Here is a 55709-nt window from a genome sequence, read left to right as displayed (position 1 = left end):
CCCGGTAGGTCGTGTACTTGCCTCCGGCGATCATGACCAGGCCGGGGACCGGGTGCGCGACGACGTGCTCGCGCGACAACTTCGACGTCTCCTCCGACTCCCCTGACAGCAGCGGCCGCAGCCCCGCGTACACCCCCTCGACGTCGTCGCGGGTCAGGGGTACGGACAACACCGCGTTGACATGGTCGAGCAGGTAGTCGATGTCGACCCGCGAGGCGGCGGGGTGCGCCTTGTCGAGGGTCCACTCCGTGTCGGTCGTCCCGATGATCCAGTGACGCCCCCACGGGATCACGAAGAGCACCGACTTCTCGGTGCGCAGGATGATGCCGGTCAGCGAGTGGATGCGGTCGCGCGGGACGAGCAGGTGGATGCCCTTGGACGCCTTGACGTGGATCTGCCCGCGCCCGCCGACGAGTTCCTGGATGTCGTCGGTCCACACGCCGGTGGCGTTGACGACCTGCCTGGCGCGGATCTCCACCTCGGTGCCGCCGCCCTCCAGGTCGCGCACGCGCACGCCGGTGACGCGCTCGCCTTCGCGCAGGAAGCCGACGACCTGGGCACGCTGGGCGACGTGGGCGCCGTAGGCGGCGGCCGTACGCAACATGGTCATGACGTAGCGGGCGTCGTCGACCTGGCAGTCCCAGTACTGGATGGCTCCGGTGAAGGAGGTACGGCGCAGCGCGGGCGCCAGCCGGAGCGCGCGGCGGCGCGACAGGTGGCGGTGCCCGGGCACCCCGCGGGTCAGGCCCGAGGTGAAGCCGAGCGTGTCGTACAACGCCACGCCGGCGCCCACGTAGGGGCGTTCCCAGCCGTAGTGGGTCATGGGGAACAGGAAGGGCACCGGCCTGACCAGGTGCGGGGCGATGCGTTGCAGCAGCAGGGCTCGCTCTTGCAGGGCCTCGCGGACCAGCTCGAAGTTGAGCTGTTCGAGGTAGCGCAGGCCGCCGTGGATGAGCTTCGACGATCGCGACGAGGTGCCCGAGGCGAAGTCGCGCGCTTCCAGCAGGCCGACGTCGAGGCCGCGGGTCGAGGCGTCGAGGGCGATGCCCGCGCCGACCACGCCGCCGCCGACCACCACCACGTCGAGCTCTCGGGAGGCCATGGCGGCCAGGGCCGCGGTGCGCTCCGCGGGTCCCAGCCGGGAGCCGCCGGTGACAGTGCCCGTCATAATTCCCCCTTACCCGGCACGGATGACCTTGACCCCGGCCTCGGTGAAACTCGCCGCCAGCTCGTCGGAGAGCAGTTCGTCAGTGATCAACGTATCGACATCCGACAGGGCACAGATACGGGCAAAGGCCCGTCTGCCCACCTTCGAGGAGTCGGCGACCACCACGACCTGGGCGGCGCGGCTGACGAGCAGGTGATTGACGCTCGCCTCGCCCTCGTGATGGGCCGAGGCGCCCAGCTCCGCGTCGATGGCGTCGACGCCGAGGAAGGCGATGTCGAGCGTGACCTGCTCCAGGATGCCGCCGGCCAGCGGGCCGATGAGCTCGTACGACTGCGGCCTGGCCACCCCGCCGGTCACCACGATCTTCACGTGCTGGCGTACGGCGAGCTCGGCCGCGATGTTCAGCGCGTTGGTGACGATGGTGAAGCCCGATTCGCGCTGGGCGAGCACCCTGGCCACCTCGGAGGTGGTCGTGCCGCCGTTCATCCCGATCACCGAGCCGGGCGTGACCAGTTCGGCCGCGGCGGCGGCGATCCTGTGCTTCTCGTCGGCATGCCGCGCGGTCTTGTAGCGCAGCGGCAGGTCGTAGCTGACGCTCTGGGAGACCGCGCCTCCGCGGGTGCGCATCAGCATCTGCTGCTGGGCGAGCTGGTCGAAGTCTCGCCTGATCGTCGCCGTGGAGACGTCGAGGGATTCGGCGGCCTGCTCGACCGTGAGCCGCCCCTCCTCGGCCAGCAGGGCGAGAATCGCGTTCCACCTGTCGTAGCGACTCATGCCGCCAAGACTAGCGAAAGCCAGCTCTGCCCAAAAGTGCTCATTTATGCTATAAAAAGAGCAGAAACCGGCAAAGGAGGCCATGGGTGACCACCCACACCGAAACCGAGATCGCGTCCCAGCCCGGCTGCTGGCAGCGGGCCGTCTCCGAGGTTCCCGCGGACGCGCTTCCGCAGCCCGGCGAGCGGGTCGCCGTGATCGGCTGCGGCACGTCGTGGTTCATCGCGATGGCCTACGCCACCCTCAGGGAGCAGGCCGGACTCGGCGAGACCGACGCGTTCGCCGCCTCCGAGGCCCCGCTCAACAGGAAGTACGACCGGATCCTGGCGCTCAGCCGGTCCGGCACCACGACCGAGGTCCTGGAACTGCTGCGCGGCACCTCCATCAAGAGCACCGCGATCACCGCGGACCCGAACACCCCGATCATGGAGCTCGCCGACCAGGTCGTCGTGCTCGACTACGCCGACGAGAAGTCCGTCGTGCAGACCCGCTTCGCCACGACCCAGCTGGCCATGCTCCGCGCCAGCCTCGGGTTCTCCCTGGACCAGGCCATCGCCGACGCCTCCGACGCGCTCGCCGTACCCGTCTCCGACGACCTCGTGAACGCCGAGCAGTTCAGCTTCCTGGGCAGCGGCTGGTCGGTCGGCCTGGCGCAGGAGGCGGCGCTGAAGATGCGCGAGGCGTCGCGCTCGTGGACCGAGGCCTACCCGGCGATGGAGTACCGCCACGGACCGATCAGCATCGCCGGGCCGAACCGCGTCACCTGGATGCTCGGCACCGCACCCGAAGGACTGCGCGAGCAGGTCGAGGCGACCGGCGGCACGTTCCTGGAGTCGTCGCGCGACCCCATGGCCGAGCTGGTCCTGGCCCAGCGGGTCTCCGTCGCGCGGGCCTTCGCCCGTGGGCTGAACCCCGACGAGCCCCTCCACCTGACGCGATCTGTGATCCTTAGCCCATGAGTCTCACGCTTTCCGACGCCCGTATCGTCACCCCCGCCGGGGTGCACGAGGGGTGGCTGACCATCGAGGACGGCCGCATCACCCACATCGGCCAGGGCAGCGCCCCCGGCCAGGGTCACAGCCTCGGTGGCCGGCACGTCGTACCCGGCTTCGTCGACATCCACAACCACGGCGGAGCCGGCGGCTCCTTCCCCACGGGCGACCAGGCCAGGGCACGCGACGCCGTCGCCCTGCACCTGGCCCACGGGACCACCACGACCATGGCCTCCCTGGTCACCGGCTCGGTGGAGGAACTGGCCGCGGCCACCTCCTCCCTGGCCGATCTGGCCGACGACGGCCTGATCGCGGGCATCCACTTCGAGGGCCCGTACATCAGCAAGGCCCGGTGCGGCGCGCACAACCCCACGATGCTGCGCGACCCGTCGCCCGAGGAGTTCTCCCGCCTGGTCAAGGCGGGACGCGGCCACGTGCGCATGCTGACCATCGCCGCCGAGCTGCCCGGCGCGCTCGACACGATCCGTACGGCGGTCGCGGAGAACGTGATCGTGGCGCTCGGCCACACCGACGCCTCCTACGAGCAGACGATCGACGGCATCGAGGCCGGCGCCACCGTCGCCACCCACCTGTACAACGCCATGCCGCAGCTCGGCCACCGCGCCCCGGGGCCCATCGCGGCGCTGCTGGAGGACCCGCGCGTCACCGTCGAGCTGGTCAACGACGGCGTGCACGTGCACTCGGCGATGCTCCGCCTGGCCTACAAGGCCGCGGGCGCCGGCCGTACCGCCCTGATCACCGACGCCATGGGCGCCACGGGCCTGGGCGACGGCACCTACATGCTGGGCTCCATGGCCGTGAACGTCGCCGACGGCGTGGCCCGCCTCGTTGAGGGCGGCTCCATCGCCGGTAGCACGCTGACCATGGACGTCGCCTTCCGCCGCGCCGTCGAGGAGATGGGCCTGTCGCTGCAGGAGGCCGCCGAGATCGCCTCGCTCACCCCGGCCCGCGTGCTGGGGCTGGCGCACGAGATCGGCTCCCTCGCCGTCGGCAAGCGCGCCGACCTCGTTGTGCTCGACGACACCCTCGTTGTCACCCACGTGATGAAGCAAGGTTCCTGGATTTCATGATCCTCACAGTGACGCTCAACGCCGCCATGGATGTCACCTACTGGGTCGACTCCTTCACCTCCGGCGAGATGAACCGGGTACGCCGGGTCGTACGGCAGGCGGGCGGCAAGGGCGTCAACGTGGCCCGGGTGCTGCACGGCCTGGGCCACGAGGTGCTGGCCACGGGGCTGGCCGGAGGGACGACGGGGGACCTGATCCTCGCCGACCTGGCCGGGGCGGGGATCGCCGCCGACTTCACGGCCATCGCGGCCGAGTCGCGGTCCACGACCGTGGTGCACGACCTGGCGGCGCAGGAGGCGACGCTGCTCAACGAGCCGGGGCCTGCTGTGACGCCGGAGGAGTGCGCGGCGTTCCTGGAGCGGTTCGGGGAGCTGGTGGGGCAGGCGTCGGTAGTGGTGGTGTCGGGCAGCCTTCCGGCGGAGGCGCCCACCACGATGTACGCCGATATTTCGGGATTGGCGGCCAAGCGCGGCGTGCCCGTGATCGTCGACGCCGACGGCGCGACCTTGCTGCGCTCGCTCGACGGCACCCCCACGATCGTCAAGCCCAACGCCTCCGAGCTCGCCGGAGCCCTCCCGGAACTCCCCGACCCACCCTCCGCCTCCCCCGCCTCCGCCTCCCCTGCCTCCGCCTCCCCTGCCTCCGCCTCCCCTGCCTCCGCCTCCCCTGCCTCCGCCTCCACGGCCCCCGGCTCCTCCGGCTCCTCCGGCTCCCCCGCCTCCTCGCGCCTCCCGGCCGAGCTGCTCGGCCATCTCCTCCGCGCCGAGCACCTCCGCGATCGAGGCGCCGGCTCCGTCGTCGTCTCCCTCGGCGCCGAGGGCGTGCTCGCGGTCACCGGCGAGGGCGTGTTGCGCGCCCGCCTGCCGTACCGGGTCGAAGGCAACGCCACCGGCGCGGGCGACGCCCTGGTCGCGGGGCTGGCGCTGGGGCTGGCCGAGGGTACGGCGTGGCCGGAACGGCTGCGCAGGGCCGCCGCCCTGGGCGCCGCCGCGGTGGCGGCTCCGGTCGCCGGCGGGTTCGACGAGGCGGTCTACGCCGAAATTTCACCGGACATCGTGATTGAAGGAGCCTCCTGACATGCCCCTGGTCGGAACCGGCGAGATCCTCGCTTCCAGCACGAACGGCGCCGGCGCGTTCAATGTGATCCTGCTGGAGCACGCCACCGCGATCGTCGCCGGCGCCGAGGCCGCGGGCCTGCCGGTGATCCTGCAGATCAGCGAGAACTGCGTGCGCTACCACGGCGCCCTCGAACCCATCGCGCTCGCCTCCCTGGCCGTCGCCCGCGCGGCGAAGGTGCCGGTGTCGGTGCACCTCGACCACGCGACCGACCGCGCCCTCGTCGAGGAGGCCGTCGAGCTCGGCGTCGGCTCGGTGATGTTCGACGCCTCCCAGCTCTCCGACGCCGACAACGTCGCCCAGACCGCGTCAGTCGTGGCCTGGTGCCACGATCGCGGCGTCTGGGTGGAGGCCGAGCTGGGCGAGGTCGGCGGCAAGGACGGCGTGCACGCCCCCGGCGCGCGCACCAAGCCGCACGAGGCCGTCGCCTACGTCGCCGACACCGGCGTCGACGCGCTGGCCGTCGCGGTGGGCACCTCGCACGCGATGACGACCAAAAACGCCGTGCTCGACCTCGACCTGATCGCCGAGCTGCGCGCCGCCGTCGCGGTGCCCCTGGTGCTGCACGGCTCGTCGGGGGTGCCCGACGACATGCTGGGCCAGGCCGTACGGCACGGCATGAAGAAGATCAACATCGCCACGCACCTGAACAAGGCGTTCACCGGCGCCGTCCGCGAACACGTCGGCAATTCCGTCGACCCGCGCAAGTACATCAAGCCGGGCCGCGAGGCCGTCGCCCGCGAGGTCGCCCACCTGCTCGGCGTCCTGGCCGGTTAGATCACCCGGTCCACCGCCTCCTCCACGATGCGGTGGACCTCCTCCTCGTCATACAGGTCAGGCAGCGTCAGCCGCTCCAGGATGAGCCAGTTGAACGCCAGCATCAGCAGCTTCACCGACGTGTCGTCGCCGGGAAGTCCGGACTCCCGATGGTTGGAGACGTTGAAGTCGACGTCGGCCTTGATGCGCTGCGTGAGCACGGCCCGCAGCTCCGGCCTGCGCGTGGCCTCCAGCCGCAGCTCCAGCAGGGCCAGGAAGCCGGTGGGGAACGCCGAGACCCGGCCCACCACCTCGTGCATGAGCTCCTTCAGGCGCGCGGCGTCGCGTGCCCCCTCGTGCACCGACGCGAGCGTGCCGTCGCTGGGCGTCAGCCGCTCGTAGATGCGCCCTCCCGCCTGCGTGAGCAGGTCGTCGCGGCTGGAGAAGTAGTTGGAGGCCGTGCCCGTCGGCACCTTCGCCTGCGTGTCCACCGCCCGGAAGGTCAGCCCCCGCGCGCCCTCCCGCGCCAGCACCTCGATCGCGGCGTCGATGAGCGCCTGCCGCCTTTCCGGATTCGTCCGCATGTTGACACCACTCCGTCTGTAGTACTAAGTTGAAAGCACTTCAAACACAGTACTACATACGGAGCAAAACAGCATGCGAAAGCTTGTCTACTACGTCGGCGTCTCGATCGACGGCTACATCGCCGGTCCCGGCCACGACATCTCGTTCTACCCGGTCGAACACATGCTGCCGTGGATCGCGGCGGAGTACCCCGAGACCCTGCCCGCCATGGCCCGGCCGCACCTGGGCATCGCCGAAGCGCCCAACAAGCACTTCGACACGCTCGTGATGGGCCGCGGCACCTACGAGCCCGCCATGCTCGCCGGCATCGCCAGCCCCTATCCCCACGTGAAGCAGTACATCGTGTCCAACTCCATCGCCGGGATCGACGACCCCGACGTGACCCTCGTCAAGGGTGACCCCCTGGAGCTGGTGCGCTCGCTCAAGCAGGAGGACGGCATGGACATCTGGCTCGCCGGCGGCGGCAACCTGGCCGGGCAGCTGCTGCCGGAGATCGACGAGCTGGTCGTCAAGAGCTACCCGGTGGTGGCCGCCAAGGGCACCCGGGCCTTCGACGGCGACTTCCAGCCCACCGCCTTCACCGTCACCGACACCCTCGCCCTGCCCGACGGGTGCCGCATCACCTGGTTCAAGCGTTGAACCGAACGGATCAGTCCCGCGTCGTAGGGTCATGAGACTGCTCGCAGTCCTCGCTTTCGTCGCGGGGCTGATCCTCGTTCCGGCGGGCGCCGCGTGCGCCTGCTCCTGCGTTCCCTTCGAAGCCCGCCGCGCCGTCGCCGAAGCCGAGGCGATCGTCGCCGGCACCGTCGTCGACGTGCGCAGCACCGGCGGCCAGTGGGACCCGGTCGTGGCGACCATCCGCCCCGACCAGGTCTACAAGGGAACGCCCCGCGACACCTACGAGATCTCCACCTCGTCGAACAGCGCCGCCTGCGGCTTCGACTTCGTCAAGGGCACCCGCTACCTGATCTTCGCCCACGCCAACTCCGGCGAGGACCACCCGTACAACGCCGAGGGCATCGACCTGGCGACCCTGCTGTGCTCGGGCAACCAGGTGCTCAAGGCGGGCACCGCCCCGATCGCGAAGACGGACCTCCCCGCCGACCTCAAGGAGGCCGACACCCTCCTCACTGCCCTCGGCACCCCCACCGCCCCGCCATCGCCCACCGCCCCGCCATCGCCCAGCGGCTCACCATCGCCCAGCGCCCCGCCGTCGCCCAGCGGCTCACCGTCATCCAGCACGTCGCCCAGCGCCCCGCCGTCACCCACCGGCAGCCCGGTGGCGGCCACCCCGGCCTCCAGCGAATCACCCCTGCCCGCCATGGGGATCGGCATCGGCATCGGCGCCGCCGTCCTGCTGAGCCTGATCCTCGTCCTGCGGCTGCGACTGCGCAGGTCCTAGCCGCCTGCGGAAGTCGACCTGGACGTTCCGCCGTACCACCAGGCCTGGCGGAGCACCGTCGAGTCGACGGCAACCCTCCATCGCCAGGCCCAGCGACCCCGGATACACCTCCACCGCCGACAGAACCCGCGAGAACAGCTCCATACAGGCCAGCTCCTCCACCAGGTAGGCGGTATAGCCCGCACGATCCCCCGCGCTCACCCCCCTCGCCGCCAGCCGGGCCACGACCGCGGTGACATGCCGGTCGACCAACTCGGCGAAAAGAAGCTGATCGGCGAGAAACCGGTCGATGCGGCGGCGGGCTTCCGGGTAGCCGGGGTGCGCGAGCCAGTCGTCCCAGCGGTGGATCGTCGCCGCCCCGAGCACGCCGCGGTTACGCTCCAGCCAGGCGTCACCGCGTCGCCGAGTCTCAGCCACCTCTCCCCCGCCCAGCTCGCCGCCGTTGTGGCGGTAGAGGGTGTCGGCGACGGTCACGTGCACAGTGGCGAAACGCGCCTCGACCCAGCCAAGGAGCGCGCACAACTTGTCGCCCTCGTGGTACGGCTGGCCGACCGAGATGATCAGGTGGCAGGAGTCGCACTGCCGCCAGTCAGGCCCCTCGTGACGGGCGACCCGCACCCGGTAGCGGACCATGCGACCCACCGCACCACACGCGAGGACGCCACGAGATCACGAGACCCCCAACCTTCGGCCAAGCGTCCACTGACACCGAACAGCCGAGGCCACACCGCCACATGCCACACCGCACAGGCCGAGGCTGTCGTCACACCGCCACGTGCGGCATCGCCACGTGCGGCACCACCAGGTGCCAGCCACCCGGTGCCAGCCACCCCCCGTGCCAGACACACCATGACGCAGGCGAGCCAAAGCCGAGCGAGCCACGCCAGGCAGCCACCGCAGGGCAGCCACCGCAGGCAAGCCACCGCAGGGCAGCCACCGCAGGCAAGCCTCCGCAGGGGCCCGGCACACGCGGGCCGACACAGACGACCCGCCGCAGCCGAGCGGATACCCCCGGTCCCACAGCCGCGGTCTTGCAGCCGCGGTCCCACATCGGCGAGCCGACGCCCGGGACCCAACGCCCGAGGCCCGAGACCCGAGACCCGAGGCCCGGGACCCGAGGCCAAACGCCCGACACCGGCGAGCCGACGCCCGGATCCGACGCCCGAGGCCCGCCCGAGGCCCGCCCGGGGCCCGCCCGAAGCCCGAAGCCCGAGGCCCGAGGCCCGAAGCCCGAGGCCAAACGCCCGACACCGGCGGCCCGACACCGGCGCGGCCCGACGTCCGCGAGCCTCTTTGCCCCCGGACGCCCGAGTGGCGGCCTCGTTTCACGCGATGCCCGCCACCCTCGCGACTCCGTCTACCGCTGCGGCGGCGCCACGACTACCTCGACGCGCTGGAACTCCTTGATGTCGGAGTACCCCGTCGAAGCCATCGTCCGCCGCAGCGCGCCCATCAGGTTCATCGACCCGTCCGCGGCGCTCGACGGACCGTGCAGGATCTGCGCCAGCGTCCCCACCGTGCCGAAGTGCACGCGCTTGCCGCGCGGAAGGTCGGCGTGGTGCGCCTCGGAGCCCCAGTGGAAGCCGTGCCCCGGCGCCTCGCTGGCCCGGGCCAGGGGTGAGCCGACCATGACGGCGTCGGCGCCGCAGGCGATGGCCTTGGCGATGTCGCCCGAGGTGCCCATGCCGCCGTCGGCGATCACGTGGACGTAGCGGCCGCCGGACTCGTCCATGTAGTCGCGGCGGGCCGCGGCCACGTCGGAGATGGCGGTGGCCATCGGCACCGCGACGCCCAGGACGTTGCGGGTGGTGTGGGAGGCGCCGCCGCCGAAGCCGACGAGCACGCCTGCGGCGCCGGTGCGCATGAGGTGGAGCGCGGCGGTGTAGGTGGCGCAGCCGCCGACGATCACGGGGACGTCGAGCTCGTAGATGAACTGCTTGAGGTTGAGCGGCTCGGCGTTGGACGACACGTGCTCGGCCGAGACGGTGGTGCCGCGGATGACGAAGATGTCGACGCCCGCGTCGATGACGGCCTTGTAGTACTGCACGGTCTTCTGCGGCGACAGCCGTACGGCGGTCGTCACCCCGGACTCGCGGATCTCCTGGATGCGCCGCCCGATCAGCTCCTCCTTGATGGGGGCGCTGTAGATCTCCTGCAGCCGCCTGGTGGCCGCCTCGTCGTCGAGGGTCGAGCACTCCTCCAGGAGCGGCAGCGGGTCTTCGTAGCGGGTCCACAGACCTTCGAGGTCGAGCGGGGCCAGGCCGCCGAGGCGGCCGATCTCGATGGCGGTGGCCGGCGAGACGACGCTGTCCATGGGCGCCACGACGACCGGCGACTCGAACCGGTAGGCGTCGATCTGCCAGTTGATCGAGACCTCTTCGGGGTCGCGGGTGCGGCGAGAGGGCACCAGGCCGATCTCGTCGAGGGCGTAGGCACGGCGCCCGGACTTGCCGCGGCCGATCTCCACCTGCTGAGTCATCTGTCTTGCCTATCTTCCGTGGTGCCTGCTGGGAGCGCTGGGTGCCTCGACCGGTCAGCGGCCGTGGTAGTTGGGGGCCTCGACGGTCATCTGGATGTCGTGGGGGTGGCTCTCCTTGAGCCCGGCCGCCGTGATGGGCATGAGCTGGCCCTTCTCGTGCAGCTCGGCGATCGTGCGGGAGCCGGTGTACCACATGCCCTGGTGGAGGCCGCCGACCAGCTGGTGCACCACGGCGGAGACGGGGCCGCGGTAGGGCACCTGGCCCTCGATGCCCTCGGGGATGTACTTCTCCTCGCTGGAGACCTCGGCCTGGCCGTAGCGGTCCTTGCTGAAGGAGGCGCCGCCGCGCTCGCGGTTGCGCACCGCGCCGAGCGAGCCCATGCCGCGGTAGGACTTGAACTGCTTGCCGTTGATGAAGATGAGCAGGCCGGGCGACTCTTCGCAGCCGGCGAGCAGGGAGCCGAGCATCACGGTGTCGGCGCCCGCGGCGATGGCCTTGGCGATGTCGCCGGAGTATTGCAGGCCGCCGTCGCCGATCACCGGGACTCCGGCCGGGGCGCAGGCGAGCGAGGCCTGGTGGATGGCGGTGATCTGCGGCGCGCCGACTCCGGCGACCACGCGGGTGGTGCAGATGGAGCCGGGGCCGACGCCGACCTTGACGGCGTCGGCGCCCGCGTCGACGATCATCTGGGCGCCGGCACGGGTGGCGATGTTGCCGCCGACGACCTGGACCTTGCTGTTGGCCTTGAGCTTGCCGATCATGTCGGCCAGGCCCTTGGAGTGACCCTGGGCGACGTCGACGATGATCACGTCGACCCCGGCGTCGATGAGCGCCTTGGCGCGCTCCTCCGCGTCGCCCGCCACGCCGATCGCCGCGCCGACCATGAGGCGGCCGTCGGCGTCCTTGGTGGACAGGGGGTACTTCTCGCTCTTGGTGAAGTCTTTCACCGTGATGAGGCCGCGCAGCCGGCCCTCGGAGTCGACCAGCGGAAGCTTCTCGATCTTGTTCTTGCGCAGCAGGTCGAACGCGCCGTCGCTGGAGACCCCGACGGGGGCGGTGACCAGCGGCATCGGCGTCATGACCTCGCGCACCGGGCGGCTCTGGTCGGTCTCGAAGCGCATGTCGCGGTTGGTGACGATGCCGACGAGCCTGCCGTCGGTGTCGGTGACCGGGACGCCGGAGATGCGGTAGGTCGCGCACAGGCGCTCGACGTCGGCCAGGGTGTCGTCGGGGGTGCAGGTGACCGGGTTGGTGACCATCCCGGCCTCGGAGCGCTTGACCAGGTCGACGTGGGTGGCCTGCTCCTCGATCGACAGGTTGCGGTGGAGGATGCCGATGCCGCCCTGACGGGCCATCGCCACCGCCATGCGCGCCTCGGTCACGGTGTCCATGGCCGCGGAGACCAGCGGGATGTTGAGGGTGATGCCGCGCGACAGGCGGCTCTGGGTGCTCGCCTCGCCCGGCTGCATGTCCGAATACGCGGGCACCAGAAGCACGTCATCGAACGTGAGACCGGTTTCGGTGAATTTGGACATGCGGGCTGACCCCTCCCCGACGCTGATGATGCTTCTCAGTTTAGGGGCGGCCCGTCCGTGCCCGAGGGGCGGCTGCGCACTTTGTGGATAACCGGAGGCCGGCGCGTGGCACATCGTGGATGACCGGAGGCCGACGCCTGCCGTACCCCACCCATGGCGAGGGCGGCGACCCCCACGAAGCGCCGCCGCCCTCCCGGAGGCCCGAAGGCCTGAGAGTGCCGGGGGATCGGCCGGCCGGTGATCCGGCCGATCCCCCAGCCACCGGCACTCGCGCGGGGCGCGATCGGGCCACCGAACCCCCCTCCGCGTCCTGATGGCCACGCCACTCGCGTCCGAATGCCGACGCTGGGTTAAGCCTGCGTTACGCGGAGAGACACCGCAATGTCAAAAGGTGCAAGTGCACGAAGTTGCACCCCAGTCCTCTCAACACGCGGACAGCGCGCCATGGCCGGGTTATCCTCGCGGCACGCCCGTTGGGCGGGCCCCTGGCCTGCCCCGACCCCCAACGGAGCTACGCATGCGCAACGAGTTCACCACCGCGACGGACGACCCGCTGGAAACGCTGGGCCTCGACCACGCGCAGGCCGCCCTGTACACAGCGGTCCTGCGGTTGCACCGGGCCACGCTCAACGAGCTCGCGGAAGCCATGGACGGGCCGGTCGACAAGGTCGGCCGCCAACTGCAGGAGCTCGTACGGCTCGGCGTGGTCGACGAGCGCTCGGGCGAATACCTGGCCCGCCATCCTGCCGCCGCGCTCGGCAGGCTGATCGCCGAGCGCCTCGACCGCCTGGCCGAGGAGAGCCGCCGCATCGACTCGGCGCTCGGCTCCATCCGCGGCCTGATCCGCGACTACGACGCCGGACGCGACTACCAGGACGGACCGTTCCCCGTCGAGCTCGTCAGCGGCGCCGACATCCTCTACGAGAGCGTCGTCGGCATGGCCGTCCAGGCGCCGCGGATGGACATCTGCACCGTGGTCCCCGACGAGCGCACCATGAACGACTTCGTCAGGAAGTTCGCCGATCCCTGGATCGACGCGCAGGAGCGCGACCTGCTGACCGTGCACGTGCTCATCCCCGTCGCCACCCTGACCCTGCCCGGCGTGCGGGCGCAGCTCCAGCGTCTGGTCTCCACCGGCGGCAGGGTGCGCACCATGGACCGGCTGCCGAGCTGGTTCATGACCGCCGGCAGCAGCGTGGCCGGCCTGCCCGCGCAGTGGGGCGGCAATCTGCCCGACCACGCCTACAACTTCTACCTTGTGCGCGCGCACATCGTGGTGGGGGTGCTGCGCTCCCTCTTCGACGAGTTGTGGAACCGGGCTGTGCCGCTGCCGTGGGGCCGCAGGGGCGACGGCATGATGCAGGTCATCAGGCTGGCCGCCCAGGGCATGTGCGACGAGTCGATCGCCCGCCAGCTGGGCGTCTCGGTGCGCACGGTGCGCGCCAGGTTCGCCGACGCGATGACCGAGCTCGGCGCGCAGTCGCGCTTCCACGCGGGCGTCGAGGCAGCCCGCCGCGGCTGGCTGGGCTGACAGCGCCCCGGGCAGAAACAGCGGCCCGCTCGGCCGGAAACAGGGCTGGCCCTGCCGAGATCGGGTCTTTGTCGTCCACATGCGCACGGCGACGCGCTTATTGGTGCCCTCAGGTCGTTGGGTCACTATGGTGGAAAGGTGCTGGAAGATGTCCCACGTGACCCGTTCGCGGACGATCCCGATGACCCGGCCTCCGAGCTGGGTGAACTCGACGACCCCGTTCCGCTGACCGCGGCCGAGCGCGATGAGGCCATCACGGATCTGGCCGATGTCGAGGTCTTCCGGTCGCTGCTCGAACCCCAAGGCGTGCTGGGACTGGTCCTCGACTGCCCGGAATGCGGCGAGCAGCACTACTTCGACTGGGCACTCCTGCGCGGCAACCTGCGCCAGATGATCGACAACGGGCGACCCCAGATGCACGAGCCCGCCTTCCACCCCGACCCGTCCGACTACGTGAGCTGGGAATACGCCAGGGGATACGTCGACGGGGTCATCGACACGGAAGAGCGCAACTGAGCCACGGGCTCTACACGAGCGCGTGAGGCGGACCGCCCAGCTGCTCGCACGACCGTCTCCCGCGGCCCTCGGAGGCCGCCTTCGGATCCTGCCCTCGCCTCACGTCGGCCACCAGCGCGGCCAGCAGCCGCGCAGCGGCATCGCCGTCGCCGGCGGGCTCACCTGCCGCCAGCGCCGCGAGCAGGTCGTCGGTCGCGGCCAGATCTTCGAGATAGGCCACCTTGCGGCCGCTCTCCGTGGTCGCGCCCGCCCGCCCTCGCCGGAGCTCCGGCGTCAAGCCGACTCCAGCTCGGCCATCTGCCGCAGTCTGGCCAGCGCTCGATGCTGGGCCACGCGGACCGCTCCTGGTGACATGCCAAGTACATTACCGGTCTCCTCGGCCGACAGGCCCGACACGACCCGCAGCAGGAGCAGCTCCCGCTGGTTGTCGGGCAGCCGGCTGAGCAGCATGCGGGCGTGCTCGACCTCGATGTAGCGCACCACGGTCTCCTCCGGCCCCGGGCCCTCGTCGGGCCCGTCGGGGAGGTCCTGGGTGGGTACGGCGGAGCGCACGGAGCTGCGCAGCGCGTCGGCGACCTTGTGCGCGGCGATCCCGAAGACGAAGGAGGCGAAAGGCCTACCCATATCCCGATATCTGGGCAAAGCGGACAGGACCGCAATGCATACCTCTTGGGCCACGTCGTCGGCTATGTGATATTGCCCGGAAACGCGTCCCAGCCTGGCGCGGCAATAGCGCACGACCATCGGACGCAACTCACCGAGCAGGGATTCGATCGCACTGCGATCTCCCTGGACGGCCAGGTTCGTCAGTTCCCTTAGCTCGGAGTCATCCGTTCGTGCCGGAAGTCTCGACGCGAGCCTTACCCCAATTTTGGCGTCGGCGACGCTTCCCTCGCTCACGATAGGCATGATGCCCGCGCTGATCCGCCCTGTCGTCATAGCGAACGGCTACGGATTGGTCACATTGAGGAGACGATAACGCGCGGTAATCAAATGGCCACACTAAGCCTTTCTGCCCGGTCCATTATTTCACTAGATATGCTGAAATTGCGGGCAATTGTCAGATCGGCTAGACGCTTTACGACCATGTTTGGTTTACCGGGGAAAACACTTTTCAGACCTACGAGGGTAGTTGCCGCTCTCCTCCACGAATCAGCGGAGGCCGCCCGCGCGTTACAGCGCCTCAGAAGCCGCCTGCCGTACGCGCACCCCGCCCCGCGCGCCCAGCCCGCCCGGCGGCTCCCAAGACGGCGAGAGGCCCGCCCCCGCGCAGCGGGGACGGGCCTCTACGGAGAGCGCGAGGCTCAGTGGCCGTGGCCGTGACCGTGGCCGTGACCACCGGCGGCCGGAGCCTCCTCCTCGGGCTTGTCGACGACAAGCGCCTCGGTGGTGAGCAGCATGCCGGCGATGGACGCGGCGTTCTGCACGGCAGAGCGGGTGACCTTGACCGGGTCGATGACGCCCTGGGCGATCAGGTCGCCGTACTCGCCGGTCGCGGCGTTGAGGCCGTGGCCGACGGGCAGCTCGGTCACCTTGGAGGTGATGACGTAGCCCTCGAGGCCGGCGTTCTCGGCGATCCAGCGGGCCGGCTCGACCAGCGCGCGGCGGACGACGCCCACGCCAGTGGCCTCGTCGCCGGACAGGCCGAGGTCGTCGATCTCCTTGGCGACGTGGATCAGGGCGGAGCCACCGCCGGAGACGATGCCCTCCTCGATCGCGGCGCGGGTCGCGGAGATGGCGTCCTCGAGACGGTGCTTCTTCTCCTTGAGCTCGACCTCGGTGGCCGCGCCCACACGGAGCACGCACACGCCGCCGGCGAGCTTGGCCAGACGCTCCTGGAGCTTCTCGCGGTCCCAGTCGGAGTCGCTCTGCTCGATGGCGAGCTTGATCTCGCGGACGCGGTCCTCGATCGCCTTGGCGTCACCGGCGCCGTCGACGACGGTCGTGGTGTCCTTGGTGACGACGACGCGGCGGGCGGTGCCAAGGACCTCGAGGCCGACGTGCTCCAGCTTGAGGCCGATCTCCTCGGAGACGACGGTGCCGCCGGTGAGGATGGCCATGTCCTGCAGCATCGCCTTGCGGCGGTCGCCGAAGCCCGGCGCCTTGACGGCGACGGAGGTGAAGGTGCCGCGGATCTTGTTGGTCACCAGGACGGCCAGGGCCTCGCCCTCGACGTCCTCGGCCACCACGACGAGCGGCTTCTTGGTCTGGGCGACCTTCTCCAGCAGCGGCAGGAAGTCGGCGATGGAGCCGATCTTGCTCTGCGTGAGCAGGATGTAGGCGTCCTCGAGGACGGCCTCCATGCGGTCGGGGTCGGTGACCATGTAGGCCGACAGGTAACCCTTGTCGAACTGCAGGCCCTCGGTGAACTCGAGCTCCATGCCCATGGCGTTGGACTCTTCGACGGTCAGGACGCCGTCCTTGCCCACCTTGTCGAACGCCTCGGCGATGAGCTCGCCGATCTTGGCGTCCTGGGCGGAGATGGTGGCGACGCTGGCGATCGACTTCTTGTCCTCGACCGGCTTGGCGGAGGCCAGCAGCTTCTCGCTGATGCTCTTGGCGGCCTTGTCGATGCCCCGCTTCAGGTCCATCGGGTTGGCGCCGGCGGCGACGTTGCGCAGGCCTTCCTTGACCATGGCCTGGGCCAGGACGGTCGCGGTGGTGGTGCCGTCACCCGCGATGTCGTTGGTCTTGGTGGCCACTTCCTTGGCGAGCTGGGCGCCGAGGTTCTCGTAGCGGCCCTCGAGCTCGATCTCGCGGGCGATGGTGACGCCGTCGTTGGTGATGGTCGGCGCACCGAACTTCTTGTCGATGACCACGTTGCGGCCGCGCGGGCCCAGGGTCACCTTGACGGCGTCCGCGAGTGCGTTGACGCCCCGCTCAAGCGCGCGGCGGGCGCCCTCGTCGAACTCCAGAATCTTCGGCATTGCAGATAAGTCCTCTCCAGGCGTCGAAAGCCCCGGGCGCTAGAGCGACCCGGGGCCCGACATATCCGACTTACTTCTCGATGATCGCGAGAACGTCGCGGGCGGAGAGCACCAGGTACTCCTCGCCGCCGTACTTGACCTCGGTGCCGCCGTACTTGCTGTAGAGGACGATGTCGCCCTCCTTGACGTCAAGCGGAATCCGCTTGTCGCCGTCCTCATCCCAGTTGCCCGGGCCCACAGCGAGGACCTTGCCCTCCTGCGGCTTCTCCTTGGCGGTGTCAGGGATGACAAGCCCGGAAGCGGTCGTCTGCTCAGCCTCAAGCGGCTGAACCACGATGCGGTCGCCGAGCGGCTTAACGGGAACCTTGGTGGCGGTCGTCACGATCGGACCTCCCCTTCAGATTTGACTGATCTAGAAGAGGCGACCAGCGGCCTGCCGTCGCGGGTGTCAGACCTGCCTCGTCGCTTTACTTGGCACTCTCAAGGGGAGAGTGCCAACAGGAAACATATGCAAGAGGGGCTTGACAGTCAACACGAACGGCTTCAGCCCGTGTACGAGCCTTCTTCCAGGTCGGACAGGATGCCAGGCCGGTTCGGGTGCCATCCGAGGGTGGCGCGCGTTCGCGCGGAGCTGACACGCTGGTTCAGCGCGAGCGCTTCCGCGAACGGACCGCCCACGGCCTGAGCGGCCTCGGAGACCGGCCAGGGCCGCGGATCCGGCGCGATCGCCCCGGCCACCACGTCCAGGGAGACCGCCTCGCTCACCCCGTGGAACACCTGACCGGAAGCCTTCTGTTCCACCGCGGCCACAATCAGGTCCACCAGATCGTCGACGTGCACGAACGACCAGGTCGGCACCCGGCCGTCCGCGCTCACGTAGACGCCGTGACCGCGCTCGGCCGCCCAGGCCTTGAGCAGGGCGGGGATGCCCTGACCGCGACCGTGCACCACGCCGGGGCGGATCACCGTGCCGCCGCCGTCGAGCACCAGCCGCTCCACCGTCGGCCGGTAGCCGACGATCGCGATGGGGTTCACGGGGCTGTCCTCGGGGCCGTCCTCGGTGTCGCCCAGGACCCAGACGCCGCTGACGTAGTGGACCCGCCCCAGCCTGCCGATCGCGGCCAGGTCGGTCGGCTCGTCGCCGGTGAGCTGCCCGGCGTGCACGACCGCGTCGAACTCCTCCGACGGGAGGCTCGCCGGGTCACCCAGATCCCCCACCCGCTCCTCGTACGGCACGCGGCCCGCCTGCCGTACGAGCGCCACCACCTCGTGCCCACGCTCGGCCAGCCTCTCGGCCACCACCGAGCCGATGTACCCCGTCGCGCCCACAACCAAGATCTTCATGACCCAACCTTTCGACATCGAATCTTTCGACGCCGCAGACGTTAGCTCTTGCGATCGAAAAGTTCAACCTCGAAATGTTTGGTATCGTCACACCATGCGTGACGCAGTCGACGGCATCAGCGACCAGTGGGCCCGGGCCCTCCCCGACCTCGACGTCACCCCCATGCACGTGGTCGGACGCCTCTCCCGCGCCTCCCGCCTGCTGGAGCGCGGCATCAAGGACCACCTCGCCGCCCGTGACCTGGAGCCCTGGGAGTTCGACTCCCTGCTGACCCTCCTGCGCAGCAACCCCGAGCACACCATGTGCATGAAGGACGTCACCGCGGCCATGCTCGTCAGCCCCGCGACGCTCACCAACCGCATGGACCGCCTCGTCGAGCGCGGCCTCGTCACCCGCTCCCAGGCGCCGGGCAACCGCCGCATGGTCCTGGTCACCCTCACCGACGAGGGCGCACGCCTGGCCACCGAGATCGTCTACAGCCACGTCGCCAACGAGAGGCGCATGCTCGACGCCCTCGACCCCGCCGAGCAGGAACTGCTGGCCGGCCTCCTGCGCAAGCTCCTGCACTCACTGGGCGACGGCTGACGGTTCCGTGGTTTCCACGGATGCCGCTCCGTGGAGCGCGGCGGCAGACTCACTGCCATGAACAACGCCATCGAGCAGTACATCGCCCAGCTTCCCGCCCACCAGCAGGAGATCGTGGAGTCCCTCCGCACCCTCGCGGCCTCGGCCGCCCCCGGCGCGTCCGAAGTGATCCACTACGGCTCGCCCGCGTGGCGCATCACCAAGGGCCACATCGCGATCGTGCGCCCCTCCAAGGCCCACGTCCTGCTCGCCTTCGACCGCGGCGCCGACTTCACCGACGACCACGGGCTGCTGGAGGGCTCGGGGTCGCGCTCACGTCACGTCAAGCTCAGGAACGTGGGGGACCTCGACGAGGGGGCGTTGCGCGACTACTTCACCCAGGCGGTGGAGAATGTGGTTCGATGACTACGAACGGTGATGAGTGCAACGCTACTGTGAGTGATGTGACTACCACGATGGAGCACACCCGAGACGTCCTGAAGAACTGGCCCTTCCCGCCCCCGGGCGGCTGGGAGGCCGATGACCTGGACCGCCTTCCCTCAGACGGCCCCAATGGCGAACTCGACATCTTCAAGCGCGTGGAACTCATCGACGGAGCCCTCATCCTCATGTCCCCCCAGCGTCTCTTTCACGAGAGCGTCATCACCGGCCTGCGTCACCTTCTCGACACACAGGCGCCGGAGGAATTCCGCGTCACCACCCAGTTCACCGTCAAGATCTCCAAGAACCAGCGCCCCGCTCCCGATGTGCTGGTGTACAACACCGCCGCCGCCGCGCCCGACCGGACCTTCTTCCAGCCCAGCGAGGTCCATCTGGTCGCGGAGGTCGTCTCTCCCGAGTCGGACTATCGTGACCGCAAGGTGAAGCCCCGGATCTACGCCGCGGCCGGCATCGAGCACTTCTGGATCATCAGCGATGAATCCGGCAAGCCGGTCATCGCCACCTACGAACTCGACCCCGACACCCACACCTACGACTGCACCGGCATCTACCGCGACTCCTTCACCCGCAGCGAGCCCTTCGACCTCGAAATCCACTTCGCCGAACTGCTGCGCTAACGTCGGACGGCGTGGACCTCGACGCCTTTCTCGCCCTGCTGACGCCTCTCGGCCAGAAGGCGCTGGCCGAGGCGTCGGAGCTGGCCGGCGCCGATCCGGTCGCCGCCGCCACCCGCCTCCGCCGCACCTACGACGCCTCGCTCACCTCCGCCGCCCTCACCCAGGCCGGGCTGCGCGCCCGTGCGAAGGTCAAGTTCGGCGCCGACGCCGAGCTCATGTACTTCACTCCCCACGGCCTCGAGCAGTCGACCCACGCCGACGTCGCGGCCCATCGCGCCGCGCGGCTGACCGGCTCGCTGCGCGTCGTGGACGCCTGCTGCGGCATAGGGGGCGACTTCCTGGCCCTGGCTCGTGCCGGGCACACGATCGACGCCGTCGACCTCGATCCGCTGACGGCCGCCGTGGCCGCCGCCAACGCCGACGCGCTGGGGTTGTCGTCTCGCGTCACGGTGCGCACGGGCGACGCGGCCGACGTCGATCCCTCGGGCTACGACGTGCTGTTCGCCGATCCCGCGCGCCGTACGTCGCGCGGGCGCACCTTCGACCCGCAGTCGTACTCCCCGCCCTGGCCGGTGGTGCTCGGCCTGCTGGAGCGCTCGCGGGCGGCCTGCCTGAAGGTGGCGCCGGGGCTGCCGTACGAGTTCATCCCTGACGACGCCGAGGCCGAGTGGGTGTCGCACCGGGGCGAGGTCAAGGAGGCCGCCCTGTGGAGCGGGACCCTCGCCTGCCGTATGGCGGAGCCGACCTCGGAGGAGCACCCGTGGCGGCGGGCCACCCTGCTGCCCGGAGGGCACACCCTCACCCCCACCGGCGCGACGGCCGCGGTCGGCCCGGTGGCGCGCTACGTCTACGAGCCCGACGGCGCGGCGATCAGGGCGCACCTGGTCGCCGAGGTGGCCGATCTCGTTCAGGGTCACCTCGCGGACCCGATGATCGCCTACATCACCTCCGACGCCGCGATCGGCACTCCGTGGGCGGCACGCTACGAGGTGCACGAATCACTCCCCTTCTCCCTCAAGCGCCTGAGATCGACGCTCAGAAGACGCCAAATAGGAAATGTCACCATCAAGAAGCGTGGGTCGGCCGTCGATATCGAGCGTTTGCGCAGCGACCTCCGACTTTCCGGCGACAAATCGGCGGTTGTCATCCTGACGCGGATTATGGACAAGCCATTCGCCCTGCTCTGCTCCCCCTGTCCACCTGCGTAAACAGGAATATCGCCATCTTTTATCGTCGCCCAGAAGTATCTTGATCCACTGGCTAAGGTGGACGTGCGGGAGTTTTCCTCCCATGCGAACCGGACCAATCCCACCGCCGCGCAGAAAGCCGTAGGCGAGTGCAAGGAGTTTTCGGTGGATCATTCCAACCACACGGCCCTTCTGCAGGCTAGCGGCCAGGCAGCCATCTCCGACCGGATGCGGGAGCTCCTCGCGCGCGCCGCGCAGGATCACGTCTACGAGCAGCGCACCCAGGGAGCCGTGCTCGACGAGATCCGCCAGCGCCTCGAAGGCATGGAGTGGCTGCTGCGCGAGGTCCGCGAGCGAGAGCTCGGCGGCCTCAGCGGCGTCCTCGACACCGTCAGCGGCCGGCTCGACGACATCACCACCCGCCCGCCGTCGTGGGCCGAGAGCCTCGCCGAGCACGTCGAGGCGGTCCGCGACCGCGTCGGCCTCGTCGGCGACCAGGTCGGCACCGTCGGCGAGCGCGTCACCCCCATCGGGGAGCTGCCCAGCCTCTGGGCCGACGTCGGCACCATGGGCGAGAACGTCGACGAGGCCCTGCGCCGCCTGCAGGCCGTCGTCGACGGCACCGAGGGCATCGCCAGGCGGGTCACCGAGGTCGTCACCCAGCTCGGCCAGCTCGGCAACCAGATGGAGGCCGCGGCCAGCCGCTTCTCCCGTCTCGACAAGTCACTCGGAGAGCTGGCCGGCCGCACCGACCGCATCGAGGGCGGCCTGGTCGAGCTGAGCGAACGGCTCGACGAGAAGGTCGACGCCGCCGCGGCCCAGGTCGAGCAGAAGGTCGAGCAGAAGGTCACCCAGCTCGACCAGAAGCTGGCGGCTGCGGCCGACCGCCTCGACCAACGGGTGAGCGCCGCGGCCGGGCAGCTCGACGACAAGGTCGGAGCCACAGCCGAGCAGCTCGAAGGCAACCTCGCCGCCGCCACCGAACTCCTGTCGGCCGCGGTCGAGCAGGTCAACGTCAGGGTCGACGCCGGCGAGCAAACCCTGTCCGGCCGTCTCGACCTCCTCGACAGCCGCGTCGACAGCGTCGACGGCCGCCTGGTCGCCGTCGACAACCGGCTCGGCAGCGTCGACAGCCGCATCGAGACCGCCGACGAGTGCCTGGCCGACATCGACACCCGTCTCGACGGCGTCGACACCCGCCTGGGCGCCCTCGACGGCCGCTCGGCCTCGCTCGACAAGCGCCTGGCCGTCGTCGACGGTCACCTGCGCCGCCACGACGACCGCTTCGACTCGCTCGACGGCCGGGTCGACAGCCGCTTCACCTCGCTCGACGAGCGGGTCGGCAACGCCGACAGCCGCCACGAGGCCCGCTTCAACAACCTCGACTCCCACCTCGGCGCGCTCGACGAGCGGCTCGTGGAGGTCGAGGAGCACATGGTCAGCCGCTTCGACGGCGTCGACCTCCGCGCCGAGCAGGCGCGCGAGCAGCTGGAGTCGGTCGACGACCACGTCGAGGCCGTCAACCAGCGCATCGGCCAGCTGCCCGCCACGCTCGGCGTCGGCCAGCAGGTCGGCGAGCTCCTCGACGGGGTCACCATCGAGCACGTCAAGCGGCTCGACGCGATCGACGAGCGGCTGTCGACGGCGGCCACGACGCTGGCGGAGATCGTTCAGGCCCGGCCCGACCGCGACGAGGTCAGCGAGACGGTGACGGGCATCGTGGAGCCCGCCACGAGCGACCTGACCAAGCGGCTGAGCGCGCTCGAGGAGACGATGCTGGCGCTGGCCGAGGCGCTGCTGCGGCCGTCACGCCCGAAGGACTGAACACAGCACCACCCGCTGTGCCCCCTGCCGGGGGCGCAGCGGGTGGTGCTGCGGACCGGCCTCAGACGTGGACCGTGGTGATCGGCATCGACGAGTCTGCGGGGATCTCCAGCGTCGAGGGCGTGACCCCCGCCGCCACCAGGTCGGACCCCAGCGCGGCCACCATGGCCCCGTTGTCGGTGCACAACCCCGGCCGGGGCACCCGCAGCCGGACCCCCGCCGCGTCGCACCGCTCCTGGGCCAGCGCCCGCAGCCGGGAGTTGGCCGCCACGCCTCCGCCGATCAGCAGGTCGTCGACCCCGTACTTCTTGCACGCCTGCAACGCCTTGCGCGTCAGCACGTCGACCACGGCCTCCTGGAAGGACGCCGCCACATCGGGCACGTGGATGGACTCCCCGGCGGAGGTGCGGGCCTCCACCCACCGCGCGACGGCGGTCTTGAGCCCCGAGAAGGAGAAGTCGAGCGTGCCGTCGTCCATCTTCCCGCGCGGGAAGGCGATCGCGGTGCCGGAGCCCGAGGTGGCGGCGCGGTCGATGTAGGGGCCGCCGGGGAAGGGCAGCCCGAGCACGCGGGCGACCTTGTCGAAGGCCTCGCCCGCGGCGTCGTCGACGGTCGATCCGAGAGAGATCACATCGGAGGCCACGTCGGGCACGAGCAGCAGCGACGAGTGCCCGCCCGAGACGAGCATGGCGATGCACGGCTTGGGCAGCGGCCCGTGTTCGAGCTGGTCGACGGCGACGTGGGCGGCGAGGTGGTTGACGCCGTAGAGGGGCACGCCGAGCCCGAGAGAGTACGACTTGGCCGCGGCCACGCCCACGAGCAGGGCGCCGGCGAGACCGGGCCCTGCGGTGACCGCAATGGCGTCGATGTCGGAGAACTTCAGCCCGGCGTCGGCCAGGGCACGCTCGACGGTGGGTGTCATGGCTTCGAGGTGGGCGCGGGAGGCGACCTCGGGCACGACGCCGCCGAAGCGGGCGTGCTCCTCGACGCTGGAGGCGATCGTGTTGGCGAGCAGGGTGTGCCCGCGCACGATGCCCACGCCGGTCTCGTCACAGGAGGTCTCGATGCCCAGCACCAAGGGTTCGTCAGCCATGGAGCTTCCTCTTCATCACGACGGCGTCGGTGCCGTCGTCGTAGTAGCGGCGGCGCATGCCGATCTCCTCGAAGCCGAAGCGTTCGTAGACCGACCTGGCGCCGGGGTTGTCGGAGCGGACCTCGAGGAAGATCTCGATCGCGCCGCGTTTGCGCGCCTCGTCGAGCAGAACCGTGAGCATGGCGCTGCCGATGCCGCGGGTGCGGTGGGCGGCCAGCACGGCGATGGTCTGCACGTCGGCCTGGTCGGCGGCGGCGGCCATCCCGGCGTAGCCGACGATCTCGGAGTCGACCTCGGCCACGACGTAGTGCCTGGTGCGCGGCTGCTCGGCCAGCTCGCCGCGCATCATGCCCTCGCTCCAGGCGTCGAGCGGGAAGGTCTCGCGCTCGATGGCCATGACCGCGGGCAGGTCGTCGAAGGTCATCTGACGGATGTTCACTGGATGACCTTCTTGGGCGCTCCCGGTTCCACGGCGTCGGGCCTGCGCAGGTAGATCGGGCGCGGCTCGTCGAGCCGCTCTCCCGCCGCGAGGCGCCCGGCCGCCAGGGCGGCCAGGAATCCGGCCAGGGGGTACGGCGGAGCCTGGGGCTCGCCCAGGATCTCGGGGTACAGCGGGGGACCCACCACCGGCAGCCCGTTGACGGGCACGTCGGCGGGCTTGTCGACGTGGGGCCCGTCGAGGCGGCTGCCGAAGGAGGAGTAGCGCGCCCAGAAGACCTCCTTGCGCCGCGCGTCGGTGGCGACGAGGAACTCCTCCCGCAGGCCGGAGCCGTAGGCGAGGGCGTCGAGGGTGCAGACGCCGTAGGCGGGCACCCCGAGCGAGGTGGCCAGGCCCTGAGCGGTCACCAGGCCGACGCGCAGGCCCGTGTAGGGCCCGGGTCCGGTGCCGGCGACCAGGGCCGTGACGTCGCGGATGGAGGCCCCGGCATGGGCCAGGGTCTTCTCGATGAGGGGGGCGAGCAGCTCACCGTGGCGCCGGGCGTCGATGGTGGTGGACTCGGCGAGCACCCGCTCACCGTCGTGCAAGGCGGCGGTGACGGCAGGCGTCGCGGTGTCAAAGGCCAGGAGCAGCACGAATAGTTAGCCTACTGCCACCCGGTGCGGTGCTTCAGCCACTCGATCGCGACGGCGCCCTGGGCACGCTGGAAGGCCCGCAGGGTGGGCAGGCCCGGAGGGTCGGGCAGGCGGCCCTGCCGTACGAAATAGCCGGCCAGGGCGACGAGCCCGACGGTGATGTCGTGGGAGGGGTCGGGCAGCAGGTCCTGAGGCGGCGGACCGCCCTGCATGCGCACCGACGGCAGCATGGCCAGCAGGTCGAACCAGGCCGCCCCGACGCAGGCGTGCGGCCAGTCCACGAAGTAGACGCGCTCGCCTGCCAGCAGGATGTTGTCGGCGCGCAGGTCGGACTGGAGCAGGGTGTCGCCCTTGGTCGCCTCGGCCCAGCCCGCTTCGAGCGCGGCGAGCCTCTCCAGCCACCGCAGCGCCCACGGGTCCAGCCCGGTGGTGTCCTCGGTCACGAGCCGCCGCCAGCCGTGGAAGTTCTCGTCGTAGTAGTCGGCCATGGCGGGCGCCTCGACCGGGGAGGGCGTCAGGGCGGTGTTCATCGTCCGCACGGCCTCCACGACGCGGTCGAGTTCCTCGCGTTCCCACGGAGTGACCGGGTGCCTGCCCTCGATGTCCTCGAAGACGAGGGCCACCCAGCCGTCGTGCTCGAAGGTCGTCAGCAGCCGAGGCGCGGGCACCGAGGCGGGCAGCCGGGAGGCGATCCTGGCCTCGTTGCGGTAGATCTCGACCGAGTGCGGGTTCGGGTCGGGCCCGCAGGCCTTGACGAAGGCGCGTGTGCCGTCGGCGGTGACCAGGCGTACGGCGGCCGCCGGGGAGAAGCCGCCGGTCTGGGTGACGGCGTCGGCGACCGGGGAGCCCAGGAAGTCCTCGATGCGCTGACGTACAGCCGCGGGGACGTGCTCCCATGGCACGCGCACGCCTGACGCGGGCGGATTGTCACTCATGCGTCCGAGACTAGCGAGGCGTAGACGATCACGTTGTCGACGTACTCGTGGCGGTCGTAGTCGAACCGGCCTCCGCAGGTGACCAGCCGCAGCCCGTCCTGCTCGTAGACGCGCTCGGCGGGGAAGCGGTCCTTGTCGATCTGCTCGATCGCGGTGACCTTGTACTCCACCGTCTTGCCGTCGCTGCGCTCGACCCGCACCACCGAGCCCTTGCGCAGTTGCCGCAGTTTGTAGAACACGGCGGGCTCGGTCTGGGTGTCGACGTGCCCGACGATGACGGAGGCGCCCTTGTCCCCCGGCACGGCGCTGCCCTTGTACCAACCCGCCACCTTGGGCTTGGAGTACGGCGGCAGCTCCATCTCCCCCGACTTGGTCACGCCGAGCTTGATGAGCGGCGCCTCCAGGTCGAGCGAGGGGATGTCGAGGCTCTTGGGGACGACGCCGGCGGCGGCAGGTGCGCTCTGCTGCGAGCGCACGACGTTGCCGAACGCCACCATGACCAGGCCGGTGACGGCTCCCGCGACCACCACCCGGCTGAACTTCGCCACGGCCTATCTGCTGCGGCGGCGGCGCAACGCCAGCCCGATGCCCGCGGCCAGGGCCAGGCCGACCACGACGCCCGCGCCGCCGATCGGCACGACGCCGGACTCCTCTTCGGCCACCGGCTTGCCGTAGGTGCCTCCGCCTCCGGCGCCGATGCGGGTGGGCCTGGAGGTCGCGGTGCGCGTGGGCGCCGGGGTGTCGGGCGCCTCGGCCACGATCCTGAGGGTGGCCCGGCCGGTGTCGTTGGTGCCCTCGCACCTGACGTCGACCGTGTAGGTGCCGGGCCTGGCGGTCGTCAGCACATCGGCCTGTCCGCGGACCCAGGGCAGCGGCACCGTGGTGGTCGCGGGGGTGGCGGTCGTGGCAGGGGTGGGGGTGACCGTGGTGGCGGGCGCCGGGTTGAGCGTCACCGCGGAGACGAAGGCGTCGGAGGTGGCGCGCCCGATGTGCGCGGGCCCGCCCGACGGGACGGGGCAGTTGGCCAGGATCCACACCTTGGACGGGTCGCCCTCGGTGACCCGGTCGGGGTCGAGGCGCACGGGGATGTTCAGTCGCGAGGCGGAGGCCGTGGGCACCGCGCTCCCGCTCGTCGTCGGTGACGCCGTCGGATTCGGCGACGCCTCAGCCGTGCACCCGGTTAACCCGAGCGCGAGGATGGCACCCGCATAAGCGACACGCCTGAGCCTGAGCACCGCCGCACCCCACTTTGCCTGTTGCACCCAGCATCCATCGAAACCCGATGAAATGCCTCACGTTATGCCCAGATTTTCTACGGGCAACCCATGATCCATATGGTGTCAGGAATGCCGGGACGTGGCGGGACTTTGACGATTCCCCCGGATCAGTCGGCGTGTCGGCCGATCTCGGTCATGGTGATCTCGCGGGTCTCCCCGGAGCCGGAGCGCGAGATGTGGATCTCCAGCCGCTCCTCCGACAGGCCCTCGACCTTGCCTTCGCCCCACTCGACGATGGTCACGGAGTCTTCCAGGGAGGCGTCGAGGTCGAGGTCGTCGACCTCGAGGTCGCCGCCGAGCCGGTAGGCGTCGACGTGCACGAGCGCGGGACCGCCGCAGAGCGACGGGTGCACGCGGGAGATGACGAAGGTGGGCGAGGTGATCGGCCCGCGGACCTTCAGTCCTTCGGCGATGCCCTGCACCAGGGTGGTCTTCCCGGCTCCCAGCGGCCCCGACAGGATCACCAGGTCGCCGGCGCCGAGCCGCTGCGCCAGCCGTACCCCGAAGGCCCGCATCTCCTCGGCGGTGGCCACGATCATGTGTCAACCCTCTTCAGCAGGTCCTGCAAGGCCTCGTTGACCGCGTCAGGGCGCTCCAGCTGGATCAGGTGGGAGGTGCCGGGCACCTCGGTCAGCTGGGCCCTGGGCAACGCCGCGGCGATCGCCTTGCTGTGGTCGGGCGGGGTCAGCCAGTCACGGTCACCCACCATGATGGCGGTCGGGACGTCGTCGAGGACGCCGAGCGCGGAAAGCTTGTCATGGTTCATCAGCGCGGAGTAGAAGTTGGCGACCACCTCGGTGGGGGTCGCCCTGATCATCGTCTCGACGAAGTCGACCAGCGTCGGGCTGACGTTGCGCGAGTCGCCGAAGCCGATGTAGCGGGTGATCAGGAAGGCGATGTCGCTACCGGCGTGGCGGGTCTTGTCGACCAGCGCGCCACGGCGGCCCAGCAGCGAGACGGTCGGCGGCGCCACCAGGTGCACGGCCTTCGACAGCAGCGCGGGCAGGCCCAGGGTCAGCTCGGCGAGCCTGCCGGCGGAGGTGGCGATGAGCGCGGCGCCGCGGATCTTGTCATCGAACAGCGACGGGTGCCGGTCGGCCAGGGCCATCATGGTCATGCCGCCCATGGAGTGGCCGACGAGCACGCAGGGGCCCGGCACGAAGGTGTCGATCACCTCGGCCAGGTCGTCGCCGAGCCTGTCGATCGTGCTCTGGTCGGCGGGGGCCATCTGGGAACGTCCGTGGGAGCGCTGGTCCCACAGCACGATGCGGTGCTGCTCGCGCAGGGCCTGGCGCTGGTAGTGCCACGACTCCATGTTGAGGCAGTAGCCGTGGGAGAACACGATCGTCAGCGGGGCGTCCTCCGGGCCGTCGACCTCCACGTGCAGCGCGACGCCGTCGGAGGTGATCAGCGTGCGCTCGCGGCCGCGCAGTTCGCCGAAGGGCTCGCCGGCCTCGGCGTCGGGGCGCAGCCGGATCCGCCCGACGGCGTAGCGCTTGGCCAGCGCGACCGCCGCCACTCCCGCGGAGGCGGCGCCCACGATCGCACCGGCGATCCCTACCTTCTTGGCAGCAGTCGTCGTCATCCGTCCACTCCGTAAACCCGAGGCACCCTCGCGCCAATCCTCGTCACGATCTCATGAGTGATCGTGCCGAGATTATCGGCCCATTCCTGGCAGGTCGGCTCGCCCCTGTCGCCAGGGCCGAACAGGAGGACCTCGTCGCCGGAGCGCAGCTCGTCGGAGCCCATGTCGATCATGAACTGGTCCATGCAGACCCGGCCGGCGATCGGCCGCCGTCTTCCCCCCGCGAGCACATCCACCCGTCCTGTCGCGTGCCTGAGAACGCCGTCCGCATACCCGAGGGGCACGAGCCCAAGCGTCACTTCTCCTTCAGTGGTGTAGTGATGTCCGTAGGAGACGCCCGATCCGCTGGGCACGGCCTTGGCCAGGCCGACCTGCGCGGCCAGCGTCATGGCCTGGCGCAGGCCGAAGTCGCCCAGCTCGGGGATCGGCGACAGGCCGTACATCGCGATGCCGGGCCGTACGAGGTCGAAGCGGGCCTGCGGGAGGGTCACGATCGCCGCCGAGTTGGACATGTGCCTGATGACGTGTGACGGGGCGTCGGCCATCTCCAGAGCCGCGTGGAAGCACTCCAGCTGCGCCTGGATCGAGGGGTGGCCGGGGATGTCGGCGCAGGCGAAGTGGGACCACAGCCCCACGAGCTCGACGACGCCCTCGGCCTGGAACTTGCGCGCGGCGTCGAGCAGGCCCGGCCAGGCGGCCAGCGGGGAGCCTCCGCGGCTCATGCCGGTGTCGGCCTCCAAATGCATCCTGGCGGTCACGCCGGTGCGGCGCGCGGCCTCGGCGATCGCCGACAGCGTGCCCTCGTCGGAGGCCGACAGCTCCAGACCGGCTGTCAGCGCCTCGTCGAGGGGCTCTCCGGGGGTGACGATCCACGACAGCACCGGAGCGGTGATGCCCGCCGCGCGCAGGGCCAGGCCCTCGCGGATGTAGGCGGTGCCCAGCCGGGAGGCGCCGCCGTCGAGGATCGCCGCCGAGGTGGCGGCCAGCCCGTGTCCGTAGGCGTCGGCCTTCACCGCGCCCATCAGCTCGACGTGGCCGGCACGCTCCCGCAGGAGCGCCACATTCCGTCTGATCGCGGCCAGATCGACGCGCGCCTCGGCAGGGTAATGCATCTTTCCAGTCTGGCAGTTCAGCCGCGTGCTCGTCGCAGACTCCGCATGGCCTCCGGGATCGCCGTGGCGACGTCGGCCGACACGAGCGGCGCTCCGTCGGCGGCCAGCGTGCCCGCCAGTCCGTGCAGGTAGGCGGCGCAGGAGGCGGCGTCGTAGCCGCTGAGCCCGCCGGCCAGCAACGCGCCCGCCACTCCGGACAGCACGTCGCCGGTGCCGCCCGTGGCCAGCCACGAGCTGCCCGTGAGGTTGACCCGCACCGGTCTGTCGGCCTCGGCGATCACCGTGGTCGACCCCTTGAGCAGGACCGTCGCGTTCAGCTCCGAGGCCGCCCTGCGCACGAACTCCAGCCGCGAGGCCTCGATGCGCTCGCGCGCCACCCGCAGCAGCCGGGAGAGCTCACCCGCGTGCGGCGTCAGCACGACGGGCGCGCTGCGGAACAGCAGCGAGTGGTCGCGTGCGACCAGGCTCAGCGCGTCGGCGTCGATCAGCACGGGCACGTCGCTCGCCAGCACCTGGGCGGCCAGCTCGTGCGCCCAGTCGTCGGTGCCCAGGCCGGGCCCGAGCACCCAGGCCTGCACCCGGCCCACCCCGGCCAGTGAGGGCCGGTCGAGCTCGGTGATCACCGCTTCCGGCCAGTGGGTCCTGACCTGGGCGACGGGAGCGGACGGCCCGGCATAGCGGACCATGCCCGCCCCGGCGCGCAACGCCCCGCCGACCGCGAGCACCGCGGCCCCGGTGTAGGCATGGCTGCCCGCGGCGATGCCGACGACCCCGCGCCGGTACTTGTCCGATTCGGCCCCCGGCGACGGCAGCAGCGCCGCCACGTCGGGGTCGGTGAGCGCCGCCAGGTCGGGATCGGGCAGGTACGGCCCCAGCCCGATGTCGACCAGCTCCACGTGTCCTGCGCGGGAAGCGCCGGGATCGACCAGCAGCCCGCTCTTGAGCGCTCCCATGGTGACCGTGACCTGCGCCCTGACGGCCGCGCCCGCGACCTGGCCGGTGCTCGCGTCGACCCCGCTCGGCACGTCGACGGCGACGACCGGCCCGCCCGCCCGCTCCACCAGCCCGGCGTACGGCTCGCGCAGCGCGCCCGTGCCGCCGATCCCCACCAGCCCGTCGACCACCAGGTCCGCGGCGCCGACGTCGGGCGCCACCCGTCCACCGGCCAGCAGGAACGCGGCCAGCCCCGCCTCGTGAGTCCTGGCCCCCGCCAGGACCGCCGACACCCGGGCGCCGCGCCTGGCCAGCAGCGCGCCCGCGTAGAGCGCGTCGCCCCCGTTGTCGCCGCTGCCCACCAGCAGCAGCACACGCGAGCCGTACACCCTGCCCAGCATCCCGGCGCAGACCGCGGCCAGGCCGTGGGCCGCGCGCTGCATCAGCGTGCCCTCGGGCAGCGTCGCCATCAGCGCCTGCTCGGCGCCCCTGATCTGGTCGGCCGTGTACGACGTGCGCATAGCCAGCAAACTAACCTTCGGCGATCACGTAGGCCACCGCGACCCCCGCGTCGTGGCTGAGGGAGATGTGCCAGCGTTTGACCCCGAGTTCGTAGGCGACCTCCGCGGCCTTGCCCGTCACGTGCAGCGACGGCCTGCCGTTCTCGTCGCAGCGCACCTCGGCCTCCAGGTGGCCCAGGCCCTTCGGCGCGCCCAGAGCCTTGGCCACCGCCTCCTTGGCGGCGAAACGCGCGGCCAGCGAGTGCGCGGGCCGCCCGCGTTCCTGCTCGGTGAACAGCCGCGCGGCCAGCGCCGGGGTGCGCTCCAGCGCCGCCGCCAGCCGGGCGATGTCGACGACGTCCACGCCGATGCCAAGGATCATCCACCCACAGTAGCCAAGCGCGAAGGGATCGGCCGGGACGCCCGGCCCTGATCACTGCCCCAGCAGCGGCCCGAGGTCGCCGCGCCCCGAGACGCCCAGCTTGCCGAAGGCCGCCTGGAGGTGGTTGTCGACCGTGCGCGGCGACAACACGAGCCGGTCGGCGATCTCCTTGCTGCTGTGTCCCGCCGCGGCCAACCGGGCGATCTCCAGCTCGCGTTTGGTGAGGGCGGGTGCGGCCAGCCTGGCCAGCGCCGGGGTGGCCGCGCCCCGGCACTCGCGCGACAGCGCCCAGGCCCTGGCCGAGGCGGCTCTGGCCGACGCCTGGCGGCCTGCTTCCGCGAACGCTCCGGCGGCCTGGGCCGCCGCCTCCGCGGCGTGCAGGAGCAGCCCGGCCCCGGCGAACTCCTCCGCCACCGCCATCAGGTCGCGGCCGTGGTGGACGGCGGCCGCGTGGAGCGCGGCGAGCTCGGCCAGCCGTCCCTGGCACAGTCCGGCGAGCTCGGCCAGGCGGTGCGCGGTGGCGGGCGACCGGTCGCCGAGCCGTACGGCGGTGTGCAGGGCGAGCACCTCGAGTCCTGGCAGGCCGCGCTCGCCCGCCAGCGCGGCGGCCCGGAGGGCCTCGGCGGCGGAACCGGTCAGCCAGGGGCGGGCCAGATCGATCATCGTCTGGTGGATCGGAGTGGCGGGCGGGATGGCCTCCGCCTCCGCCAAGGCCCGCCCGGCCAGGGCCACGTCGCCCGCCAGGCCAGCGGCCAGGGCCAGGTCGGCCCGGTTGATGGAGTCGACCCGGTCGGGCAGCACCGGAGGAGCGGGCCGCAGCAGCTCGACCGCCTCACGGACCCGCCCCGCCATGAGGGCCGCCACCCCCTCGGCCCACTGGTGGCCGAAGCGGGCCGCCTCCCAGGTCTCCGTGCCGATGGCGCCGATCTCGGCGGCGGCCGACCGGCACAGGTCCAGGTCGCCGATGAGCGTGGCGGCATGGATGCGGATGAAGTTCATCGACATGACCAGGACCGGGATCTCCTCGCGCCAGGCGGTCCCGAGGCCGATCGCCCGGTCGACGGACTCGAGGGCGTCGAGCGGCCTGCCGGTGAACAGCAGCGCCCAGGCGGTCGTGACGTGCGCCTGGACGGCGAGCCCCGGGTTGCCCGGCCTGGCCAGGATCGTCGCCGCCAGCTCGGCCGTGGCCGTGTAGCGCCCGGCTGCCATGGTGAACATGGTCCGCATGAGGGTGATCTCCTGGAGGTTCTCCAGGTCGTCGACCATGACGGCGGCGTCCTCCAGCAGCCGCTCGGCCTCGGCCAGGCGGCCCAGCTGGCCCAGGGTGCGCCCGAGGGTGGTGGCCAGCAGCGCCCTGGTGCGCTCCTCGCACTCCTGCTCCCAGGTGGACCGGAGGATCTCGGCCGCTTCCTCGGGCCGCCCCGCGTAGCCCAGCACCGTGCCCAGCAGCAGCCCCGCCTCGGGCCCGCCGCCCGCCTCGACCGCCGCCCTGCCCAGCCGTTCCGCCAGGGGGTAGTCGGCCACCGCCCAGGCCAGCCGCAACGCGGCCAGCAGCGGCTCGGGATCGGTGGCGCTGCCGCTGTCGAGCCGCCAGACCGCCAGGCGGAGCACGTCGTCGCGTCTGCGGGCGCCCGTCGACTCGACCGCTCCCGCCAGCTCGCGCAGGCGGCGCATCGTACGCAGGCGGGGCGTGCCCGCCCTGACCGCCTCGCCGTACAAGGGGTGGCTCAGCCGTACGGCCTGGCGGCGGCGGTCGCCGATCACCGTGATCAGCCCGCGTTCCTCGAGGTTCTCCACCGCGCCCGCGCCCGCCAGGCGCACCAGCATGTCGAGTCCGAGCGGCTCGCCCAGCGCGGCTAGTTCGAGCGCGGCCCGCTCGGGTTCGGCGAGCGTGCCGATGCGCAGCTCGATCAGCTCCGACAGCCGACGGGGCAAGGTCAGCCGCCCGGCCCAGCGCCAGCGTCCGTCGTCGAGCCGCAGCGCCCCCGCGGCCACCAGCTCGCGCAGGTAGAGCGCGTTGCCGCGGGTGAGTTCGGCCAGCCGGTCGGCCGCGTCGCGCTCGACGGGACCACCCAGCACCCGCTCCAGCAGGGCGTGCACGTAGGTCAGCGGCCCGACGTCGACCCGCTCGGCCAGCTCGTCCTTCCACAACGAGACGATCGCGTCAGGGCAGGGCTCGCCGGTGCGCACCGTGGCCACCAGCTGGGCCCGCCCGGCCGCGACGAGCTGGTGGACCAGCGTGGCCGAGGTGGCGTCGAGCCGGTGCGCGTCGTCGACCAGCAGCAGCACGCGCCCGCTGCCCGCGATGGCGTCGGCCGCCCAGGCGAGCACGTTCCCCTCGGGAGGTACGGCAGGCAGCAACGGCGACAGCGCGCCCAGCGGGAGGTCGGGAACGGTGGCGCTGACGCGCAGCGCGTCGGCGCAACCGACCGCCTCGGCGGCCAGGCGGCTCTTGCCGACGCCCGCCGTACCGGAGAGGACCACGGACGCGCCCGCGGCCAGCAGGTCCGCGAGCCCGGCCAGCTCGGCGGAGCGGCCGGTGAAGGGCCAAGGGGTGGGCACCTTTCTGAGTAAAGCGTTACTCAGGGCGGCCTGGCGAACAACGGCCATCATGGACCCATGTTCATCACGGGCGTTCGCCACCTCAAGATCTGGGTCACCGATCTCGGCCGCAGCCGCGCCTTCTACGAGAAGGTCTTCCGGCTGGAGCACTCGATCAGCTTCGCCGACGACGACGGCGTGGTGCGCGGCATGTCCTTCCGCATCCCGGGGGTCGCCTTCGAGCTGGCGATCAGGGAGAACCCGGAACTGGCCAAGGCGATGCACGACGCCGACCCGTTCGCGCTCGCCACCACGCGCGAGGGTCTGGAGCAGTGGGTGGAACACCTCGACCGGCTGGACATCTGGCACCCGCCGATCGTGCGCGCCTCGCGCGGGTGGGCCTGCGGGTTCCGCGATCCGGACGGGATCCAGATCCGCCTGTACGCCTACGACGAGGAGGTCGCCGGGGAGACCGGCGACCACGTCGTGTCGGGTGGCGCTCCGAAGAAGTGGATGGGTTCCTAGAAGCCGCCCCGGTGCCAGGGACCCCAGATCGCGAAGGAGCGGCCCTGGGAGGACTGCACGTTGACGTACAGCGTGTGCCCTCCCGGCCCGAAGCTGGAGCCGGCGAACTCCGCGCCGGAGTCGCCGGAGACCGCGACCAGGCGCGAGAAGTCGAAGATCTCGCCCTGGCGGGTGAGGCCGCGCAGGTAGTTGTCGCCTCCGCCGTCCTCGCAGAGCACGAGCGTGCCCCGGTTGCTGGTGGTCACGTTGTCGGGCAGGTCGAGCACGGTCGAGCCGGGCGACTCGTAGACCAGCTTCAGCGTGTTGCTCCAGGTCTCGTAGGCCCACACCTGGCCGCGGCCCTTGCCGAAGCCCGACGGCGGGGTGTCGCCGGGGGCGGTGGCGCCGCCCTGCGTGGAGACGAAGTAGATCGTCCCGTGGTGGAAGATCGCGCCTTCCAGCCGGGAGAATCCCGCCGCGCCCTTGGCCCGCCCCTGCAGGCCGACGGCCTGGATGGCGGTGTCGTTGCTGGGCGTGCCGGTGAAGGTGGGGTCGGGGTCGTCGATGTCCACCCAGGTGACCTTGTAGCTGGCGCCCGGCTGCTGTCCGACCGACAGGTCCTTGTTCGGCTCGCCCTTCACGGCGAGCATCTGCAGCCTGCCGCCGTCGAGCAGCCTCCTGGCCGCCATCGGGTGCCTGGGCGGCAGGTAACGGTAGAAGCCGCTGGGGAAGGCGAAGTTGTCCTCGCTCAGGAACAGCGCCCCCGAGCTGGGGTCGAAGGCCACCGACTCGTGGGCGAAGCGGCCGGCCGACCGGATCGGCTGCGCGCTGGCCCTGCGGTCCGTCGGCACCTCGAAGATGTAGCCGTGCTTCTGGGTGAGCTTGGAGTTGTCGCCGCCGGAGAAGTCGTTGCCCACGTCGGGGCCGTTGACGGTCTCCTCGCACGTCACCCAGGCGCCCCACGGCATCGGTCCGCCCGAGCAGTTCATCATGGTGCCGTTCAGCGACGGGCCGCTCCTGACGACCTCGCCGTAGCGGGTGACCTCCAGCGTCGCCGTGCCGCCGCCGGCGGCGGGGTCGTAGGCCTTGGCCGGGTCGCCGAACGCGCCGACCGGGCCGTTGACCTCGTGGTTGCGCACCAGGATCGCGTGGCCGCGCCTGCCGTGGAAGGCGGCCATGCCGTCGTGCCGCCCGGGGGTCGTGGAACCTTCGGTGAACGCCTCACCCGCGGGGTTGAACGAGCGGTACCTGAAGCCCTGCGGCAGGTGGAGGCGGACGACCCCGTCCCGCTCGTCGGGCACGGGCAGCAGCGGGCCGTAGCCGGGGCCCGGCCTGAGGCCGCCGTTCACCCCCGCCTGGGCGACGCCTGCGAACGGCCCGGCCACGCCGGCCGCGGCGAGGGCTCCGGCACCGGTGATGAAGCTCCGACGATCCATGGGTGCTGCCTTTCCGAGCGCGGTTGTTCACCGCACGTTAATCGTCACCGCCCGGATCGCCATATGTCGCAATTCGCCAAAGTCGCCGAACGGTGACCCGTCCCGCACGAGATCACGTCAGCTCGTTAGGCTGCCTGCGTGAATAACGGCTACGTGGAACTGAGCAGGGAGCAGTGGAGCGAACTCCGCAAGAACACGCCCTTGACTCTCACCGCTGACGAGCTGGAAGACCTGCGCGGCCTCGACGACCCCATCGACCTGGCCGAGGTCACCGACATCTACCTCCCCCTCACCCGGCTGCTGAACCTGCACTTCACCGGGTCCAAGCAGCGAAGCACGGCGCTCAACGCCTTCCTGGGCGGCCCCGAGCGGCGCGTGCCGTACATCCTGGGCATCGCGGGCAGCGTCGCCGTCGGCAAGTCGACGACGGCGCGGCTGCTGCACACGCTGCTCAAGCGCTGGCCCGAGCACCCGAACGTGGCGCTGGTGACCACCGACAGCTTCCTGTACCCGAACGCGGTGCTGGAGGCCAGGGGCATCATGCAGCGCAAGGGCTTCCCCGAGAGCTACGACCGCAGGGCGCTGGTGCGTTTCGTGGCCGAGGTGAAGGCGGGCGCCGCCGAGGTGCATGCGCCGATCTACAGCCACCTGGAGTACGACATCGTCCAGGGTGAGACCCAGCTGGTGAAAAATCCGGACATCCTCATTCTCGAGGGGCTGAACGTGCTCCAGCCCGCTCCCCCCACCGCCCTGGCCGTCTGCGACTACTTCGACTTCTCGATCTACGTCGACGCCCGCGTCGAGGACATCCGCGACTGGTACGTCGCCCGGTTCCACAAGCTGCGCCAGACCGCCTTCGAGGACCCCCAGTCCTACTTCAGGTTCATCGCCGACCTGTCGCACGAGGAGGCGAGCACCTTCGCGCGCAACGTGTGGCGCGACATCAACGAACGCAACCTGGTGGAGAACATCCTGCCGACCCGCGGCAGGGCGGGGCTGGTGCTGCAGAAGGGCGCCGACCACTCCATCAGACGCGTACGGCTCCGCCGTACCTGACCTCCTCCATGAGGTAGGTGGCCAGGCGCCCCCAGCACTCGCGGTCGTCGATGGCGGCGAACCAGCACTGCTCGCCGTGTTCATGACAGGTGGGTCTCATGGGGGCAGCCTGGCGCGCGGCCATCAACGTTCCGTCAACACCGGATACACGACAATGGCGTTGTGCTGCATATGCGAGTGGTCAGCCCGCCCGGCCGGACCGACGAGGTGCTGGAGACGCTGGAGAGCTGCACCGGCGTCACCAACATCGCGGTCCTGCCGGGCGCGGCGCGCCGGCCCGAGGGCGACCTGATCTTCTGCGACCTGGCTCGCGAGTCCGCCAACACCGTCATCGGCCGGCTGAAGTGGCTGGAGACCGAGGGGTCGATGGCCGTCGAGCAGGTCGACCTGTCGATCTCCCGGGCGTCGGAGGAGGCCAAGGAGGACGCGCCGGGCGAGGGCGACGACGCGGTGATCTGGGAGGAACTGCGCCAGCGGGTGCAGGGCGACTCCCGGATCACCTGGGCCTATCTGGCCTTCTTCGCCATCGCCACCCAGCTTGCGGGCATCGGCGTGCTGCTGAACTCCCCGATCCTGATCGTCGGCGCGATGGTGCTCGGCCCGGAGTTCGGCGCGGTGGCGGCCATCTGCTTCGGGTTGATGCTGCGCAGGTGGCGCCTGATCGGCAGCTCGTCGATCACCCTGATCGTCGGGTTCTCCGTGGGCATCGCGGTGACCTTCGCGTGCGCCCTGGTCTCCTCATGGCTCGGCTGGGTCAACCACAGCATGCTGGAGCTCAACGCCGAAGTGCAGTTCATCGTGCTGCCCGACAAGTTCTCGTTCATCGTGGCTCTGCTCGCGGGCGTGGCGGGCGTGCTGTCGATCACCGCGGGCAAGTCGTCGGCGCTGGTCGGCGTCTTCATCTCGGTCACGACCATCCCGGCGGCGGGCTACGCGGCCGTGGCGACAGCTCTGGCCGACTGGGGTGCGGTGGGCGGCGCGGCCGCGCAACTCGCGATCAACATCACGGGCATGGTGGTCTCAGGTACGGCCACGCTCATCGTCCAAAGGACCTTCTGGCCTCAAGTTGGTCAATCCGCGGAACGAGGGAGGAAATCCTCCGCGTGACGGAGGCCCTGATCAAGAGCCTGCGGGTAGGGTCCGGATCATGCACATCCTCGTCACCGAGGGGCTGACCAAACGCTTCCCCGGCGTCACCGCGCTGGACCAGCTCACCGTCACGACCGGACCCGGCGTGACGGGCCTGGTCGGGGCGAACGGGGCCGGCAAGTCCACGCTCATCAAGATGCTGCTCGGACTGCTGCCGCCCTCGTCAGGACGCGCGCAGGTGCTCGGCCTCGACATCGCGACCCAAGGCGCGCAGATCCGCCGGGTCGTCGGGTACATGCCCGAGCACGACTGCCTGCCACCCGACGTGTCGGCCACCGAGCTGGTGGTCCACCTCGGACAGATGTCCGGCCTGCCCCGTACGGCATCGCGCGAGCGTGCCGCCGACGTGCTGCGGCACGTGGGACTGTACGAAGAGCGCTACCGCCCGATCGGCGGCTACTCCACCGGCATGAAGCAGCGGGTCAAACTGGCCCAGGCCCTGGTGCACGACCCGCAACTGGTCTTCCTCGACGAGCCCACCAACGGGCTCGACCCGCAGGGACGCGACGAGATGCTCGCGCTCATCAGGCGCATCGGCAGCGAGTTCGGCATCAGCGTGCTGGTCACCTCGCACCTGCTGGGCGAGCTCGAACGGGTCTGCGACCACGTGATCGTCATCGACTCCGGGCGGCTGCTGCGCTCCAGCGCGATCGGCGACTTCACCCAGGCCACCTCCGTGCTGACGGTCGAGGTCGAAGAGGGCACCGACGCGCTGCTCGCCAAGCTCACCGAGGCCGGCCAGACCGTCACCCCGCAGGGCCGCGCGCTCCTGGTCAAGGTCGACGGCCCCGGCACCTACGACGCCATCCGCGACGCGGCGGTCGAGCTCGAACTCTGCCTGACCAGGCTGGAGCAGGGCCGCCAGCGCATCGAGGACGTCTTCCGCGAGGAGGTGGCAGGTGTCTGAGGGAGTCATCCACGACATCGGTTACCGTCACTACGACGGTGCCAGGCTCGGTTCCGCGTACGGCACGCGCGCGCTGTTCGTCTTCACCCTGCGCGGCATCTTCGGCCTCGGGCGCCCGGCACGCAGCAAGGTGATGCCCTTCTTCCTGGTCACGGTGATGCTGCTGCCCGCAGTCGTCTCGATCGTCGTCATGACGCTCATGAACGAGACCGCGATGACGTACACCTCGATGCCGACCATCATGCAGGCCGTGCCCGCGATCTTCCTCGCCTCCCAGGCGCCCACGGCGGTGGCGCCCGACCTGCGCTACAAGGTCCTGCCGCTGTACCTGTCGAGGCCGGTGGGCGTCACGCAGTACGTCCTGGCCAAGTACGCGGCCATGGTGCTGGCGCTCTTCCTGCTCATGGCGGTGCCGCTGGTGCTCATGTTCGTCGGCGAGTTGCTCGTCGACATGCCCGACGAGCCGCTGCGCACCCAGCAGTTCGCCGCCGGGCTCTTCACCTCGCTGGTGCTCGCCGTGCTCCTGGCCGGCGTCGGGCTGCTGCTGGCCTCGCTCACCCCCCGGCGCGGGCTCGGCGTCGCCTCGGTGATCGCCGTCTACATGTTGTGCCTGGCCATCTCGGGCGCCCTCGTGGGCACCTTCGAGTCCGTCGGGCGCACCACCGCCACCGAGTGGGCCTGGCTGATCAACCCGTTCTTCCTGGTCGACGCGGTGCGCGTGTGGCTGTTCGGCGGCGAGGTGGCCAGCGGCGGCACCTACCCGCCGGGGCCGGGCCCCGCGCTGATCGTGATCGCGCTGATCGCCTTCACCCTCGGCGCGCTGTTCCTGCGATACCGGAAGGCGGCGGCCCGATGAAGATCGAGCTCTCCCAGGTCTCCCGCTGGTACGGCAACGTCGTGGCGGTCAACGACGTCACCATGACGATCGGGCCGGGCGTCACCGGCCTGCTCGGACCCAACGGCGCCGGAAAATCCACACTTCTTCACATGATGGCGGGCTTTCTCGCCCCATCCAACGGCACCGTCACCCTCGACGGTAACCAGGTATGGAAGAACCACCACATTTACCGGAACGTCGGCCTGGTCCCCGAGCGCGAGGGCGTCTACGGCTTCCTCACCGGCTGGCAGTTCGTCCTGTCCGCCGCCAAGCTGCACGGCATGTCCGACCCCGTCTCCGCCGCCTCCAAGGCGCTGGCCGTCGTCGACATGGAAGCCGCCCGCGACCGGCGCGTCGAAACCTACTCCAAAGGCATGAAGCAGCGCGTCAAGGTCGCCGCCGCCCTCGTCCACGACCCCGCCGTCCTCCTGCTCGACGAACCGTTCAACGGCATGGACCCGCGCCAGCGCCTGCACCTGATGGACCTCATCCGCCAGATGGGCGCCTCCGGCAAGACCATCCTGTTCAGCTCGCACATCCTCGAAGAAGTCGAGCGAGTCGCCCAGCACATCGAGGTGCTCGTCGCCGGACGGCACGCCGCCTCCGGCGACTTCCGCGAGATCCGGCGGCTCATGACCGACCGGCCCCACCTGTTCCGCATCCGCTCCAGCGACGACCGCAAACTGGCCGCCGCACTCATCGTCGACGGCAGCACCGGCGGCGTCACCCTCGGCCCCGACGGGCTCGAGGTCCAGGCGCTCGAGTTCCGCCGCTTCACCTGGCTGCTGCCACGGGTCGCCCAGGCCAACGGCATCCACCTGCAGCAGGTCTCGCCCGCCGACGAGGACCTGGAGAGCGTCTTCGCCTACCTGATCAACCGGAGCGCGTGATGAACACCGTGGTCGCAGGGATCACCTTCCGCGCCATGCTCGGGCGCCGCCGCATCGTCCTGCTCATCCTGCTGCCGGTCTTCCTCATCGGCATGGCCTTCGCCCTGCGCCTGCTCGGCGACGCCGACCAGGCCACCGCCGTCAGCCTGCTGCAGGCCTTCTCGATCGGCACCATGCTGCCGCTGCTCGGGCTCATCGCGGGCACCGGCGTCATCGCACCGGAAATCGACGACGGCACCATCATCCACCTGCTGTCCAAGCCGATCTCGCGGCCGGTCATCGCGCAGACCAAGTTCCTCGTGGCGGCCACGATGCTCGTGCTCTTCGCGGCCATCCCCACCTACGCGGCCGCGTGGATCCTCATCCGGGGGGAGGCGGGGATCGCCCTCGGCTTCGCCCTCGGCGCCACCGTCGCCGGGTTCGCCTACGCGGCGGTGTTCCTGCTGCTGGGGGTGGTGACCAAGCATGCGGTGGCCATCGGGGTGGTGTACGCGCTGATCTGGGAGGGGCTCATCGGCACCTTCGTGCCGGGGGCGCGGAAGTTCTCGATCCAGCAGTGGGGGCAGACGATCGCCGACCAGTTGACGGATGTGCCGTTCTTGAAGTCGGACGTGGCGATCGGGTTCGCGGTGCCGGCCTTGGTGATCGTCACCGTGGGGGCGGTGGTGCTGGCGGGGATGCGCCTGCGGTCGTTCTCCCTCACGGGCGACGAGTAGACGGGAGACGAGCAGACGGGCGACGGGCAGGCAGCCGACCAGCAGGCCGGCGACGAGCAGGCCTGCGACGGGGACAGGGCCGGGCCAGGCACACCTCGCCCGGCCGCCCACCTTGCCACACCCCAGCCGACCCCCCGCCCGCCTTGCCGCATCCCAGCCGACCCCCCGCCCGCCTTGGCACGCCCCAGCCGACCGCCAACCTTGCCACGCCTCCGCCTGCCGCTGTGCTGGCCCGCCCAGTCGGCCGCTCGCCTTAGCACGCCTCAGCCAGCCGCCCGCCTTGGCACGCCTCAACCAGCCGCTTGTGCTGGCCCGCCCTCTGCAGCCACCGCTCGGCCTGGCCTCCGCCACCGCTCAGCCTGCCCCCGCCACCGCCCGGCACCACCCAGCCCGACCCGGCCCAGCCCGACCCGGCCCGCACTGCCTACCCCCGTATCGCCTACCCCCGTATCCCCTCCCCCTGCACGGTGGTCCCAGCGCGGCGGCCGCGGAATGGCACCCCATGGGAGGTGTCTCTGGCGGCGGCGACGGGCGCCGCCGTCCAGATCAACCTTCCTAGCAAGCCGCACTCGCCAGTGCGGCGGTCCCCCGGGGTCAGACGGGGAAGTCCTTCGGGTTCACCCCACTGGTGGACGCGTTTCCGCCCACCACGGCCTGCAGGGTGAGCGTCCAGATCGAGTAGCTGGTCGAGGTCGTGCTGAAGCGCAGCCTGTCGTCGAACCGCTGGTAGCTGGCGCTCTTCGTGAATCGCCGCTTGCTCGTGCTGTAGCGGTAGCCCGACGTGAAGTAGATCCGGTAGGTCCCGTCCACCACGGACGAAACCTTGGCCGTGGACTTGGCCCGGATGTAGATGCTGATCGCCTTGGTCTTGCCCTTCACGAGCGTGACCACGGCATCCCGCTTCGTGCCGTTCTTGATCTTCAGCACCCCCGCACCGCCGGAGATGCCGGCGTAGAGGATCTTCCCGTTGGCCGGCCTGGCCAGCGCCTCGGCCTGCACGGATAGCGAGGTCGCGGCCTCCGCCGGCACGGCTGAAGCGCCGGTCGCTAAGGCCGCCGCGAGCGCTACGCCCGCCAGAGATCGTTTCAGAGTCATCGCAGCAGCATTGCCAAGAGTCGAATGCCCCGTCAATTCACTATCTCCCGCAAAGCAGCTCGATCGAGCTTCTGCGACCGCCCCGACACCGGGAGTTCCGGCAGCACGACGATGCGATCGGGCAGCGCGCCGGCGTCCATCAGATCGGGCAGGCGCCTGCGCACCGCCCCCTCCTGGAAGCCCTCGCCCGCCACCAGCGCGAGCACGACCTCCTCGTCGCCGGTCTCGGGATCGGCCAGCCCCACGATGGCCGCCTCCCGCACGCCCGGCAGCGCGGCGATGGACGGTTCGTACAGGCTGGGATAGATGTTGAACCCGTCGCGCAGCAGCATGTCCTTCTTGCGGCCCAGCAGGACGATGTTGCCGTCGGCATCGAGGCGGACCAGGTCGCCGGTGGGCACCTCGGTCAGCGGCGCCTCGCCGAGGTAGCCGCGCGCGATGTGCGGCCCGCTGACGATCAGCTCCTGCTCCTCCGTCACGCGCACCCCCACGCCCGGCAGCGGCGGGCCGAGCAGGTCGCCTTGCGGATAGTCGAGCTTCTCCTCGGCGCTCGCCACAGAGATCGGCAGGGCTTCGGTCATGGCGTAGATGCTGTGCACCTGCCCGTTGGTCATCGCCATGCACTTCTTCAGCACGGCAGGGGGTGCCGGCGCCGAGCCGAGGAGCAGGTGGCGCACCGACGGCGGGACGCTCTCCAGCCGGGCCGCCTCCACGGGCACCTGGTAGAGGTGGGTGATCTCGCGGCCCTGCATGGTCGCGCCTGGCATGGACCAGGTCGCCCCGCCGATCAGCGCGGGCAGGCCGAGCATCAGGCCGTCGGTGTGGACGACGTCGCCGGGCTGCAGGGGGAAGCGGGCGCGGAAGATCTCCAGGCCCGCGGCCAGCGAGGCACGGGTGTGGACGACGCCACGGGGGTGGGCCGTGGTGCCTGATGTGAAGATCACGGCGGCAGGTGACTCGAGCTCAGCCCCGCGCACCTCCGACGCGCCGCCACCGGCCAAGCGGTCGCCGCCCGGCCCGCCACCGGCCCCAGGGATACCGCCCGGCCCGCCACCTCCCACGCCTGCACCCGCCACGCCTGAACCCGCCACGCCTGCACCCGCCACGCCTGCACCCGCCGCGCTGGACCCCGCCACGCCTGAACCCGCCGCACTGGAGCCCGCCGCACTCGATCCCGCCACGCCTGAACCCGCCGCGCTGGAGCCCGGCGTACCCGAGCCCATCCCACGTGGACCCGCCACACCCGAGCCCGCCGCGCCCGAGCCCGCCGCACCCGAGCCCGCCGCGCCCCAGCCCGCCACACCTGGGCCTGGTCCCCCAGCGCCCGGTCCCCCGGAGCCTGTCCCGCCATCCCCCGCACCCGGTCGGAGCGACCCGGCGTGCCCTCCGTCGAGCCGTATCGCCCTGCCCGGCACCCCCGGCAGCCACGGTCCCGTGTACGCGTGCCGTGCCGCCGCCCGTCCCAGCGCTGGCAGCAGCACCCCGCGTCGCCGCACCAGGCCTCGCAGCGGCCGGGCCGACGTCACCAGGTACAACAGCGACTCCGCCACCACCCACCCCGGCGACGCCACCCGCAGCCGTGCCTCCAGCACGCCCGGAGCGAGCCCCGGGTCGGCGAGGATCAACGTCCCGCCCGCCCCCACCACTCCCAGCGCCACCGCGATCGCCTCCGGCGAGGGCCGCACCGCGTAGAGCACCCCCTCGCCCGGCCGCAGCCCGGCCGAGACCAGCGTGTCCCGCACCCGCAACGACCGCTCCCGCAGCGCGCCGAAGGTCACCTCCCGCCCCTTGGCGTCGATGATCGCCGTCGCCCGCGGAGTCCGGGCGCAGGAGGCGAGCACCTCGGCGACCAGGTCCACGCTCACCACCCCTCCCTGCGCATCATCGGCACCACGAACCTCCCCAGAACCGCCTCCAGCACCACCCATGCCACCCGCCGGCGCCACGGCAGGTGCTCCACGTAAGCCGCCCGGTACTCGATCTGCGGCTCGGCCCCGCGCAGCCGCTTGAAGTGCCCCGCCCCCGCGCTGTCGTTGACCTTCAGCCCCCGCTCCTCCGCGATCTCGTAGAGCAGCGCGCTGAGCATGCGATACAGCCCTTCCTCACGAGGCCGATCGGTGTCATAGCCGAACACCGGCGTCGTGATCACCCCGTCGCGCTCGTAATAGCCGAGCACCGCCTCCACCCTCCCGTTCTTGGCCAGAGCCCGGTAGGTGAACGGCAGCTCAGCCACGAAACGCTCGCTGAACTGCGGATTGTTGCGTGAGTACTTGTCGAGGTAGAGCTTGTCGTACAGCTCGACGACCCGTTTCGGATCGTCGGGCACCACGACCTCGTATCCGTCGCGCTCGATCATCCGCAGCTCCCGCCGCCACCGCTTGCGCGCCCTGGAGGCCGTCTTGCCGGGTTCGATCAGGTAGATCTGCCGCCCGGGAACGTTCACGCACCCCGGGATCGGCTCGTTGACCGAGCAGAACACGATCGCGTGGTCGGGAAACTCCTGCCTCAGCCTCTCAATGGCCGCCTCGACCTGCCCCTCCCTCATCCGCGGATACAGATTCGTGGACAGCAGCCAGTTGTTGACCAGCACCACCCGGTTGACCCGCGAGAACCTGCACAACCACCCGAGCACCCCCAGCGCGCCCCGCAGGAGGGCACGCAGCACCGCACTTCCGACGAGATACAGCTCTTCCCCCGCATAGGTGACGTAGTGCGTGTACGGCGAGCACACCCACGCGTTGCCGTACTCCCCGTCGTTGACGGTGACGGGCAGAATGGTCTCACCATCCACCAGCAGGGTCCGGACGTCTGTCCGCACGTTGTGGATAAACTCCGCCGTCTCTCCGCCCATCAGCGGTTCCAGATACTTTCTGGCGAAATGGCCATCGGGCGTGTCCGGCCATGGCACCTGCCCGCCGTACAGCTCCGCCCTCACCGGCCGTCCCATTCGATGTCATAGGTCGAGCACTCGACCAGCGACCGCCCCGTCCACAACGAGCGCAGCCAGTTGTGCCACACCACCTCGAACTGCGACAGGAACGGCCCCCTGTCCCCCGGCACCGCGATCACGTCCTCCGCCTCGCGCACGACCCGGAGCCAGCGCCGCGGCTCTCGCACCATGCGCCACAGCCCGAAACTGAGCATCGCCGTAGCGATCATGGCCCGCTTGCCCACCTCCGGCCGCAGAACTCCCGCGTCCCGCCCGGACTCCGCCGCCACCGCGACCCGCCCGGACTCCGCCATCTCCCCGACCCGCCCGGTTCCCGCCATCACCCCGCCCCGCCCGGCTCCCGCCATCACCGCAGCCAGCTCGGGCCCGAAAAGGTGCACCCCGCTCGTGGCTCGCGGATTGCACTCCAGCGGCACCCCGTCGATGAAGTCGAAGGCCACCTGCCCCGAGAACCGCTCCGCCGCCAGGAACGCCGTGACCCACCCCTCCGTCCCGGCATCCTCGACGGGCGCGAAGTTCACACAAGCCCCCGAGGCGGTGAAGTCCACCTCATAAGCGGCATGCGCCACCAACCGCCCCCGATCGGCCACCGAATAGGTGCACAACTGCCGCCCTTCGAGCAGCTCCTGCGCCACCCACCCCTTCGGAACGGCCCCGGACGTCCGCACAGTCCGCACAGTCCGCACCTTCGTGGCGAACCTGGAGAACTCCGGCTTCACGATGTACGGCAAGCGGTCCATCGCCTCCCCCAGCCGCGTCTCGGGCACCGGCAACCCGTGCCCGCGAGCCTTCTGGACGAACTCCCACTTGCTGTGCAGCCCCCGCAGCTCCTCCAGCCCCGCCGCCAGCACGTGGCAGTGCGTGGCCAGCTCGTCCCGCCCCCTGGCCACCCAGAAGATCTCCTCGCAGGTGGGGACCAGCAGCTCCACCCTCTCCCGCCGGACGATCTCCACCAGCGCGCGGACGAACCGCTCCGGCGCCCTGTTCGGCGGCGGAACCCTGAACACCTCCGCCACCGCCCTGGACCTGCCGCACAGGTTCGCCGAGGCGCTCTCCGCCACCAGCACGCGGGCGCCTCCGGCGGCGAACTTCCTCGCCAGATCGAGCGCCACCGGCGCCCGGCCCCCGGTGATGAGCACCACCTTGTCCCGCAGCGTCGTCATGCGGTGAGCCTAGAGCGCGCCGATTGCCGTCAGATCAAGGCCCGCGTCACAAGAAGAGGGCACGGCTTCCTGACGGAAACCGTGCCCTCGACCACGCGAACAACGAAACTCAGACGCAGGCCACCCGGACCACGTCGGCCAGCCGGGAGGCCACGCTCGAAGCCTGGTCCTCCGAAGCGGCCTCCACCATGACCCGGATCATCGGCTCGGTGCCACTGGGCCGGATCAGCACGCGTCCCGTGTCACCCAGCTCGGCCTCGGCCACGGCCACGGCCTTGGCCAGCTCGTCGGCTCCGGCCTTGCCCCGATCGACACCCTTGACGTTGATCAGGATCTGCGGCATCGGCGTCACCACGGAGGCCAGCTCCGCGAGCGACTTGCCGGTGCGAGCCACGACGGACGCCAGGTGCAGCGACGTGAGCAGCCCGTCGCCGGTGGTCGCGTGGTCCAGCATGATCACATGTCCGGACTGCTCGCCACCGAGGTTGTAGCCGTCGGCCTTCATACGTTCCAACACGTACCGGTCGCCCACGGCCGTCTCGACGACCGAGATCCCGGCCTCGCGCATGGCGAGCTTGAAGCCGAGGTTGGACATGACGGTCGCGACGACGGTGTCCTGCGCCAGGCGCCCCTGGGCGTGCAGGTCGAGTGCGAGGACGGCCATGATCTGGTCGCCGTCGACGATCCGCCCGTCGTGGGTGACGGCCAGGCACCGGTCGGCGTCGCCGTCGTAGGCCAGACCGAAGTCGGCGCCACGGGAGATGACGACCTGCCGCAACTTGTCGAGGTGGGTCGAGCCCACGCCGGAGTTGATGTTGAGCCCGTCGGGGCGGCACCCGATCGTCTCGACCGAGGCCCCGGCGCGCACCAGGGCTTCGGGGGCGACCATGTAGGCGGCGCCGTGGGCGCAGTCGGCGACCACGTTGAGCCCTTCGAGGCTGCCGGACAGGGTGGCCAGAACGTGCGAGATGTAGCGGTCCGCTTCGCCGTACGCGTCACGGACCCGGCCCACCTTGGCGCCGGACGGCCGATCCCAGGGTTCCCGCAGCCGCTGCTCGATCTCGTCCTCGATCGCGTCGGACAGCTTGACGCCGCCGCGGGCGAGGATCTTGATCCCGTTGTCGGGTGCGGGGTTGTGCGAGGCCGACAGCATGACGCCGAAGTCGGCCCCGAGCGCGGAGGTCAGATAGGCCACCGCCGGGGTGGGAAGCACGCCGAGCCTGAGCACGTCCACCCCAGACGACGCAAGGCCGGCGACCACCGCGGCCTCCAGGAATTCACCTGAAGCGCGAGGGTCCCGGCCTACGACGGCAACAGCTCGTTTGCCGTCAGAAGCGTCTCCGAGGACGTGCGCGGCCGCCACGGACAGGTCCATGGCGAGCTCGGCCGTGAGGTCGCGACCCGCGACCCCACGTACCCCGTCGGTGCCGAACAAGCGGCCCAAAATTAACGCTTGCTGTACTGGGGAGCCTTACGGGCCTTCTTGAGACCGTACTTCTTCCGCTCCGTGGCGCGGGCGTCACGGGTGAGGAAGCCGGCCTTCTTCAGCGGCGGGCGGTTGTTCTCGACGTCGAGAATCGCCAGCGCGCGGGACAGGCCCATGCGCAGCGCGCCGGCCTGGCCGGTCACGCCGCCGCCGTCGATGCGGGCGATGACGTCGAAGGCCTCCTCGGCACCGAGCACCACGAAGGGCTCGTTGACGATCTGCTGGTGGACCTTGTTCGGGAAGTAGGTGTCAAGCGAACGCCCGTTGATCGTCCACTTGCCGGTGCCGGGGACGATGCGCACGCGGGCGATCGCCTCCTTGCGGCGGCCGGTGCCGTACGAGTTGCCGGTGGTGACCGGACGACGCACGGGGGCCTCGGCGAGGGCGCTCGACTCGGTGGTGTACTCGGACGGGAAGTCCTCGCCGGAGAACTCTTCCACCTCGGCCTCGACGGCCGTCTCGATACCGGTGGTCTCAGCCACGGTTTGTCCTCAAATCCTTCTACTGGGCGATCTGGGTGATCTCGAACGGCACGGGCTTCTGGGCCTGGTGCGGGTGCTCGGACCCGGCGTAGACCTTCAGCTTCTTGGCCATCTTCCGGCCGAGGGAGTTCTTGGGCAGCATGCCCTTCACGGCCTTCTCGACGGCCTTGTCGGGCCGCTTCTCCATGAGCTCGCCGTAAGTCACGGAACGCAGACCGCCCGGGTAGCCCGAGTGGCGGTAGGCCTTCTTCTGCTCCAGCTTGTTGCCGCTGAGCGCGATCTTGTCGGCGTTGATGATGATGACGAAGTCACCGGTGTCAACGTGGTTCGCGAAGATCGGCTTGTGCTTGCCGCGGAGCAGGATCGCGGCGTGGCTGGCCAGCCGGCCCAGGATGATGTCGGTGGCGTCGATGACGTACCACTGACGCTCCACCTCGGCGGGCTTCGGTGTGTAGGTGCGCACGGTCGTAAGCCTTATCTTGCTTGCGTCTACGGCGCTGTCGGAAACAGACAGCTTGGGGTCGGTCGGTGCGGGCGCACGACAGCCCGGACCTTCCGTCTCCGCTCAGAAATGGGAGATGACGCCGGACGCGCCGCGCATTGGTCGCGTCGGACCAGTGCACACAACGACCAACACCATAGCCGACCTGCGCGGCCAAGGCAAAACGACGGACGACAGAACGGTTCTATTTCGGTTCCCTGCAATCCCTTCTTTCCCAGCACCCCCCTTCCCTATCGTTGACTGCGGTATGTGGCAGACCCCTCACACCCGGCAGACCCAGCGGCGCGCACGGCGCAGGAGCCTCCTGGGTCCGTTGGCCTGTCTGCTGACAGTCCTGTTCGTGGGTGTGCTCATCGGCCGCCTCACCAGCGGCACCCCGGATCCGGCCGCCCAGATCTACCTCAAGAACACCCAGCCGTCGCCCACGGTCGCGGCCGCCAGCCCGCCGCCCGAGCCGCAGGCCTTCGCCGAGCCGATCCCCCGCGAAACCCCCAAGAGCCCCCGCGTACGGCGCAGCAGCACGCCGAAGCCGACGCCCTCCACGGGCGGCCAGGTCCCCGGCGACATGAACGACCCCACCAAGGTCTTCGGCAGCAACGACCTCGACGTGTCGACCTCGCTGGCCACCCAGGTCGTGCAACTGACCAATTCCGTACGGCGAAGCCACGGCTGCCGCCCGCTGCGCACCGATCGGCGGCTGACGAGGTCGGCGGAGGTGCACTCCCTGGAGATGGCGCGCTCGGGCCAGTTCTCCTTCGACTCGCCCGACGGCTCCTCCCCCTGGGACCGCATGGCGCGCGCCGGTTACACCCAGGGCGCGGCGGAGAACATCGGCCGCGGCTACGTCACCGCCGAGGAGGCGGTGCAGGGCTGGATGGCCAACCGCGACCACCGCAAGAACATCCTGAACTGCGAGATCCGCGCCATCGGCGTGGGCGTGGTCGCCGACGCCGGCGGACCCTGGTGGACTCAGGATTTCGGCTACTCCTGAGGCCTGTGGGGTCGCCGAGCGGCTAATCTCTCCGCATGGGTTTTCCCAAGAAACGTGAAAGCAACTCGGAGCCCTCTCCGCCGGAGCAGCAGCCGCAGGACCAGCCGCAGCAGCAGCAAGCCCGGCAGATGTGGAGCCCTTACGACGAGGGGCGGCGCAACCGCGGGCCGCTCTGGGCCGTCTTGGGTGGACTCGGCGTGCTCGGCCTGCTGGCCGGCGGCCTCGTGGTGATGTTCAACGCGGAGACGTCGGTGCCGGCCGCCACGGCGGCCCGCCAGACCTCCGACCCCCTGCCCTCCGCGCCGCCGGGCGAGTTCGCCTACCTGGAGCAGCGCGAGACCGATCCCGAGCCGCTGACGGTCAAGGAGATCTTCGCCGGCAAGAAGATCACCATCGACGGCCGCAAATACACCATGACCACCTCGCGCAAGGACACCAAGTGCGCCGAGGCGGTCGAGGGCGCGAAGCTCGAGAAGGCGCTCAAGTCCGGCAAGTGCACGATGATCATCCGGGGGAGCTTCAAGAGCTCCGACGACAAGATCATCGGAACGATCGGCGTCGCCAACCTCCTCAACACGGCAGCGTCCAAGAAGGCAGAGGCGGCCGGCGGCAAGGGCGAACGCCAGGACTACCTGAAGGCCCTGCCCGGCAAGGACGAGATCACCAAGTTCCTGGGCGCCGGAGAGGCGGGCGCCGAGGTCTGGCCTTACGGCCACTATGCCGTCATGATCTGGTTCCAGTTCAAGGACGGCCACAAGCCGTCGTCCAAGGAGAGCAAGCAGCTCGCCGAGGCGGCCAACGACGTCGCCAAGGCGACCGTCTTCAAGGCGCTCGACGCACGCCGGCTCACCGGTTACCCCGCCTAACTTTTCGGGAAAGGGTGCACAAATGGGACGAGTGATTCGACTGGGAACAGTCATACCGGCATGACGATCTTCTGACTCTCGCTAGGCTCCCGTTTATGCGTGGCCAGGAATCTGGGTCTGAGCACGAGCGCGACGTAACCGACGCCTCGGCCGCTCCGGCGACGCCACCGCCGAGCTTCGGCCAGCTGCCGCCGTCCGGTGAGGCGCAGCCCGCTCCGGCGTTCCCCGACGCCGAGCCCGGTGCCGCATGGACCCCCTTCGGTGCACAGACTCCCGACCAGCGTCCGCCTATCCCGATCTACCAGGGACCACCACCCGGGCTCCCCGAGCCCGAGGAGGCGGCCGACCACGACCTGACGACTCCCGCCCAGGGCCTGCCCATGCCTCGCGCCTTGGGCTCCGAGGCGCCCGGCGGAGATCCCTCGCGCCCTCCGGGCTTCGGAGGCGCCGGGCTGGGCGCTCCCCAACCGGCCGACGCGCCCTTCGCTCAGGGCCCGCACAGCGGACCGCAACCGACGAGCGCGCCGTACGGCTCGCCCAGCGGAGCTCACCCGGCCGCGCCACACGACGGCGGCAGCGGGCCCCAGCCGATCGACGCGCCGTTCCCGCCTCACAGCGGCAACAGGGGACCGCAACCGATTGACGCACCGTTCCCCCAGCCCAGCGGCAACAGCGGGCCTCAGCCGCTGGACGCGCCGTTCCCACCTCCTGAGCGCCACAGCGGGCCCCAGCTCATCGACGGGCCGTTCCCGCCCCTCAGCGGCGACGGCGGCGGGCAGCAGCCGTCGAGTGCGGCCTATCCGTCCCAGGATCGCCCGAGCGGGCCTCGGCCCATCGGCTCGTCCTTCGCACCGCTCGGCGGTCCCGAGGTCCCCTCGTCCAACGGCTTCGGCGGGTCCTATCCCGTCCAGCCGCCTCCCTTCGGCGGCACGGGTCACGACATCCTCGACCACGACTTCGACCAGCCCGAGAACGAGGCGAACACGACGGTCGACTGGCGGAACCTGCCTTTCGACGTGCAGGCCGGGCCCCCGCGCGGCGATTCCCCGCCATCGGCCACCGAGCCCGCCGTACCTCCGGTCGCCCACACTCCAGACCCCCAGACCGGCCAGCACGGCGCGCTCGCGGCTCCCGGCGCCGACCTGCCCGAGGGCGGCCAGGCCTTCCCCGTCGACCCGGCCGTCGAACGGCAGGCCTTCGGCACGGCGCATCCGGGCCTCCCCGGTGAGCACCAAGGCCACGGTGTCACCCACCCGGCCTTCCCAGGCGACCAGATCGCCGGCTCGCCCACGTCACGAGGTGACGAGGCGGCCGCTCCCCTGCCCTCGCAAGGCGACCACCCCCTCGCTCCCGGCGCCTTCCCGATGAGCGGCGAGCGCTCCGAGCCCGTGCAGGGCGACCTCCCCGCCCTGCCCGCCTTCCCTGGCGCCTATCCCTGGGAACTCACCGAAAAGGACGCCGGGCCGTACGACTGGTTCGCCGACCCGGAGACCGGCGAGCACCCCGGGCTCCCGCCCTCCGCCCAGCCCGAGACGCAGCCCGCCAGAGCTCACTCCGAGTTCCCCCCGGTGGTTCCGGGCGCGCCTCCGTGGCAGCCTCCGCCCGGCTTCACCGCTGCCGCCGCAGGCATGCGCGTGTGGCCCGCCCCTGTCTCCGACAGCCCGTCCATGCCCCCGTGGCCCGCCGCGACCGGCGAACCGGTGGCCGACCACGCAACGCCGTACGACGCAACGCCGTACGACGCAACGCCGTACGACCCAACGCCGTACGACGCTCAGCCAGACACGCAGCCAGACACGCAGCCGGACACCCAGCCCGACACCCAGCCCGACACCCAGCCTCACGCCCAGCCGGACACCCAGCCTCACGCCCTGCGGGATGCCCAGCTCGGCACCCAGTGGACCGAGGCGCACCACGACGCGCCCCCGGCGCCCGACGCGGACGCCCAGGCCCCCTCCTGGCCCGACCACCACCCCGAACGCGCCACCGACGACGACACCCCGATCCTCGAGGGCACCCCCGTCGACCCGTCGGTGACGGTCGCCGTCCCCCGGCCGGCCGAGCCCAGCGACGTCCCCGTCTGGCCGCCCATGCCTCACCAGGCGCCGGCCCCCCTCCCGGCCCCCGAGCCGGCAGCCGCGGAGCCGGTCGGCGAGCAGCCGCAGGAGCACGAGCAGCCGCCTCCCCACCTCCCCGAGCTCCCCTTCGGCCCCGAGGTCTGGGGCCCCAAGGCCGAGAACGCCCCCACCCCGCCCCAGGGTTTCCAGCTCCCCGAGCCCTCCTACGCGCAGTGGGCCCCGGCCGAGCCGCCACCCCCTGTCGTCGAGACGGCGGCGGGCGGCAAGGGCAGGAAGGTCGCCTTCGCCGCCCTGGGCGTGCTCGTCGTGGCCGGTGTCGCGACGGGCGGCGTGCTCGTCTACCGCACGATGAACACCCCCAACGAGGCGACGGGCGCGGTCGCCACGGCCCCGGTGCCCAGCGCCACCCAGCAGGCCCCCAGCCAGCAGCCCACGACCGACGAGGCCACGACGATCCTCAACTCCGAGGAGACGGACCCCAAGACGCTGGCCCTGTCGGAGGCGTTCCCCGACAAGAAGATCAAGATCGGCAAGACCGTTTACACGCGGGTCAAGGCCGAGGTGGCGGAGGACTGCTCGAAGGCGGCGTCCGGCCCGTTCGCCGACGCGCTGCGCGATCAGCAGTGCAGCAGGGTGCTGCGGGCCACGTACGTGGACGCCAAGCGCAAGTACGCCGTCACGACGGGCCTGGCGGTGCTCCCGACCAAGGACGCCGCGATGCAGGCCGACCAGGCCAAGAACCTGGGACGCAACCTGTGGTTCCGCGCTCTCCCTGGGCCGTCGGGCTCGGGCGCCGACCGCGTGCACATCGCGGGCGGCTACGCGGCGGGCCTGGTGTGGGGACGTTACATCGTGTTCAGCTACGCCACCTACGCCGACGGCCACACGCCGGAGGCGAAGGAGAAGGGCCTGGGCACGATCAGCGGCGCCTTCCGCGACCACACCTCGACGGTGCTCGAACGCCGCGTGAGCACCGGCTGAAATTCGACCGGGGCGACGTCAATGCGTCGCCCCGGATGGCCCCGAACGCCTGGGGAAGACGATCGCGTCTGCGGGGAGCCCGGCGCCATCGACGCCAACGCCAGAACGCCGTCGCGGCGCGCGCTACTCCCCCGCCAGCGTCCGGACCCGCCGCGTCATCAACGCCCGCTCAGCCAGCTCCCCCGCGTCCGCCGGATACCCGACCTCCTCCAGGCACAACCCGTGCGCCGCCGCCACCTTCACCCCCGGGTCCCGTACGGCACGCGCCAGGACCTGCCCCGCCCACTCGGCAGGCATGCGCCCCTCGCCCACGGCCAGCAGGCACCCCACGAGCGCCCGCACCATCGAGTGGCAGAACGCGTCCGCCATCACCGTCGCCTCCAGCACCCCGCTCCCGGGGTCCCGCGCCCACGACAGCCGCTGCAGCTCCCGGATGGTCGTCGCCCCCTCCCGCTTCTTGCAGAAGGCCGCGAAGTCGTGCTCCCCCAGCAGCAGCGCGGCCCCGGCGTTCAGCGCCTCCAGGGACAGCGGCCGGTTGTGCCAGAGCACGTCGCGCCGCCGCAGCGGGTCGACCCCGCCGGGCTCGTCGCTCACCCGATACACATACCGCCGGTACAACGCCGAGAACCGCGCGTCGAAGCCCTCAGGAGCCACACTGACGCGCTGGACCCGTACATCCGGGTCCAGCACCCCAGCGAGCCTCCGCAACAGCGCAGCGAGCCGCTCATCGACGCTCGCGTCCTCGGACTCGCGGTTGCCGAGCACCCCGGTGAGCGACTCCACGTCGACGTGCGCGACCTGACCGCGGGCGTGCACCCCCGCGTCGGTACGGCCGGCCACGGTCAGCTCGACAGGCGTGCGCAGGATGCGGCCGAGCCCGTCCTCCAGGCAGCCCTGGACGGTGCGCAGGCCGGGCTGGCGTGCCCAGCCGGAGAAGTCGGTGCCGTCGTAGGCGAGATCGAGCCGGAGCCGCATCACGATGAACCTCCCATGAAACGAGACAAGGCCCGGCACCCCGAGTGACGGGGTGCCGGGCCGATGTCACGGAGCCTGACGGATCAGGCCTCGTCCTTGTCCTTCTTCTCCTCGGCGGAGGTCTCCTCGGCGGAGGTCTCCTCAGAGGCGGCGGCCTCCTCGGAAGCCGGAGCCTCCTCGGAAGCGGCGTCCTCGACCTCGTCGGCGACCTCGGCGGCGGCCGGAGCAGCGGCCGGGGCGGCCTCGGCGGCCGGAGCCTTGGAGGTGCGGACCGGGTTGAGCGCCTCGCTCACGAGCTCGA

57 protein-coding genes (2 of these 57 running past the window's edge) are annotated in these 55709 nt (G+C 70.9%); 23 read left to right on the top strand and 34 right to left on the bottom strand.

Annotation, left to right across the window (positions count from 1 at the left end):
• Positions 1 to 1168: the 5' portion of a glycerol-3-phosphate dehydrogenase/oxidase gene (locus tag HNR30_RS42835; RefSeq protein WP_181615943.1), read on the bottom strand. The gene continues 575 nt to the left of window position 1, outside the view; 1168 of the gene's 1743 nt are visible here — the first part of the coding sequence; it begins with the start codon at positions 1166 to 1168; its stop codon lies off the left edge, out of view.
• A 9-nt stretch (positions 1169 to 1177) separates the two neighbouring features.
• Entirely contained in the window at positions 1178 to 1942 is a 765-nt protein-coding gene (locus HNR30_RS42830) for a DeoR/GlpR family DNA-binding transcription regulator (protein WP_181615942.1), read from the bottom strand.
• An 86-nt stretch (positions 1943 to 2028) separates the two neighbouring features.
• Between HNR30_RS42830 and HNR30_RS42825 the strand changes: the two genes are divergently transcribed.
• The 4 genes from HNR30_RS42825 to HNR30_RS42810 are packed head-to-tail and all read left to right on the top strand — an operon-like array spanning position 2029 to position 5918.
• Positions 2029 to 2901 (top strand): SIS domain-containing protein, encoded by an 873-nt coding sequence (locus HNR30_RS42825; RefSeq protein WP_181615941.1) that lies wholly within the window; start codon positions 2029 to 2031, stop codon positions 2899 to 2901.
• Positions 2898 to 4025: an N-acetylglucosamine-6-phosphate deacetylase gene (nagA, locus tag HNR30_RS42820; RefSeq protein WP_181615940.1), complete on the top strand. Its 1128-nt coding sequence runs from the start codon at positions 2898 to 2900 to the stop codon at positions 4023 to 4025. The genes HNR30_RS42825 and nagA overlap by 4 nt, the downstream gene beginning before the upstream one ends.
• Entirely contained in the window at positions 4022 to 5101 is a 1080-nt protein-coding gene (locus tag HNR30_RS42815) for a 1-phosphofructokinase family hexose kinase (RefSeq protein WP_181615939.1), read from the top strand. The genes nagA and HNR30_RS42815 overlap by 4 nt, the downstream gene beginning before the upstream one ends.
• Position 5102: 1 nt before the next feature.
• Positions 5103 to 5918, top strand: coding sequence for a class II fructose-bisphosphate aldolase (locus tag HNR30_RS42810; protein ID WP_181615938.1), 816 nt, complete (start codon positions 5103 to 5105; stop codon positions 5916 to 5918).
• On the opposite strand, the gene HNR30_RS42805 is transcribed toward HNR30_RS42810, so the two are convergent.
• The gene (locus HNR30_RS42805; RefSeq protein ID WP_181615937.1) at positions 5915 to 6481 is read right to left on the bottom strand and encodes a TetR/AcrR family transcriptional regulator; all 567 of its coding nucleotides are present in this window, start codon (positions 6479 to 6481) and stop codon (positions 5915 to 5917) included. The genes HNR30_RS42810 and HNR30_RS42805 overlap by 4 nt on opposite strands.
• A gap of 73 nt (positions 6482 to 6554) precedes the next feature.
• Between HNR30_RS42805 and HNR30_RS42800 the strand changes: the two genes are divergently transcribed.
• Positions 6555 to 7121, top strand: coding sequence for a dihydrofolate reductase family protein (locus tag HNR30_RS42800; protein ID WP_181615936.1), 567 nt, complete (start codon positions 6555 to 6557; stop codon positions 7119 to 7121).
• 31 nt (positions 7122 to 7152) lie between these two features.
• Positions 7153 to 7884, top strand: a complete 732-nt coding sequence (locus HNR30_RS42795) for a hypothetical protein (protein ID WP_181615935.1) — start codon at positions 7153 to 7155, stop codon at positions 7882 to 7884.
• On the opposite strand, the gene HNR30_RS42790 is transcribed toward HNR30_RS42795, so the two are convergent.
• From HNR30_RS42790 to guaB, 3 genes are all read right to left on the bottom strand, one after another.
• Positions 7789 to 8526: a tRNA-dependent cyclodipeptide synthase gene (locus HNR30_RS42790; protein WP_181615934.1), complete on the bottom strand. Its 738-nt coding sequence runs from the start codon at positions 8524 to 8526 to the stop codon at positions 7789 to 7791. The two genes, HNR30_RS42795 and HNR30_RS42790, sit on opposite strands and share 96 nt — an antisense overlap.
• Before the next feature lie 715 nt (positions 8527 to 9241).
• A complete protein-coding gene (locus HNR30_RS42785; RefSeq protein WP_181615933.1) occupies positions 9242 to 10363 on the bottom strand; it encodes a GuaB3 family IMP dehydrogenase-related protein in 1122 nt (373 codons plus the stop codon).
• Between the two features lie 54 nt (positions 10364 to 10417).
• A complete protein-coding gene (gene guaB / locus HNR30_RS42780) occupies positions 10418 to 11899 on the bottom strand; it encodes an IMP dehydrogenase (protein ID WP_181615932.1) in 1482 nt (493 codons plus the stop codon).
• 517 nt (positions 11900 to 12416) lie between these two features.
• On the opposite strand from guaB, the gene HNR30_RS42775 reads away from it, so the two are divergent.
• Positions 12417 to 13430 (top strand): helix-turn-helix transcriptional regulator, encoded by a 1014-nt coding sequence (locus HNR30_RS42775; RefSeq protein WP_181615931.1) that lies wholly within the window; start codon positions 12417 to 12419, stop codon positions 13428 to 13430.
• Between the two features lie 138 nt (positions 13431 to 13568).
• Positions 13569 to 13946, top strand: coding sequence for a DUF5319 family protein (locus tag HNR30_RS42770; RefSeq protein ID WP_181615930.1), 378 nt, complete (start codon positions 13569 to 13571; stop codon positions 13944 to 13946).
• Between the two features lie 10 nt (positions 13947 to 13956).
• On the opposite strand, the gene HNR30_RS42765 is transcribed toward HNR30_RS42770, so the two are convergent.
• The 5 genes from HNR30_RS42765 to HNR30_RS42745 form a co-directional block, all read right to left on the bottom strand.
• Positions 13957 to 14223, bottom strand: a complete 267-nt coding sequence (locus HNR30_RS42765) for a hypothetical protein (protein ID WP_181615929.1) — start codon at positions 14221 to 14223, stop codon at positions 13957 to 13959.
• Positions 14220 to 14855 (bottom strand): sigma-70 family RNA polymerase sigma factor, encoded by a 636-nt coding sequence (locus HNR30_RS42760; RefSeq protein WP_181616023.1) that lies wholly within the window; start codon positions 14853 to 14855, stop codon positions 14220 to 14222. The genes HNR30_RS42765 and HNR30_RS42760 overlap by 4 nt, the downstream gene beginning before the upstream one ends.
• A gap of 395 nt (positions 14856 to 15250) precedes the next feature.
• The gene (groL, locus tag HNR30_RS42755; protein ID WP_181615928.1) at positions 15251 to 16873 is read right to left on the bottom strand and encodes a chaperonin GroEL; all 1623 of its coding nucleotides are present in this window, start codon (positions 16871 to 16873) and stop codon (positions 15251 to 15253) included.
• A 70-nt stretch (positions 16874 to 16943) separates the two neighbouring features.
• On the bottom strand, positions 16944 to 17255 hold the full coding sequence (groES, locus tag HNR30_RS42750) for a co-chaperone GroES (RefSeq protein WP_012887898.1): 312 nt from the start codon (positions 17253 to 17255) through the stop codon (positions 16944 to 16946).
• Positions 17256 to 17416: 161 nt separating this feature from the next.
• Positions 17417 to 18217, bottom strand: a complete 801-nt coding sequence (locus tag HNR30_RS42745) for an NAD-dependent epimerase/dehydratase family protein (protein WP_181615927.1) — start codon at positions 18215 to 18217, stop codon at positions 17417 to 17419.
• A 94-nt stretch (positions 18218 to 18311) separates the two neighbouring features.
• On the opposite strand from HNR30_RS42745, the gene HNR30_RS42740 reads away from it, so the two are divergent.
• The 5 genes from HNR30_RS42740 to HNR30_RS42720 all read left to right on the top strand — a co-directional run bounded on the left by HNR30_RS42740 (position 18312) and on the right by HNR30_RS42720 (position 22872).
• Positions 18312 to 18803 (top strand): MarR family winged helix-turn-helix transcriptional regulator, encoded by a 492-nt coding sequence (locus tag HNR30_RS42740; RefSeq protein ID WP_181615926.1) that lies wholly within the window; start codon positions 18312 to 18314, stop codon positions 18801 to 18803.
• Between the two features lie 57 nt (positions 18804 to 18860).
• Complete coding sequence (locus HNR30_RS42735; protein ID WP_181615925.1) at positions 18861 to 19208, top strand: DUF1801 domain-containing protein; 348 nt, start codon at positions 18861 to 18863, stop codon at positions 19206 to 19208.
• A gap of 38 nt (positions 19209 to 19246) precedes the next feature.
• Positions 19247 to 19861 carry a Uma2 family endonuclease gene (locus HNR30_RS42730; RefSeq protein ID WP_220134636.1) on the top strand — a complete coding sequence of 205 codons (615 nt, stop codon included), beginning with the start codon at positions 19247 to 19249 and terminating at the stop codon, positions 19859 to 19861.
• Positions 19862 to 19872: 11 nt separating this feature from the next.
• A complete protein-coding gene (locus tag HNR30_RS42725; protein WP_181615924.1) occupies positions 19873 to 21069 on the top strand; it encodes a class I SAM-dependent methyltransferase in 1197 nt (398 codons plus the stop codon).
• 144 nt (positions 21070 to 21213) lie between these two features.
• Positions 21214 to 22872 (top strand): coiled-coil domain-containing protein, encoded by a 1659-nt coding sequence (locus HNR30_RS42720; RefSeq protein WP_181615923.1) that lies wholly within the window; start codon positions 21214 to 21216, stop codon positions 22870 to 22872.
• Between the two features lie 61 nt (positions 22873 to 22933).
• On the opposite strand, the gene tsaD is transcribed toward HNR30_RS42720, so the two are convergent.
• The 12 genes from tsaD to HNR30_RS50525 all read right to left on the bottom strand — a co-directional run bounded on the left by tsaD (position 22934) and on the right by HNR30_RS50525 (position 34325).
• A complete protein-coding gene (gene tsaD / locus HNR30_RS42715; RefSeq protein WP_181615922.1) occupies positions 22934 to 23965 on the bottom strand; it encodes a tRNA (adenosine(37)-N6)-threonylcarbamoyltransferase complex transferase subunit TsaD in 1032 nt (343 codons plus the stop codon).
• Entirely contained in the window at positions 23958 to 24389 is a 432-nt protein-coding gene (rimI, locus tag HNR30_RS42710; RefSeq protein ID WP_181616021.1) for a ribosomal protein S18-alanine N-acetyltransferase, read from the bottom strand. The genes tsaD and rimI overlap by 8 nt, the downstream gene beginning before the upstream one ends.
• An 11-nt stretch (positions 24390 to 24400) precedes the next feature.
• Positions 24401 to 25039, bottom strand: coding sequence for a tRNA (adenosine(37)-N6)-threonylcarbamoyltransferase complex dimerization subunit type 1 TsaB (tsaB, locus tag HNR30_RS42705; protein WP_181615921.1), 639 nt, complete (start codon positions 25037 to 25039; stop codon positions 24401 to 24403).
• A gap of 11 nt (positions 25040 to 25050) precedes the next feature.
• Positions 25051 to 25974, bottom strand: a complete 924-nt coding sequence (locus tag HNR30_RS42700) for a phosphotransferase family protein (RefSeq protein ID WP_181615920.1) — start codon at positions 25972 to 25974, stop codon at positions 25051 to 25053.
• Positions 25971 to 26522 (bottom strand): class F sortase, encoded by a 552-nt coding sequence (locus HNR30_RS42695; protein ID WP_312895040.1) that lies wholly within the window; start codon positions 26520 to 26522, stop codon positions 25971 to 25973. Before HNR30_RS42695 ends, HNR30_RS42700 begins: the two co-directional genes overlap by 4 nt.
• Before the next feature lie 3 nt (positions 26523 to 26525).
• Entirely contained in the window at positions 26526 to 27092 is a 567-nt protein-coding gene (locus HNR30_RS42690; protein WP_181615919.1) for a hypothetical protein, read from the bottom strand.
• Positions 27093 to 27358: 266 nt separating this feature from the next.
• Positions 27359 to 27790, bottom strand: coding sequence for a tRNA (adenosine(37)-N6)-threonylcarbamoyltransferase complex ATPase subunit type 1 TsaE (tsaE, locus tag HNR30_RS42685; protein WP_181615918.1), 432 nt, complete (start codon positions 27788 to 27790; stop codon positions 27359 to 27361).
• The gene (locus HNR30_RS42680) at positions 27787 to 28836 is read right to left on the bottom strand and encodes an alpha/beta fold hydrolase (protein ID WP_181615917.1); all 1050 of its coding nucleotides are present in this window, start codon (positions 28834 to 28836) and stop codon (positions 27787 to 27789) included. The genes tsaE and HNR30_RS42680 overlap by 4 nt, the downstream gene beginning before the upstream one ends.
• Entirely contained in the window at positions 28833 to 29948 is a 1116-nt protein-coding gene (alr, locus tag HNR30_RS42675) for an alanine racemase (RefSeq protein ID WP_181615916.1), read from the bottom strand. Before alr ends, HNR30_RS42680 begins: the two co-directional genes overlap by 4 nt.
• A 17-nt stretch (positions 29949 to 29965) precedes the next feature.
• Positions 29966 to 31402 (bottom strand): NAD(P)H-hydrate dehydratase, encoded by a 1437-nt coding sequence (locus HNR30_RS42670; protein ID WP_181615915.1) that lies wholly within the window; start codon positions 31400 to 31402, stop codon positions 29966 to 29968.
• Between the two features lie 10 nt (positions 31403 to 31412).
• Positions 31413 to 31763: a holo-ACP synthase gene (locus HNR30_RS42665; protein ID WP_181615914.1), complete on the bottom strand. Its 351-nt coding sequence runs from the start codon at positions 31761 to 31763 to the stop codon at positions 31413 to 31415.
• Between the two features lie 51 nt (positions 31764 to 31814).
• A complete protein-coding gene (locus HNR30_RS50525) occupies positions 31815 to 34325 on the bottom strand; it encodes a helix-turn-helix domain-containing protein (RefSeq protein WP_181615913.1) in 2511 nt (836 codons plus the stop codon).
• Positions 34326 to 34382: 57 nt separating this feature from the next.
• Between HNR30_RS50525 and HNR30_RS42655 the strand changes: the two genes are divergently transcribed.
• The gene (locus tag HNR30_RS42655; RefSeq protein ID WP_181615912.1) at positions 34383 to 34829 is read left to right on the top strand and encodes a VOC family protein; all 447 of its coding nucleotides are present in this window, start codon (positions 34383 to 34385) and stop codon (positions 34827 to 34829) included.
• Here HNR30_RS42655 and HNR30_RS42650 read toward each other — a convergent pair.
• Entirely contained in the window at positions 34826 to 36244 is a 1419-nt protein-coding gene (locus HNR30_RS42650; RefSeq protein ID WP_181615911.1) for an alkaline phosphatase PhoX, read from the bottom strand. The genes HNR30_RS42655 and HNR30_RS42650 overlap by 4 nt on opposite strands.
• 153 nt (positions 36245 to 36397) lie before the next feature.
• Here HNR30_RS42650 and coaA point away from each other — a divergent pair, with 153 nt between their 5' ends.
• Entirely contained in the window at positions 36398 to 37300 is a 903-nt protein-coding gene (gene coaA / locus HNR30_RS42645; protein WP_181616019.1) for a type I pantothenate kinase, read from the top strand.
• On the opposite strand, the gene HNR30_RS49770 is transcribed toward coaA, so the two are convergent.
• Positions 37272 to 37400 carry a hypothetical protein gene (locus tag HNR30_RS49770; RefSeq protein WP_281389969.1) on the bottom strand — a complete coding sequence of 43 codons (129 nt, stop codon included), beginning with the start codon at positions 37398 to 37400 and terminating at the stop codon, positions 37272 to 37274. The two genes, coaA and HNR30_RS49770, sit on opposite strands and share 29 nt — an antisense overlap.
• Positions 37401 to 37471: 71 nt before the next feature.
• On the opposite strand from HNR30_RS49770, the gene HNR30_RS42640 reads away from it, so the two are divergent.
• From HNR30_RS42640 to HNR30_RS42620, 5 genes are read left to right on the top strand one after another with little or no spacing between them, the layout of a single operon-like run.
• Positions 37472 to 38407 carry a DUF389 domain-containing protein gene (locus tag HNR30_RS42640; RefSeq protein WP_220134675.1) on the top strand — a complete coding sequence of 312 codons (936 nt, stop codon included), beginning with the start codon at positions 37472 to 37474 and terminating at the stop codon, positions 38405 to 38407.
• 40 nt (positions 38408 to 38447) lie between these two features.
• Positions 38448 to 39356, top strand: coding sequence for an ABC transporter ATP-binding protein (locus HNR30_RS42635; protein WP_181615909.1), 909 nt, complete (start codon positions 38448 to 38450; stop codon positions 39354 to 39356).
• The gene (locus HNR30_RS42630; RefSeq protein ID WP_181615908.1) at positions 39349 to 40212 is read left to right on the top strand and encodes an ABC transporter permease; all 864 of its coding nucleotides are present in this window, start codon (positions 39349 to 39351) and stop codon (positions 40210 to 40212) included. Before HNR30_RS42635 ends, HNR30_RS42630 begins: the two co-directional genes overlap by 8 nt.
• Positions 40209 to 41123, top strand: coding sequence for an ABC transporter ATP-binding protein (locus HNR30_RS42625; RefSeq protein ID WP_181615907.1), 915 nt, complete (start codon positions 40209 to 40211; stop codon positions 41121 to 41123). The genes HNR30_RS42630 and HNR30_RS42625 overlap by 4 nt, the downstream gene beginning before the upstream one ends.
• Entirely contained in the window at positions 41123 to 41839 is a 717-nt protein-coding gene (locus HNR30_RS42620; protein WP_181615906.1) for an ABC transporter permease, read from the top strand. Before HNR30_RS42625 ends, HNR30_RS42620 begins: the two co-directional genes overlap by 1 nt.
• Positions 41840 to 42433: 594 nt before the next feature.
• On the opposite strand, the gene HNR30_RS42615 is transcribed toward HNR30_RS42620, so the two are convergent.
• The 7 genes from HNR30_RS42615 to rplM all read right to left on the bottom strand — a co-directional run bounded on the left by HNR30_RS42615 (position 42434) and on the right by rplM (position 49478).
• The gene (locus HNR30_RS42615; protein WP_181615905.1) at positions 42434 to 42934 is read right to left on the bottom strand and encodes a hypothetical protein; all 501 of its coding nucleotides are present in this window, start codon (positions 42932 to 42934) and stop codon (positions 42434 to 42436) included.
• 32 nt (positions 42935 to 42966) lie between these two features.
• Positions 42967 to 44799, bottom strand: coding sequence for an AMP-binding protein (locus HNR30_RS42610; RefSeq protein WP_312895039.1), 1833 nt, complete (start codon positions 44797 to 44799; stop codon positions 42967 to 42969).
• Positions 44796 to 45752: a hypothetical protein gene (locus tag HNR30_RS42600; protein ID WP_220134635.1), complete on the bottom strand. Its 957-nt coding sequence runs from the start codon at positions 45750 to 45752 to the stop codon at positions 44796 to 44798. The genes HNR30_RS42610 and HNR30_RS42600 overlap by 4 nt, the downstream gene beginning before the upstream one ends.
• 113 nt (positions 45753 to 45865) lie before the next feature.
• Entirely contained in the window at positions 45866 to 47047 is a 1182-nt protein-coding gene (locus HNR30_RS42595) for an ATP-grasp domain-containing protein (RefSeq protein WP_181615903.1), read from the bottom strand.
• A gap of 109 nt (positions 47048 to 47156) precedes the next feature.
• Positions 47157 to 48491, bottom strand: coding sequence for a phosphoglucosamine mutase (gene glmM / locus HNR30_RS42590; RefSeq protein WP_181615902.1), 1335 nt, complete (start codon positions 48489 to 48491; stop codon positions 47157 to 47159).
• A 2-nt stretch (positions 48492 to 48493) separates the two neighbouring features.
• A complete protein-coding gene (rpsI, locus tag HNR30_RS42585; protein ID WP_181615901.1) occupies positions 48494 to 49015 on the bottom strand; it encodes a 30S ribosomal protein S9 in 522 nt (173 codons plus the stop codon).
• Positions 49016 to 49034: 19 nt separating this feature from the next.
• The gene (rplM, locus tag HNR30_RS42580; protein WP_181615900.1) at positions 49035 to 49478 is read right to left on the bottom strand and encodes a 50S ribosomal protein L13; all 444 of its coding nucleotides are present in this window, start codon (positions 49476 to 49478) and stop codon (positions 49035 to 49037) included.
• A gap of 379 nt (positions 49479 to 49857) precedes the next feature.
• On the opposite strand from rplM, the gene HNR30_RS42575 reads away from it, so the two are divergent.
• From HNR30_RS42575 to HNR30_RS42565, 3 genes are all read left to right on the top strand, one after another.
• Entirely contained in the window at positions 49858 to 50508 is a 651-nt protein-coding gene (locus HNR30_RS42575) for a CAP domain-containing protein (RefSeq protein WP_181615899.1), read from the top strand.
• Positions 50509 to 50543: 35 nt separating this feature from the next.
• Entirely contained in the window at positions 50544 to 51374 is an 831-nt protein-coding gene (locus tag HNR30_RS42570) for a hypothetical protein (RefSeq protein ID WP_181615898.1), read from the top strand.
• A 95-nt stretch (positions 51375 to 51469) separates the two neighbouring features.
• Complete coding sequence (locus tag HNR30_RS42565; protein ID WP_181615897.1) at positions 51470 to 54433, top strand: hypothetical protein; 2964 nt, start codon at positions 51470 to 51472, stop codon at positions 54431 to 54433.
• Positions 54434 to 54556: 123 nt separating this feature from the next.
• Here HNR30_RS42565 and truA read toward each other — a convergent pair whose 3' ends face one another.
• A complete protein-coding gene (gene truA / locus HNR30_RS42560; protein WP_181616017.1) occupies positions 54557 to 55408 on the bottom strand; it encodes a tRNA pseudouridine(38-40) synthase TruA in 852 nt (283 codons plus the stop codon).
• Positions 55409 to 55491: 83 nt separating this feature from the next.
• Positions 55492 to 55709 carry the 3' portion of a 50S ribosomal protein L17 gene (gene rplQ / locus HNR30_RS42555; RefSeq protein ID WP_181615896.1) on the bottom strand. 337 nt of this gene lie beyond the right edge of the window, so only the last 218 of its 555 coding nucleotides appear in the window; its start codon lies off the right edge, out of view; its stop codon occupies positions 55492 to 55494.

Source organism: Nonomuraea soli, from assembly GCF_013761175.1.
Taxonomy (GTDB): domain Bacteria; phylum Actinomycetota; class Actinomycetes; order Streptosporangiales; family Streptosporangiaceae; genus Nonomuraea; species Nonomuraea soli.
The sequence above is the reverse complement of the archived record's forward strand: the minus strand, read 5'-3'. Positions and strand labels throughout refer to the sequence as shown.

Coding starts and splice junctions, on each gene's coding strand:
- HNR30_RS42760 (WP_181616023.1), bottom strand. CDS start 14,855: ATGCCTATCGTGAGCGAGGGAAGCGTCGCCGACGCCAAAATTGGGGTA.
- HNR30_RS42665 (WP_181615914.1), bottom strand. CDS start 31,763: ATGATCCTTGGCATCGGCGTGGACGTCGTCGACATCGCCCGGCTGGCG.
- truA (WP_181616017.1), bottom strand. CDS start 55,408: ATGCGGCTCCGGCTCGATCTCGCCTACGACGGCACCGACTTCTCCGGC.
- HNR30_RS42745 (WP_181615927.1), bottom strand. CDS start 18,217: ATGAAGATCTTGGTTGTGGGCGCGACGGGGTACATCGGCTCGGTGGTG.
- HNR30_RS42625 (WP_181615907.1), top strand. CDS start 40,209: ATGAAGATCGAGCTCTCCCAGGTCTCCCGCTGGTACGGCAACGTCGTG.
- HNR30_RS42700 (WP_181615920.1), bottom strand. CDS start 25,974: ATGAGTGACAATCCGCCCGCGTCAGGCGTGCGCGTGCCATGGGAGCAC.
- HNR30_RS42650 (WP_181615911.1), bottom strand. CDS start 36,244: ATGGATCGTCGGAGCTTCATCACCGGTGCCGGAGCCCTCGCCGCGGCC.
- tsaD (WP_181615922.1), bottom strand. CDS start 23,965: ATGGCTGACGAACCCTTGGTGCTGGGCATCGAGACCTCCTGTGACGAG.
- HNR30_RS42810 (WP_181615938.1), top strand. CDS start 5,103: ATGCCCCTGGTCGGAACCGGCGAGATCCTCGCTTCCAGCACGAACGGC.
- HNR30_RS49770 (WP_281389969.1), bottom strand. CDS start 37,400: ATGAGACCCACCTGTCATGAACACGGCGAGCAGTGCTGGTTCGCCGCC.
- HNR30_RS42680 (WP_181615917.1), bottom strand. CDS start 28,836: ATGACGACGACTGCTGCCAAGAAGGTAGGGATCGCCGGTGCGATCGTG.
- HNR30_RS42740 (WP_181615926.1), top strand. CDS start 18,312: ATGCGTGACGCAGTCGACGGCATCAGCGACCAGTGGGCCCGGGCCCTC.
- HNR30_RS42640 (WP_220134675.1), top strand. CDS start 37,472: ATGCGAGTGGTCAGCCCGCCCGGCCGGACCGACGAGGTGCTGGAGACG.
- HNR30_RS42805 (WP_181615937.1), bottom strand. CDS start 6,481: ATGCGGACGAATCCGGAAAGGCGGCAGGCGCTCATCGACGCCGCGATC.
- HNR30_RS42570 (WP_181615898.1), top strand. CDS start 50,544: ATGGGTTTTCCCAAGAAACGTGAAAGCAACTCGGAGCCCTCTCCGCCG.
- HNR30_RS42795 (WP_181615935.1), top strand. CDS start 7,153: ATGAGACTGCTCGCAGTCCTCGCTTTCGTCGCGGGGCTGATCCTCGTT.
- alr (WP_181615916.1), bottom strand. CDS start 29,948: ATGCATTACCCTGCCGAGGCGCGCGTCGATCTGGCCGCGATCAGACGG.
- HNR30_RS42830 (WP_181615942.1), bottom strand. CDS start 1,942: ATGAGTCGCTACGACAGGTGGAACGCGATTCTCGCCCTGCTGGCCGAG.
- HNR30_RS42800 (WP_181615936.1), top strand. CDS start 6,555: ATGCGAAAGCTTGTCTACTACGTCGGCGTCTCGATCGACGGCTACATC.
- tsaE (WP_181615918.1), bottom strand. CDS start 27,790: ATGATCGTGGCCACCGCCGAGGAGATGCGGGCCTTCGGGGTACGGCTG.
- HNR30_RS42655 (WP_181615912.1), top strand. CDS start 34,383: ATGTTCATCACGGGCGTTCGCCACCTCAAGATCTGGGTCACCGATCTC.
- HNR30_RS42620 (WP_181615906.1), top strand. CDS start 41,123: ATGAACACCGTGGTCGCAGGGATCACCTTCCGCGCCATGCTCGGGCGC.
- HNR30_RS42635 (WP_181615909.1), top strand. CDS start 38,448: ATGCACATCCTCGTCACCGAGGGGCTGACCAAACGCTTCCCCGGCGTC.
- HNR30_RS42670 (WP_181615915.1), bottom strand. CDS start 31,402: ATGCGCACGTCGTACACGGCCGACCAGATCAGGGGCGCCGAGCAGGCG.
- HNR30_RS42815 (WP_181615939.1), top strand. CDS start 4,022: ATGATCCTCACAGTGACGCTCAACGCCGCCATGGATGTCACCTACTGG.
- rimI (WP_181616021.1), bottom strand. CDS start 24,389: ATGACCTTCGACGACCTGCCCGCGGTCATGGCCATCGAGCGCGAGACC.
- groL (WP_181615928.1), bottom strand. CDS start 16,873: ATGCCGAAGATTCTGGAGTTCGACGAGGGCGCCCGCCGCGCGCTTGAG.
- nagA (WP_181615940.1), top strand. CDS start 2,898: ATGAGTCTCACGCTTTCCGACGCCCGTATCGTCACCCCCGCCGGGGTG.
- HNR30_RS42595 (WP_181615903.1), bottom strand. CDS start 47,047: ATGACGACGCTGCGGGACAAGGTGGTGCTCATCACCGGGGGCCGGGCG.
- HNR30_RS42615 (WP_181615905.1), bottom strand. CDS start 42,934: ATGACTCTGAAACGATCTCTGGCGGGCGTAGCGCTCGCGGCGGCCTTA.
- HNR30_RS42565 (WP_181615897.1), top strand. CDS start 51,470: ATGCGTGGCCAGGAATCTGGGTCTGAGCACGAGCGCGACGTAACCGAC.
- HNR30_RS42785 (WP_181615933.1), bottom strand. CDS start 10,363: ATGACTCAGCAGGTGGAGATCGGCCGCGGCAAGTCCGGGCGCCGTGCC.
- HNR30_RS42735 (WP_181615925.1), top strand. CDS start 18,861: ATGAACAACGCCATCGAGCAGTACATCGCCCAGCTTCCCGCCCACCAG.
- guaB (WP_181615932.1), bottom strand. CDS start 11,899: ATGTCCAAATTCACCGAAACCGGTCTCACGTTCGATGACGTGCTTCTG.
- HNR30_RS42775 (WP_181615931.1), top strand. CDS start 12,417: ATGCGCAACGAGTTCACCACCGCGACGGACGACCCGCTGGAAACGCTG.